Here is a 57,540-nt window from a genome sequence, read left to right on the forward strand (position 1 = left end):
TGAATACGCCGGAGTAGATGCATTTCGCCTGGATACTTATCCCTATAATGATGCTGATTTCATGTCTGAATGGGGGAAAGCCATCAAAGCAGCCTATCCCGGTTTTACTTTCTTCGGGGAGGTATGGGTACACAGTGGTCCCGAACAGGTATTCTTTACACAAGGCAATACGGTGAACAGGGGCTTTGATACGCAGCTGGCTGGTACGACCGATTTCCAGAGCCTCTGGGCTATCTCCGCTGCACTGAATGAGAAGCCAGGATGGGATGATGGGGTCGTAAAACTCTACACCGCCCTGATACAGGATTATCAGTACCAGGACCCGATGCGTAACGTCGTGTTCCTGGACAATCATGACCTGAGCCGTTTCTACTCTGTTGTACAGGAAAATAAAAATAAATACAAAGCAGCATTGGCCTGGTTACTCACCACCCGTGGTATTCCGCAGTTATATTATGGTGCGGAGATCGGTATGAAGAATTTCAGCGCACCTGATGGGCTGGTACGTGAAGATTTCAAAGGCGGATGGACCGGTGACGCGGAGAATAAATTTACCGCTGCCGGTCGTACTGCAGATGAGAACGAACTGTTTAATTATGTCAGCACACTGGCCAACTACAGAAAGCAGCACCCGGTACTGCAATCCGGGAAACTGATGCAGTATGTGCCGCAGGACAATGTCTATACGTACTTCCGTTACAATACAGAAACGACGGTGATGATCGTACTCAATCCGAATGAAAAGGAAATGGCGGTATCACCAGCCCGCTATACGGAAAGAGTGACCGGCTTTACACAGGCAAAGGACGTTGTGACCGGCAAGACCTGGCCGCTGTCGGATAGCCTGCGCATACCTGCCCAGACGACACAGGTCATGGAGCTGCTGCGATAACAACATTTTTCAAACGATATTATCTGAACATATGCAAGGATTTCAAGCATGCATTTTTGATCTGGATGGCGTGATCGTAGATACGGCCGTCTATCATTTCAAAGCCTGGAAAAGGCTGGCCAATGAGTTAGGGTTCAATTTCACCGAGTCGCAGAATGAGAAGCTAAAAGGAATCAGCAGGGTAAAATCACTGGAACTGATACTTGAATGGGGCGGTATTGAAAAGACAGCAGCAGAGCAGCAGGTGCTGGCCACCCGTAAGAACGAATGGTACGTAGACATGATCCATCATATGACGCCGGAGGAAATACTGCCAGGTGCAAGGGAACTGCTGGACAACCTGCGTGCTGCCGGTATTCGCACGGCACTCGGCTCTGCCAGTAAGAATGCAACTGTCATCCTGGAGAAAGTCGGCATCCTTCCACTCTTTGATGCATTGGTGGATGGTAATACCGTATCTGCCTCCAAGCCTGATCCGGAGGTATTTCTAAAAGGAGCGGAAGCACTGCGTATCGCGCCTGAAAAGTGTATCGTATTTGAAGACGCTATTGCCGGTGTACAGGCCGCAAAGGCAGCCGGTATGAAGGTCGTGGGCATAGGGGAGCAGGACGTGCTGGCAGCAGCTGATCTTGTGGTGTCAAGCCTGGTACAGATCAATATACAGGTACTGAACAATTTATACTCAAAATAAACAACATCGATTGCGTTTGCAAATAGGTGACATCTGGCATAACCATGAAGCAATATATTAAAGTAGATGGCTGGAACATTATCGAAGAAGGTTTTGTCCCACATTATAATAAAATTTCCGAGAGTATTTTCAGTCTGGGTAATGGCCGTATGGGCCAGCGTGCCAACTTTGAAGAAGCTTATTCCGGTGAAACACTACAGGGTAATTATGTAGCGGGTGTTTATTACCCGGATAAGACCCGCGTGGGCTGGTGGAAGAACGGTTATCCGGAGTACTTCGCCAAAGTACTGAATGCAGCAAACTGGATCGGTATCGGTCTCACTATAGATGGTGAAGAGCTGGACCTGCACAAGGCAACCGTAACCGAATTCCGTCGTGTACTGAACATGCAGGACGGATACCTGCAACGTTCATTCACCGCGACGCTGGCCAGTGGTAAACAGGTAAAGGTGACTGCTACACGTTTCTGCAGTATTGTGGATGATGAAACCGGGGCTATCCGTTACAGCATCACGCCCCTGAACTTTGAAGGTACTTTACAAGTTACTTCCTATATAGATGGTGATATTAAGAACCAGGACGCGAACTATGATGAGAAGTTTTGGGAGGAAGTTAGCGCCAGCGTACAGCATACCAGCGCCTACATCACCCTGAAGACGAAGAAAACAGGCTTCCAGGTATGTACAGGTATGCAGTTTAACATCTACCAGGATGGCCAGCCGGTAGCGTTACAGGCTACGCCTGTGCAGAAGGAGAAGTATGTGGGAGTAACTACATCCGTGAAGGTGGCCCGTCAGCTGGAAACAGTGATCTATAAATATGCGGCGAATCTCTCTTCTGAGAACCACCCCGTTCAGGCACTGGTGAATAACTGTGAGATCGCTGTCAGCAAAGCTGCTGCCAAAGGATTTGAGAAGATGCTCACTGAGCAGGCGGCTGCCTGGTCGCTGAAATGGAAGGAAAGTGATATCATCATTGAAGGAGATCCGGCGGCACAGCAGGGCATCCGTTTTAATATTTTCCAGCTGAACCAGACATATACCGGAGAGGACGCACGACTGAACATCGGTCCGAAAGGCTTTACCGGTGAGAAATACGGCGGTTCCACCTATTGGGATACTGAGGCGTATTGCATTCCGTTCTACCTCGCTACAGCGGAGCCACAGGTAGCCAGGAACCTGCTGATCTATCGTCATAAACAACTGGGTAAGGCAATAGAGAACGCTGCTAAACTGGGCTTCAGTAATGGCGCTGCTTTGTATCCGATGGTAACCATGAACGGAGAGGAGTGTCATAATGAGTGGGAGATCACTTTCGAAGAAATACACCGTAATGCGGCTATCGCTTTTGCGATATTCAACTATATTCGTTACACAGGAGATAGTGCTTATCTCGCGGAATATGGGCTGGACGTGCTGATCGGTATCGCGCGTTTCTGGGCACAGCGTGTGAACTGGAGCGAAGCGAAAGGACAATATGTGATGCTGGGTGTTACCGGGCCGAATGAGTATGAGAACAACGTAAATAATAACTGGTATACCAGTACGATGGCCACCTGGTGTCTGCAATACACAATTGACGCGTTACAGCAGGTGAAGGAAACAGCGGCGGACAGATATGCAGCCATCATACAGCATACCTCTTTTGATGCAGATAAAGAACCGGAAAAGTGGCAGCATGTGATCGATAACATGTATTACCCGGTAGATGAACAGCTGGGCATCTTCCTGCAACAGGATGGCTACATGGACAAGGAACAGATCCTTGTGAAAGACATCGATCCTTCACAACGTCCGCTGAACCAGAAATGGAGCTGGGACCGTATCCTGCGTTCCTGTTATATCAAACAGGCGGACGTGTTACAGGGGCTCTATTTCCTGGAAGACAGATATGATATGGACACGCTGCGCCGTAACTTCGATTTCTATGAACCGCGCACGGTACATGAAAGTTCGCTGTCTCCCTGCGTACATGCGATCCTGGCAGCCAAACTGGGGGATGAAAAAAGAGCGCACGAGTTCTATCTGCGCACTTCCCGTCTGGACCTGGATGATTATAACAACGACACAGAAGACGGTCTGCACATCACTTCGATGGCAGGTACCTGGATGAGTGTGGTGGAAGGTTTTGCCGGTATGCGGGTGAGAGATGGTCAATTGCAGTTCACGCCATTCCTGCCAGGTAAATGGCAGTCATTCGCTTTTAACATCCGTTTTCGCGGAAGGATACTGAAAGTGAAGGTAAGCAAGGACAGTGTGCACATAGAGAATCGTTCCATCCAGGATATCACGGTACTGATCTACGGTGAAGCGTTGGAAGTACCAGCAGGAGCTACTGTGACAACAAAGCAAGGAAATTTAGTTAATTAAAATATTCATCCCATGAAAGGATTGGCCAAGCCGCGGCTGTCTGCTGCGCGCATATGGAATATGAGCATGGGCTTTTTCGGTATCCAGTTTGGTTTTGCCTTACAGAACGGAAATGCTTCCCGCATTCTACAAACCTATGGAGCAGAAGTGGAGCATCTGTCACTGTTCTGGCTGGCGGCTCCGCTGACGGGTATGATCGTACAGCCGATCATCGGCCATTACAGTGACCGCACCTGGAACAGGCTGGGCCGTCGCAGGCCTTACTTCCTGGTAGGCGCTATTGCAACGGCACTCGCGTTGATGTTACTGCCCAACTCCTCTTTACTGGCAGCGGTACTGCCGCCTGTATTGATAGGTGCGGGTATGCTGACACTGATGGATGCTTCTATCAACGTGGCCATGGAACCTTTCCGTGCCCTGGTGGCCGATAATCTGCCTGATGAACAGCGTAGTCAGGGCTTCTCTGCACAAACATTCCTGATAGGTGCCGGTGCCGTACTGGGTTCCTCCCTGCCGTTTTTACTGGCAGAGTATATGGGGGTAGCCAAGACAGCGGCGCCAGGTGTTGTGCCTGATAATGTGATCTACTCCTTTTATGTAGGAGCAGGGGTATTGCTGGCGACCATCCTTTGGTCCATCGTTACTTCGAAAGAGTATTCTCCGGACGAGTTCAGACAGTTCAATCCGGAACATACGGCAGACGTCTCTCACGGAGGACTGAGCACTATCCTGAAAGATTTCTCCAACATGCCTTCCGCTATGAAGCAACTGGGCGTGGTGCAGTTCTGTTCCTGGTTTGCCCTCTTCTCCATGTGGGTATTTACCACGCCAGCGGTAGCGCACCACATTTATAAAGTGGCGCCTAACGACACATCATCCGCGCTTTTTGCAGATGCAGGTAATAAGGTAGGATTCCTTTTTAGTATCTATAGTGCGGTATCCGCAATATATGCGTTAGTGTTGCCTGCTATTGCCCGTAAGACTTCAAGGAAGCTGGCGCATGCCATTTCACTGACAGCAGGCGGTTTGTCACTGATCTCTTTTTATTTCATTCAAAACCCTGATCTGCTGATCTGGCCGATGGTCGGTATCGGCATGGCATGGGGTAGTATACTGTCTACACCGTATGCGATATTATCCGGCGTTATCCCTTCTCACAAGACAGGGGTGTACATGGGTATCTTCAATTTTTTCATCACGTTCCCCCAGATCGTTAATGGTATTTTCGGAGGACTGATCGTGAAACACCTGTTCCAGGGTGAAGCCATCTTCGCACTGGTGATGGGAGGAGCCTTTATGATCATCGCGGCAGTAGCTGTTATGTATGTGAAGGATAATGAAAAGAAAGCTGCTGAACAACTGGTGTCAACCTATGGCGTTGCCTAGGCCCGCTGAAGGGAAACAAATCTAAACGTACGTCTTTCTACCAATCAACAATCAAACGTCAAAGGGTACGATACCGTTACAGGTGTCGTACCCTTCTGCTTATATATCGTGACCGTCGATGTAACGATCTTTTCTTTGCTATTTTTTCTTTGTTTTAACGGCCTTTTTGTCTGGACCACCCTGCTGGTTGCCCATAGTCGTTTCAGGCGTTTTTACCCCTTCTGATGGCTTTGCCGAGACCCTCGTAGGCACCGGAAGGTCTTCACCCTCCCCACCGTTGGACATTCTTACATTACCTATTAAGGGACCACTGACAATTTCTGTCTCTGACGTGCGCGCTACCTTAGTAGTTGAAGCCTGGGCTGCCAGGTTCACTGTGTCGCAGGAATTAAATACCAGGGTCAGGGCAGGCCTTAATGTAGAGACCACATACTCGCTGGAGGCGAACGCCAGGTTGACGTAATAGGTCTCTTTCTGCAGCCGGATACAGAATCCATGGCTACTGTCCGCTGGCAGGTCGATCATGTCCTGTACCAGCGCCGTCACATCTACGGTTACGTGGTAATTCCAGGTTTGCGCTTCACCTCTGGAGCCCTGTAATGCAGTTTGGTGCATGAAACTGATGGATGGTCTTTTATTCCAGGTCACAGAATCCTCACTCCAGGGACTGGTAATGCGGTCAATAAAACAATCATTTGGACCTGTATTTCCCTGTTTAATAAAGATGCTGCTTTCCTTACCATACAGGCTTAACGTAGCCTGGCTGACACGTGTACCACGCGGAATGTCCCTTAACTGCGTGAAGTCGATGAATGTACGGGAATAACCATCTTCTCCGCCTTGTCCGCCGTAAGTCCATCCGGAAGCAGAAAGCTCATCACGATGTCCAAAGTTCTTATCGGACCATGCAGGCAGATTAGTTTTGACAAAGACGGTGGCATCTTTCCCATTACAGGAATCTGGCCGGAATGTAAGTGTGGTTTGGGAGTAACCGGTAAGGGTTGACAGTAACAGGCCCAGCGCCAATACGGGAGGTCTCATAAGTATAGGTATTATTTCCAGCGAAAATAGACATAAAAACGGATTGCCCATCCCGGGACTCAGTCCGGGACGGTGCAATCTGCTTATCTATATTGCTGCTGCGCTTCACAAGTGCGGCAGTATTATACAGTTAAGTGAACTTTTATGGCTGTGGGGCGGATGCAGTAGTGGTATAAAATACCGGCCATACGTTCGGTGCAGGTACGCTGACGCCTTTATTTGCGCCTCTTACCTTACCATCCTGTCCGAAGTAATACATAGGCCATCCTTTGTACGTGATCTGTTTTTTGCCCAGCACGGTGATGACGGTGAAATCTGCCTTGTTAAAGCCGGTTGGTACATTTTTCACTTCCGATACTTCATAGATCGGCCAGATAGCATTGTGTGCCTCGTCCGCATTCGTGAAGTTATTCGTGCCTGCTTTGTCGTTAGCAAACTTGTAGAGTGTTAGTCCACGGTCGTCTACCAGGTATTTGGAAGCGCCTGTGCCTGATGCAATTGTGCCGGTATTATCCAGCAGGTAGTCTTTTGCATCATTGCCACGCAACTGGAAATTAGCGACCATTACGGTATAGTCAGGTTTTGCTACGAACCAGATGGTGCCGACGTTATCGCCTTTGGTTTCACCCGCAGCAGCATCCTGCGCATAGTAGTATAAAGGCCAACCTTTATAGGCGGTTTGCTTCGAGCCATCGGGGCGGGTTACGGTAGTAAAATCTGCTTTATTCAGCGAGCTGTCAATCGTGAGCGCAGCTTCTGCTACATAGAATGTTGGCCATATAGCAGCGCAACCATCTTTACACGTTGGCGTACCCTGTGCATCATTAGAAAAGAAGTATAATGTCTTGCCGGTGCTGTCAGTCAGTATAGCGCCAAATCTGGCATCGGTCGCAACTTTTACGGTTTTCTGCGGAACAGGCGGTGGTGTTGTGCCTCCATCGTTGTCGTCTTTTGAGCATGAAGTAGCCATTGTGGCAATCAGGAGCATTGCCACCATAGATCTTTTAAGGAAATACATGGTGATTAGAAATTTTTAAATAAGCAAATTGTGAGCACTTGTGTCAACTAGTTAATACGAGAGAGAAATAGAAAGGTTGCCTGAAGAAGAATAAAAATTTAGTTCCTGATTCCCAATTCCGGATTGAATTTCGTTTTCTTACAATTTTAAAAACTCAACTGGTCCTAGTTTTGACATGTCATTTAAAACATAATAACATGTCAACACAACAACCTGCTACTATTTTGATCACCGGAGCTACAGGCAATATCGGTAAAGAACTGATCGCCCGTTTATCTGCGCAGGGTATACCTTTTAAGGCGATGGTACGCTCTATTGAAAAGGCAAAGGACCTGGAAAAGCTGCCCGGCATTACCCTGGTACAGGGAAATTTTGATGATCCGCATTCTCTCAACACGGCGCTGCATGGCATAGAGAAAGCCTTTCTGCTGACCAACTCCTCCGAACAGGCGGAAGCACAGCAGATCACTTTTGTGCAGGCAGCTAAAGGCGCCGGGGTAAGACATATAGTGAAGTTATCACAATGGGCAGCAGATGAGCATTCTCCTGTACGCTTCCTGCGATATCATGCAGCTGTTGAAGCAGCTGTTAAGGAAACGGGAATAGCCTATACTTTCCTGCGTCCTAATCTGTTCATGCAGGGGTTGCTGGGCTTTAGGGATGTAATAAGATCGGGGCATAAATTCTTTGCGAGTGCAGGCGATGCAAAGATCTCGCTGATCGATGTTCGTGATATTGCAGCTGTAGCTGCCGTTGTGTTAACGGGTGACGGACATGAGAACAAGACCTATGACCTCACCGGTCCTGCATCGCTGACACACCATCAGCTGGCAGATGTTTTTTCTCAGGTGCTCGGGCATCAGATCACTTTCGTCGATGTGCCGGCACCTGCTATGAAAGAGGCGCTGCTGGGGGCCGGATTTCCGGAATGGCAGGCGGATGGATTGCTCGAGGATTATACGCACTATCGTTTAAATGAGGCGGCGGAAGTCCTTCCTACAGTAGCGGAGGTGACCGGACATCCGCCGCACACATTCGAACAGTTTGTGACCGATCATGCGTTTTTATTCAGATAAATTATGCTTTACCACCTTTGAACTGAGGAGGGAATAAACTGATCTGCTGCCATATGACATCTGCGATCGCTCTTCCTTCCTCATTCAGTTCTTTTGTCTCAAACTGTGGTTGTTCACTGTCATCGTCTTTGATGATGTCAAAGTGATCAGGAAATCTTACTGCGGATTTATCAAGTGGTTTCACATGATAAACGGTTGCATGCTGTAGTCTCTCAAAAGCAACATCATACATGTAATGCTGATCATTATAGGATACCGTGATTTGGCGGGTCATCATAAGCTATGTTTATAAGCGTAATATGCAACAACCAGACCACGGAGAACGGTCACGACTGTTGTTGTTAACTAGAGATTAGATCTATTTCCCTCCATACTGACTGTCCAGGAACTGATACCGGGCTCTCGTATTTTCCTTCTTCATCCCTGACTGTACATCAATGTTCATATACCGAGAATCCGGAGTGGCGTCTTGTTCCCATTTGGGTACACCCGGGCCATTCGGATTACCGGTCTTAACAAAATTGGCGAAATAGTTCAGCATGGTATTGGAAACTGTGTAATCATCTTTTGTCCAGGCATATACCTTGTTATGTTGCAGGTTGCCCATGGCGTATTCGATCTCTGCTGCATGGGGAGCCCCTTTTAACGGGGCAGCCTGTTTAGGTTGCGGCGCATTAGTTTTGATCACGCCACCGGCCAATCCTGGCTGCGCATTACCCATTTTAGGCGTCATATCCGGTCGCGGACGTGAGAATATGTAACGGTATACCGGCTGCTGGCTGGTAGATCTATGCAGATCAGCCCATTTCCAGGTACTATAGACGATGAAGCGGTCGCTGGCCAGGTCCGTAGCGGATGCAATGACCTGTTCAGGTGTGCCGCCCGGATAAAGCTGTAAAACTTCGTCTGTGTTATTGGGATAGAGTTCGGTGATCTTTTTGACGTAGTTGTCCGTAGTAGGGTCATCCTTCCACATGAGGGCCCTGTAGGGCAGCTCTGCCGAGTTCCAGCCTGCCAGTAGCGGAATGTGCGCCTGTTCTCCGGCAGCGTAGATATCTACAGGCTTTTTGGGCAATACGTAGCCGTCCACATTACAGGCCAGCGGAGGAATGCCCGGGCCGGAAGCTTTTCTAAGCAGCTCTTCCGCAGGAATTGCCCGCAGGGCTTCCAGTGAGTTGGCACCAACGGCGTTGGCAAAGGCGACACCGTTCTTTTCAGCTTCTTCCCTGCTGAGTGGGGCCATGGTAGGGAAGATCATAGCGCCACTTTCCCCGATCGCGCCATGAATGAGTTCTTTGGACAGAGGAGACGCCATTAGGGCGGACACAGAAATGGAACCGGCAGATTCCCCGGCGATGGTCACCCGTTTCGGGTCGCCGCCAAAGGCAGCAATGTTCTTCTGTACCCATGCCAGGGCTGCCTGCTGGTCCAGCAGGGTGTAGTTGCCGGACGCATGATAGGACGCTTCTTTCGACAGATCAGGATGTGCCAGTAAGCCGAACACGCCGAGGCGGTAGTTAACAGTCAGGGAGATAATACCTTTCCTGGCCATGCTTTCTCCGTCATACCGCGCTTCGGAGCCATCTCCGGCCACCATACCGCCACCATAGAAGTAGACCAGTACCGGAAGCTTTTTGCCCGCAGCGTTGGCTGGAGCCCATACGTTCAGGTAGAGGCAGTCCTCACTCATACCGTCCGACCGGAAGCCCATATCTCCGAAGATATTGCCCTGCATGGCCCGCGGACCGAAATGATCGGCCTTCAGGATAGTATCCCAGGATCTTTCCGGCTGAGGGGCCTTCCAGCGTAAAGCGCCCACAGGAGGTTGTGCATAGGGAATACCTTTGAAACTCTGAATGCCGGTCGCAGGGGAAAGTACACCCTGTATCCGTCCGCTCTGGATCTTTACCACAGCGGGGGACGCCGCGGTCTTTTTCTGCGCCATGCCTGGTAGCCAGCTTAGCTGAGTCAGCAGGAGGAGTGAAAAACAGTATGATTTCATAACATGTAAATTGTTAAAATGTAGTATCGCCCAATTTACTACATCGAAAATTATCAAACAATTGGCTTGGAAATATTAATTTTAACGTCTACCTTATTGCCACTTATGTAAACGATAATTCATGCTAGTAAACAGACGAACCGCGTTAAAACAGGTCCTGGTCGTCTCTGCGGGGCTGGCGTTACTGCCATCCTGTCTGAGGAAAACGACTCCAGCTTCTATCACATTAAAAAATATAGCGGTAGATGGGGAAGGGGAGAATATGCTGGCATTGCTGGCTGATACACTTATTCCAACTACATCCACTCCTGGTGCTAAGGATGTCAAGGCACATCTGTTTGCCCTGACGATGGTGGACGATTGCTTTAAGAAGGACGATCAGCAGAAATGGCTGACTGGTATGAAGGCATTCTCCGCGCTGAGCGAGAAGAACAATGGTAAATCCTTCGGTGATAGTACACCGGAAGCAAGAAAGACCCTGCTGGAACTACTGGAAAAATCCAAGCCGGAGGATGGGGAAGCGGCTTACTTCTACCATGCGACAAAACGCCTGATCGTTCAGGGGTACACTAATTCAGAATATTATCTTACCAAAGTACAGGTATACGAACTGGTGCCAGGTCGTTTCTATGGGAGCGTACCTGTTAAACCAGCAGGCAGAAAAACTGCGTAACAGAGATTATTATGGCGAATATTAATACGGGCGCTCAGGACCGCACATTTGATGCGATCGTGATAGGATCGGGAATCAGTGGCGGATGGGCTGCAAAAGAGTTTACGGAAAAAGGCCTGAAAACACTGGTCCTGGAAAGAGGCCGCGATGTAAAACACCTGAAAGACTATCCCACCACAAACATGTATCCCTGGGAATTTAAACACAGGGGGCAGATACCGGAAGCTATTAAGGAAGAAGCTCCTGTTGTGAGCCGCTGTTATGCCTTCAAGGAAGATGCGATGCATTTCTTCGTGAAGGATAAAGAGCATCCTTACGAACAGGATAAACCTTTTGACTGGATCCGAGGATACCAGGTGGGTGGTAAATCGCTGCTATGGGCAAGACAAACACAACGCTGGAGTGATTATGACTTCGAAGGTCCTGCAAGGGACGGATTCGCGGTCGACTGGCCGATCCGCTATGCTGATATTGCACCATGGTATAGCTATGTAGAGAAATTTGTTGGTATCTCTGGTAACAAAGACGGACTGGATAACCTGCCTGATGGTGAGTTCCTGCCGGCAATGGAGATGACTGCCGTTGAGAAATATTTTCAGGGATTTGTATCAAAGAACTACAAAGACCGCAACGTGATCTATGGTCGTTGTGCACACCTTTCTGAGCCACAGCCGATCCACATCGAGCAGGGCAGGGTGAAGTGCCAGAAAAGGAACCTCTGTCAGCGTGGCTGTCCGTTTGGTGGTTACTTTAGCAGTAACTCCTCTACATTGCCATGGGCAGAGAAAACCGGTAACCTGACCCTACGTCCGGACGCTGTGGTACACTCTATCATTTACGATGAACAGAAGGGGAAAGCAACCGGTGTACGTGTGGTGGATGCGAAGACGAAAGAAACGACCGAGTATTATGCCCGTGTTATTTTCGTGAACGCGGCTGCGATCAATTCTAACCTGATACTGCTTAACTCCACTTCCAGCCGCTTCCCACAGGGATTGGGCAATGATAGTGGCGTACTGGGAAAGTACTTCGCGTTTCATAACTACCGTGCTACCATTTACGCAGACTATGACGGTTTTATGGATGTGACCACCGAAGGTCGTCGTCCTACGAGTGCTTACATACCCCGTTTCCGCAACGTGAAGAAACAGGAAACGGACTTCCTCCGCGGTTATGCAGCCGGCTTCGATACTGGTCGCCGAAAGTGGAACAGCCAGGATGGGGTGGGTACCAGCCTGAAAGATCAGCTGTTCAACGAAGAGATGGGCAACTGGTATGTAGGCTCCCACATGATGGGTGAGACGATCCCGAAAGAGATCAGTCAGCTGACACTGGATAAAGCAAAGAAAGATGAATGGGGTATGCCTGTCATACATATTAACCTCGGCTACGACGATAATGATGAGAAGATGATCAAGGATTTCCATGAGCAGATGACAGAGATGTATACGAAAGCAGGCTTTACCAATATCCGTACAGGCGATTCCAAACAGGCGCCTGGACTGGACATCCATGAGATGGGCGGCGCACGTATGGGTAAAGACCCGAAAACGTCTGTACTGAACAAATGGAACCAGATGCACGATGTGAAGAACGTGTTTGTGACAGACGGCGCTTGTATGACTTCCACATCCACACAGAACCCGTCCCTGACGTATATGGCACTGACCGCAAGGGCGGTGGACTATGCGGTAGGACAGATGAAGAGAGGCGATTTGTAACAGATTAGTAATAATAAAGTCAAAGGGCGTGTGCTGATAGCAGTACACGCCCTTTAACTTTATTATCATCTGCCAGCTAGGGAACGGCTACCATTTCAATCAGCATACCTCTTTTGCCACTGTGGGTTTGCATGAATTGAATCAGCACATTATCTCCTGGCTTAAAGGGTAAAGGGCTGATATGCATCAGTGAGCCATCACCTAGTCGGTGGAACGTACGGCGCTCGGTTCTTTTCCCGTTTTTTAACTGTAACCCCAGTACTTCCGTCACAGTTGTATAAATGACAATCTTGTGGGTAGATGTTTTTGCTACCCAGTTGCCATGGGCCACTATTCCCAGACCAATTAGCAGGACTGGGCCGGCGCCAATGGTGAGGATGAGCCAAAGGTGCTCCCATTTAAAACCGGTAGCGAATGCCAGTATCAGGGATATGACCACCGCCACTCCAAAAAGGCAACCTACGGCGCTGGCACTATCTCTGATGATTTTCTTCCTGTCTTTTTCTTCCACCGGCACCACATCTTCCCGCAGGGAGTATTGATGATAGCGTATATCCAGCAGTATATTGACGCCAGGGTCAAACTCCACATAAGATAATTTAACAGGTATATGTGTTAGTGTCACGATGTCGTCAATAATACGTTTATAACGGAAGTGTGCCGGATGGTATCCTGTGCCACTGGCAATGTACAGGTCAAGGTGATAATTAGTGAAGTGATAGCGTATTAGTTTGCGGTCAATTAGCTCTGCCCGCACTAGCTGGTCGGTGACTATCTGCTTTTGATGACCATGTGCCGGCATATTGAAGTAAGCGTGATATTTCTTCCGCTGGCGCAGGCCGTAAACGATCAGTATAATACCTGGAATAAAGAAGAAGCTGGCGAATATAAGCAGGATCGGCGCTGATAATACGAGTAGACCGAAGATGATGCCTGTAATACTTAATACACTGCCGACTATCAGCAAGCCTTTGATGCCTATCTCGTTCGGTTGCTTTAGCTGTTTTAAAATATTGATCTCCGCTTCTGTTAATAGGGTCGTAGTGCGCATGGATTATGATTCGGGCTACATTTTTTAATCATGCCGGAAGATAAAGATTATCTGCAAAATGACAAGTGACTGCTAGGAAGAACTATTGCTTCGTAATGCTGATGAGTGGCCCTCTGGTACCATCCTGTTTTACCAGGAACTGTATCAGTATATTGTCTCCGATGCAGCCGCCTGTTATTGTTACCGGTAACAGTGTTCCGTTTCCAAGCCGGTAGTGCGTTTTTTCACCATGTCAATCCATTCCCCTATAGAGCCATCTGGTAGTAAAGGGAACTGTATCTCAGGAACAGGCTACAAACAGGTATTAAATAATCGGGCAGGTATTGCGTCGTCAGCATCTGTATATTATTCATAGGTCAGGTTCGGAACCTAAAGGTAGCGAAATATCTTACATCAGGAAGATGACCGGGGGCGGGTAGGATCAGAACAGCCATAGCAGACCATAACCTATCAGCATACCTGAGAGGCTGGTAAACAGCAGTTGTTGCTGCTTCAATAGGTTGAGTGTCAGGCGTTCGCGGTACACATAGTGCCCCAAGCGGTTAGCAGTAAATAATGACAGGGGGATAACAGCCGCGCACAATAAGGTAAGATGGAGATAACGCGCGCTGGTAACAGAGAGTCCTATGCCAGTGCCCAGCGCGACATATGCTGCCAGACAGAAAGGGCATTTGGGTATGATGGCCAGCAAAAAAGCCGGCAGCAATGGTTTCACAAACCGGAGGGTTCTATGAAAAAAGCCGGATGCTACAGGCATAGTAGCCTTTCCCGCCTGTTCGGGCATACGGGGAGCTTCCCCAGGTGAATGCTCCCCGCAATAACGACATGTACGCATGATATCAATATTTAGTGACCGCAGCAGCTGTTGGCCTGCGGTGTCTGTACCTGGTATTTATCGTGATGTTTTACCCAGTCAGTGAGATTACCTTCTCCATCCGTCTCATTACGCCCCTTCGGCGTCATATCCAGCATGCTATATGTGCTGAGCACTGTTTCTGCGCCACGGGCAAAGGTGGAATAGGTGTGATAGATGTCCCCGTTTTCATCCTTATAGAAGACGCTCATCCCAGGTAATTCCTTTTCTGTTACAGGGACTTTTTCGTAGTTATATGTCATCTCGTTTTTGGCAATTTCATCTTCTGTTGCCGATACGCGATAGTCGAAGTTAAAGTCGTTCTGATTGGAGGATACCCATTTGAATGACCAGCCCATACGTTCCCGGAAAGGGACGATCTCGTGATAGGGAGCGCGGGAGATGGCCACGTAAGAGACGTCATGGTTCAGCAGGTGTACCAGGCCACTGTCTACATTATCGGCCATAAAAGAACAGCCTACACAGCCCTCTTTCCAGCCTGGGCCCAGCATGAAATGCTGTACGATCAGCTGACTACGGTCTTCAAACAGGTCGGCTAATGATACCGGGCCATCGGGACCCTCAAAAATGTATTGTTTCTCTACCTTCTCCCAGGGAAGATCACGGCGCAGTTTGCTTAATTCATCGCGGAGGTGGGTTAATTCCTTCTCTTTTTTCAGTAATTCCTTGCGGGCTTCTATCCATTCTTCAGCTGATACTATGGGGTGTTCCTGCTCCACGGCTTGATCGGTATGGTACGCTTTCATGTCTTTGAGGTTTAGTGTACTACAAATGTCCGCCGGTATTGGTAATGTCCGGCAGTGCATTACTGCCAAAATAAGGGGGTATTTGAGACATATTTCACCCTGGAAAGCAATCAGAGAAGTTCTGAGCATTTGGCTGACCAATCATCACCAGTTATGATGGCAGCCAACCGTTATTTATGCAATAAAGGCGTGCCCATGGCCATCATCCTATAAAAATGCCAGTATCCGCCGGTAATAGCGTAACTTTGTACTTTGTATCGTTTGAAATGTGTAATTATGAAAATAAGTAATTCGGATATTGTACGCCTTGCAGAGATTAAATCCTATTTCATTGACCCGCCTTATACCTTCAGGATTCATAGCTTAGCAAAGCCTCAGATAGACGAAGCTATGGACATACTGAAAAAATACAAAATATCTCCGGTATTGATGGGACAGATGGAGGATCTAAGACAGTTATTTGCGGCGTCTGAGGAAGATGTAAATACAACCCGTGAAAATATGCGATCTTTCGCTATCCTGCTAAACCGCGTCAACCGGTAATCACAGGTAGCCTTTAATATAGAAACCACGTAATATGAATGGAAAACTTTTGCTCATTACCGGGGCAATTATGGCTGTTATTGCCTGTAAAGACAGGCCGCAGCCAGTCGTAAAAGAGCGATCTCCACGCGAAGAATTTCCCGCATTATTTGAAGGGGTACAGTCTGCACAGGTGTTTCCGGACAGTAAGACTTTTGCGGACTGCGCTCCCAGGCAGTCGCCGGCAGATATATTAAAGGCTTATGCGCGGGAGCGTGGGGCCGCCGGCTTTAACCTCTCTTCCTTCGTACATAAATATTTTTATGTACCCACAGCGGCCACTTCCTCTTATGTGACGGATACAACCCAGGATGTAGTGGCGCATATTGAATCACTGTGGAATGTATTAAAACGTTCTCCTGATACCACCGATACCTGGGGCTCCCTGATTCCGCTGCCCGAACCATACGTCGTTCCGGGGGGGCGTTTCCGTGAGGTGTATTACTGGGATAGCTACTTTACCATGCTCGGACTGAAAGAAAGTGGCCGTACGGACCTGATAGAGAGTATGATCAGGAACTTTGCGTACCTGATCAATACCTATGGTTTTATTCCCAACGGGAACAGAACCTACTACCTGACCCGTTCCCAGCCGCCGTATTTTTCGCTGATGGTACAATTGCTTGTGTCAGCAAAAGAAGACCGCAAACAGGAGATCCTGACCACTTATCTTGACGAACTGGAGAAAGAATACCAGTTCTGGATGAAGAAACCAGCGGAAGGTAAGACTGATGGGCACCTGGTAGTGCTGAAGGATGGTACGGTATTAAACCGTTACTGGGATAGGGGCAACTGGCCAAGAGAGGAATCTATGCGGGAAGATATCGCTACCGCCAAGAGATCGGCCCGTGGTGAAGGGGTGTACCGTGAATTACGGACCGGCGCAGAGTCAGGATGGGATTATAGCTGCCGTTGGTTTGAGGATGGTAAAACACTGGGCTCCATTCATATCACTGACATCATTCCTGTTGACCTGAACTGTTTGCTGTACAACCTGGAAATGACGCTGGCAGATGCCTGCAAAATGAAAGGCAATACTGTCAAAGCCCTGCAATATGAATCAGCTGCCGGCATCCGCAGAGACGCGATCCTGCAATACTGCTGGGACCCGAAGACGGGTTTTTTCAGGGATTATGACTTTAAGAAAGAGAAACGCACGCCCGTGCTGCACCTCGGTGGGATGTATCCGTTCTTCTTTGGTATCGCGCGGAAGGGACAGGCAGATAGCGCGTCGGTGGTGCTTGAAAAGGACTTTCTGTATCCCGGCGGACTGGTATCCACGCCTTTCGAAACAGGTGAACAGTGGGATGCACCCAATGGCTGGGCGCCGCTGCAATGGATGACGATCTCCGGGCTGCTTACCTATGATAACGATTCACTGGCATCGGAGATTGCCGGTCGCTGGGCACGACAGAGTATCAGGGTGTTTAAGCAGACAGGTAAACTGCTGGAAAAGTATAACGTGAAAGACACCTCGCTGACAGGGGGAGGAGGGGAATATCCTAATCAGGATGGTTTTGGATGGACAAACGGTGTACTGCTGAAGATCCTGCATATGCAACAGCAGGGGGTATTGAATAATGGAAAAAATATTGATACCTTATAGCATGCTAAAACCATCACAACGTCTTTTATCAATAGACGCATTCCGCGCCCTTACCATGCTTACCATGATATTTGTCAACGATGTAAGCAGTGTGAAGAACATCCCGGTATGGATTGACCACGTAAAGGCCCAGGATGACGGTATGGGCTTTGCTGATACGGTCTTTCCCGCATTCCTGTTCATTGTCGGCCTATCTATTCCCTTCGCTATCGGCAAAAGGATCACCAAACAGGACTCTTTTTTCAGTATTGCATCACATATCCTGATCCGCTCACTGGCGCTGATCGTAATGGGCTTCTTTCATGTGAACCTCGAAGGATATAGTGCTGAAGCCCTTCTCCCGTATGCATTATGGGAACTGCTCATCACGATCGGGTTCTTCCTGGTATGGCTGGATTACCCAACTGATATGAAAGCCGGCCGTAAATATACCCTGATAGGGACAGGTATCGTATTGCTGGGAACACTGGCCGCCCTCTACAAAGGTGGAACAGCAGCAGCCCCTCACTGGATGCAGCCGTCCTGGTGGGGCATTCTGGGTATTATCGGCTGGGCCTACCTGGTGGTAGCTATCCTGTATCTACTCGTGAAGGGGAACTTTGCCGCAATAACTGCCATTTTAGGCACTTTCCTGCTGATCAATATACTTACGCACGCACATCTCCTTGACATCAATATCCCGCTTATAAATGACGGTTCTTCCGTATCCCTGATCATGGCAGGAGCCGTGGTATCTTCCCTGTATACCTTACTGGATAAGAAAGGCAGGCTGTCGATGGTACTGCCGGTCTTCATCGGACTGAGCATGCTGGCCATTATAGCGGGTTTTGTACTGCGTCCCTACACGGAAGGTATATCCAAGATCAGGTCTACACCGGCATGGGTGCTGATCTGTACCGGTATCAGTATACTGGTATTTGTCAGCATGATATGGCTGGTAGATATGGCGGGTAAGATAAACTGGTTGAAGGCGATACGTCCTGCCGGCACCAGCACACTGACCTGTTACCTCATCCCTTATCTGCTATACTCGCTGCTTATGCTGGCGGGCATCCGTTACCCTTCCTGGCTGAGTGAAGGCATGCCGGGACTGATCAGGTCAGTAGTGATTGCTTTCCTGGTAATATTCCTCGTGGGATGGATGGAAAAGAAAAAGGTCAGGTTGAAGATTTAACAACGGTCGCTTCAACCGGTCTGATGTCGGCTTTTATTTCCGGCTGCCGTATGATCGGTTTGATGATCATACGTAAGGCCTGGTCTCTGGTGAAATAAGCGACCGTCCAGTTGTACATGGTCTTCAGCTTATTACGGTAGTTGATCAGTGCCATTACGTGAATGAACAACCACATCACCCAGGCAATAAAACCATTGAAGTGCAGCTTGGGTGATGGTATATCTGCTACGGCATTATTACGGCCGATAATTGCCATCGTACCCTTATCTACATAACTGAAAGGCTTCAGCTCTTTGTTATCTGCCATACGGGAAAAGTTGGTCGCCAGGTTACGTCCCTGTTGCAGGGCAACCTGTGCCAGCTGTGGATGGCCTTCCGGAAAGTTTTTATCTGTTTTGGTAAGCGCGGTATCACCTATCGCGTAGATGTCATCGACCCCGATCACCCTGTTATAGGCATCGGTCATCATTCTTCTGCCCGGGCCAGTGCTGGCAATAGGAATACCATCATGCAGGCTGGCCGTTACACCGGCTGCCCAGATGAGGGTAGTGGTATGAATGGTGTCGCCATTGTTCAGGATCACCTGGTCGTCCACAAAATCTTTGACCCTGGTCTTCAGTTTGATCTTCACACCCAGTCTGCGGAGGGCATCATAGGTATGTTTCTGAGATCTTGGGCTCATCGGTTCCAGCAGCGCATCCCCGCCATTCACCAGGTATATTTCACCACCTGTTCCTTCCAGTTCAGGATAGTCTTTTCTGATAACGAATTTTCTCAACTCTGCCAGCATCCCGGATACTTCCACACCTGTCGGACCGCCACCAGCGATCACGATAGTGGTCAGTTTCTTTCTTTCCACCGCATCCTGGGTAATAGAAGCTGTCTCCAGTCTCTTCAGTAGTCTGTTGCGCATCTCAAGAGCATCATTCACGGTTTTCATCGGAATGGCCCTCTTTCTGATGTTCTCATTGCCAAAGTAGTTGGTTTCGGTACCGGTAGCAAATACGAGGTAATCATACTGTAGTTCACCATTGCTGAGGTAAACAGTATGCGCTACCGGGTCTACCCGCTGGAACTCCCCCATATGGAAGTTCAGATTGGGTTTGTCCCGGAATAGCTTACGGAACGGATAACAGATACTTGATGTCTCCAGAAATCCCGTTGCCAGCTGATAAATGAGAGGAGGAAAATAATTATAGTTGTTCTTGTCTACTAATGTGATCTGAAAGCGACTGTCACGTTGTAGCTTTTTTGCCAGATTAATACCTGCGAATCCACCGCCTATGATCACGACCCTAATTGCTTGTGCTTTTGTTTCTGAGCTTTCCATTGTAAACATATTTCCTGGTTTGTAAATATAGTCAATCCTGCTAACATGATTCGTGACATATGTCATGGACCGGTTAATACTTGCTGTATCTTTCATGGTTTGATTGCCTATTTTTGTGGACTATGAAAGGAATTACACATATTCAGCATTTTGTGTCTGACCCTGATGCATTGTTTATCTATCTGAAAGAGAACGTTTTATGGGATGAGGGAATGACCGCCCGTAAAACTGCGAGCTTCGGCGTAGCTTACAACTATTCACAGATGAGCTATCCCTATCAGCCTTTTACACCTGAACTGCAGGAACTGGTAGCCGGTATTGGCGCTACTATCGGATTTACACCCAATAATTGTCTGATCAATTTCTATCCTGACGGGACATCTAAAATGGGCTACCACGCCGATCAGACTGATATACTGGAAGATGGTACCGGTATTGTTATTGTATCTATAGGCGCTACGAGGATACTGCGCTTCAAACGTATAGCAGATGCCGGGGAACTGGTTGATTTTCCGTTGAATAGCGGATCACTGATCTATATGACCCAGGAAGTACAGCAGGAATGGCTGCATGCTATCCCCGCCGCAAATACCACGGATGGTAGAATGAGCCTTACTTTCCGGGCAATTAAATAATTATTATCTTTAATCAGTAACCATGTATATGAAACAACTATTCTCCCTTTTCGCACTGTCACTGACTGTTTGTTTTACCGCCTGCGGACAGAGATTCCAGGACGACGTCAATACGATCCTCAAATTTGATAAGATGTATGCGCCGCCTGCAAATCCTATTCTCTTTACCGGCAGTTCCTCTATCCGCAAATGGGATGATCTGGAGCTGACATTCGCGGAGCATAAACCCATGAACAGGGGCATAGGGGGAGCCGTTACCAATGATATTATCCATTACGCCAATGATATCATATTCCCCTACCATCCGCGGGAGATCGTGATCTATGTCGGTGAGAATGACCTGGTAGAAAAAGGTGTGACCGCGGATAGCGTCTTCAACAGGTTCAAAAACCTGTATACGCTCATCAGAAGTAAACTGCCTCAGATCCCACTGGTGTATATTTCTATCAAGCCCAGTCCCAGCAGAGAGCAGTTCCTGCCAATGGCGAAAGCGGCGAACGCTTTGATTAAGGACTACATTGCCGGTCAGTCGAATATCACATTTGTGGATGTATTTTCCCTGATGCTCGATAAAAACGGTAAACCACGTAAAGAACTGTTTGTAGAAGATATGCTGCATATGAATGCCCAGGGCTACGCAATATGGAGAAAAGCGGTGGCACCGTATCTGGAAACGGAGAAAAATAATTAAACAGGGGCATATCATTTGCAGTTCATAGGGCATAAACACATAATTATGTACCTCAGACTCCTGCCGCTACCGTTGCTGTTCTTCCTGTCTTCGTTTGCACAGAAAAACAGCCCCGAACTGCCTGCTCCGCATGCCACAAAATCCTACATGAAGTACAGCAATGTAAAAGGCTGGAAAGATGGAGAGAAGCCCATTGCTCCGGAGGGATTTATTGTCACGCAGTATGCGGATGATCTGCAGAACCCCAGATGGCTATACGAACTACCCAACGGAGATCTGCTGGTAGCAGAATCCAATTCTCACTATAAATTCTTTAAGAAGATAGGTGCCGCAATAGTAGGTGCTAACCGGTCCAACAGCATGAAGAAAAGCGCCAACAGGATCAGCCTTCTGCGGGATGCGGACCATGATGGCATTCCGGAAACAAAGACTATCTTCCTGGATGGCCTGAACCAGCCTTTCGGCATGCTGCTGGTCGGTGATCAGTTTTATGTCGCCAATACAGATGGCCTGCTGCGTTTCCCCTATAAGGAAGGTGCTGTCAGTATAGACGCAAAGGGAGAGCAGATCGCTACCTTCCCGGCTGGAAAAGTGAATCAGCACTGGACACGGAATATCATTGCCAATAAAGACAAATCGAAGTTTTACGTAGCGGTAGGCTGTGGCACTGACCATGGTGAAAAGGGAATGGACAAGGAGGTGCTAAAGGCCAATATCCTGGAAATGAATCCCGACGGCAGCGGTATGCGGGTATATGCTTCGGGGCTTAGAAACCCTGTAGGAATGGACTGGGCGCCAGGTACCAATACGCTTTGGGTGGCGGTCAATGAAAGAGACAAACTGGGTAATGACCTTGTTCCTGATTATATCACGGGGGTGAAGGAAGGAGGGTTCTACGGATGGCCATACAGTTATTTCGGGCAGCATCCTGATCCCCGGGTGCCGGATGCACCTGTGGGACTGATAGAACGGGCAATTGTACCAGACTTTCCGTTGAAAGCACATACAGCCAGCCTGGGACTGGTGTTTTACACACGGAATGTTTTTCCGGAAAAGTATAAGAACGGGGCGTTTATTACACAGCATGGTTCCTGGAACCGCAAGCCGGTATCTGGCTATAAAGTGATCTTTGTCCCATTCAGGAATGGGCAGCCTGCAGGGCCGGAGGAAGATTTCCTGACCGGTTTTGTGAAGGACAGTGTATCCGGTGTCGTACGTGGCAGACCGGTAGGTATTGCCGTATCGCAGACGGGTGCATTGTTTATTACTGACGACAGGACCAACAGGATCTGGCGTGTGAGCTATGCAGCGCCTAAGCCTTAAGCGAAAAGCGGATCTTTATAAACGAATAAGCGGTTGCATCGTCAGATACAACCGCTTATTTTTTGCCGGCAGGCTATTAGTTACAGTGTCCCAGTGCCCAGTAAATGATTATAAACAAAACAATGGAACCTAGGCAGCCACCGCCAAATTTCTTTGCGCCCCAACCGGCGATAAGAGCTCTGAAGAAGTTGTTCATACGGAAGATCTTTTTATCGCATAAAACAATAATCAGGCCCGTTCCATACTATCTCACAGTCCTTCATACAATTGCAGCCGTGCGCGCAGGCTGATGAGCTCTGCCTGCATATGTCTTACCCTGTCCAGCAGGTGCCTGATCACGTCAATACCTGCTGTATTCACGCCCATTTCACTATACCAGCGGGTATACAGCTCCAGGTCCTGGAGCTGTTCTTCTGAAATAAAACTGTTGCCCTCCACTACGGTAATAGCGATCAGTCCTTCATCAGCAAGTGAGTCAATAAAATTGGATTCTATCTCATGAACCGTGCAATATTGCTGTATAGCTATCATTGCTGCCTGCATAACGGGAAATTTAATGTGATGAATTGGCCAGTTGTCTGAATAGTTCTTTTTGTGCGTCCGTCAGATTAGTCGGTAGCAGGATCGTATAAGTGATGATCAGATCTCCGAAAGCACCTTCCTGTTTGTAGACAGGGAAGCCCTTTCCTTTCAGTCTGACCTTCGTGCCATTCTGCGTTTCCGGTTTCACCTTCAGTTTCACTTTTCCACTCAGTGTATCCAGTGTAACATCTCCGCCCAGTATCGCGGTGTAGAGGTCCAGTTCGACCGTCATGTATACGTCGTTGTCCACTCTTTTAAATGTTGGATCTTCTGGTATCACAAATGTGATATACAGGTCGCCATTCGGACCGCCGTTACCACCCGGGGCACCATGTCCTTTCAGTTTGATGACCTGTCCGTTGGCAATACCGGCAGGAACCGTGATCCTGACCTGTTTGTCATTCACATTTAGTGTATGCTGGTGAGTCGTATATGCTTCCCGCAAGGGGACATGCAGTTCTGCATTATAATCCTGACCACGGAATTTCCGCTGTCTGCCACCACCGCTGCCGCCGGAACGGTTTCCAAAGAGCGATTCGAAGAAGTCAGAGAACTGTCCTTCACCGAAGTTGCCCTCAAATCCCTGTCCGCCAAAGCCTCCGAATCCTTGTCCGCCGTAACCGCCTGCGCTGCCACGTTGCTGTTTGGCCTGTTCATACTGATCTGCGTGTTGCCAGTGTTCTCCATAGGCGTCATATTTCTTACGCTTATCCGGATCACTCAACACCTCATTCGCTTCGTTGATCTGCTGAAATTTAATATTGGCCTCTTTATCGTTAGGATTCATGTCAGGATGGTGTTTCCTGGCGAGTTTCCGGTATGCCTTCTTAATGTCGTCTGCGGAAGCTTTTTTGTCGACTCCCAATATCTGGTAATAATCTATAAAAGCCATATGTAATCGGGTATATATGGCTACAGCACAAAATCTTTGCCATCTCTTATTTATTAATTTATCTATATTTGGCAACTTAAACCCTTATCCCTTGGACACACAACATTCCTCAACCGGCAAAGCGCCCGGTATTATTGAAATTACGCCGCCTTCAGAGGCTACTATCAAAACCCAGAGCATCCGATTGATCGCTTCCGGAATTATGGGACAGTTTACCACTATGTCACCTTTGGTGTCATTACGTAAGTCTTCCGACTTCTACAACTGCTATGATGTCAGGTTGCATATGTACCTGCCCGATCATGCAAGAAACTTACACCTGGATGAGAATATCTCATCTGCCGGTACTATTGATATCGAAAATGGCCCGATTGAAGTAAGAGAGATCAACATCATTTATGACAACCCGGAGATCAAGCCTGAGATCTATGCCTACTCGCTGTGGGATATCTCTTTCCGCTACTGTGTAGAGGGCCGCGAGCTGCCATGCATCCGTGTGCGTTATGTCATTGATGATCCTGAAACCACACACGGTACCGTTACCAGTGTTGAGAAGACCTGATAAGTATGGTTAAACACATATGTTGTCAACTTGTCATCTTATTGTTTTGGTGCATCGGGTTATGCCATAACGCGGCTGCACAGAAAATTAATTTGCCGCCTGCCATCCGTCAGCTGATCACTGCGCAGTGCAATACCTGTAGTCAGCTGCCGGCAGGGCAGGACTCCGCCGTGTCCCGTTATTTTCATCAGTGTCATGCTGCCATTGATAGCGGTAACCTGGACGACGGCTTTAAGTATGCGGCCACTATCACCGCTATGACAGATAGTAATGCCACTGGTCACCGCCTGCTCACTGTCCGATTCCTGAAAGCCAAGATCCTGTATTACAAAGATTTCTATAAAGAGGCACTGTCAGAATATCTCAAACTGACAACCGTTCCATCGCTCGATAGTAATATTCAGGCTAATATCTATCCCAATATTGCTGAGATCTACCTGGAACAGGGGCAGTTCAATAGGTCGCTGGAATATCTTAACCTCGTTAAAAAACATTATTTCCATTTTTACGAACCAACCGTTGCGAGGAAGATATTGAACAATACCGGCGTTTGTCTGCTACACCTGGAGCGCCTGGAAGAAGCGGAAGCCAATTTCGGTAAAAGCATTGCGATCGCTGCTGCACTCAGGGATACGACCGCCCTGGTAAATTCTTACCTGAATATTGCCCTGTTGTACGATCAGCAGTTCCGTTACCCGCAGGAATGGAACTACCTGCAGCAGGCCCTGGCCCTGGCTAAAGATGCCGGTGACCTGAAGATACGCAGTAAAGTGTACCTGAATATGGCCATCGTCGAAGAAAGGAGAGGCCACCTGAAAGAAGCCCTGTCATACCGGAAGGAATACGAGCAGCTCGAATCCCAGATTGCCAACCGTGATAAGATCTGGGAGCTCGCTGAGCAGGAAAAGAAAATAGCCATACAGCAGCAGGAGTTAAAAATGCAGTTGCTCAGACAGGAGAACCAGCTGCGCGCGGCAGAATCAAAGAGAAGACAGTGGCAACGTAATACATTCTTCATTCTTTCGCTGTTCTTTTTGAGTATTGCAGGCATGATCTACTTCGCCTACCGGCAAACAAACCGGCAGAAGCGCATCATCGCTGAGCAGAAAGATAAATTACAGCTGCTCAATGAAACCAAAGATCAGCTCTTCTCTATTGTCGCACATGACCTGCGTTCGCCGGTACATCACCTGAAGATCAATCTCTCGTATCTGAAAGAATCCCTTGCACGCAATAAGATCAGGGAGGCGACCACCCTATCAGAGAATATCGAAAAGATCTCTGACAATACGTATGCCTTGCTGAATAACCTGCTGTATTGGTCACTCGGACAAACAGGTCAGTTAAGTCTGCAGTCCGATCAACATGACGCATATATGATCATCGCTCAGGTGGTGTATGATTTTAATGCAGGCGCGGCGCTGAAGCGCATTACCATCACTAATGATGTGCCCAGGGGGATGTCCTTTTACGGGGATATGAATACGGTGAAGATCATTTTCCGTAATCTGATAGATAACGCCATCAAATATACACATGCGAACGGATCGATACATATCACCGGACGTATGGTGGATGACCATTGTGAAATAACTGTACAGGATACAGGGATCGGTATGGATGAAAAGATCATCCAGGCCATTTATAAACGTGATACCAAACGTATACAACAGGATACCACAGGTAGCAAGAGTACCGGACTGGGTTTATGGCTGGTAAAGGCTATGACCGAAAAAAATGGCGGCTCTCTGCGTATAACTGGTAGCATTGGCGCCGGTACGAGTATCGTAGTCTGCCTGCCTGTAAACGAATATTATGATGCAGCTGAAAGTGCTGATCCTGGAAGATAGCCCTGACGAAGCAGATTTCCTGGTTAACTTTTTAAAGAAACTGGGTTGCTCCGACATTAGGATCACAACAAACCTCAAAGACGCAGTGGATGCCTATGACGCAGCACTGCCGGACATTTGCCTGATTGACATTTACCTGGCCGACAGACCAGATGGGATCTTATTTGCCGAAACGATCAATGAACACCGTGAACAGAGACGGCCGTTCATTTTTCTAACCAGTGCCAGTGACAGCACAACTTTCCGGCTGGCCAAGTTCACCTCGCCCTACAATTACCTGCTGAAACCTTACAATCCGCTGGAACTGGAATATGCCATTGAACTTGCCCTTTCAAAGTTCAGGCAGGAGTCTGCTGCTGTGCCTGCACAGTCGGCCACGCCAGGTTCGGATACATTGTTCATCAAAAAGGGCAACCTCCTGCAAAGGATCGCGTTCGATGACATCCGGTATATTGAAGTGGATGGTAAATACAGCAAGGTGGTGTGCGGCGGCGAGAAGTTCGTCATTCAGCAGTCCCTGAAAGATGTGCAGGCACAGTTACCGCCCGTACAGTTCTGCCGGGTACACCGTAACTATATTGTCAACGTCAGAGAGGTAACGAAGATCAATACATTCAACAACGAGATCTTTTTCCGGGACGGGGAGTCCCTGTTCTTCAGCAGGCGTTACATCGACGAGTTCCTGCAGGCGTTTAAGATCTTCAAATAATGGGGAAGGAATGCCCGGGGTCAGTGGCATTCCTTCTTACTAATGACCATATCCATTTCCTGTCTTAAAAGCGTATTCCTAAGTTCCTGATTTTGCCCATACTGTTGCCATAAAATGGCATGACCGTGCCAATCAGTGGCATAAGCGGTATGTTTTCGGGCATAAAATGAATAGCTTTGCGCTCGTTTTCCAATAATAACAGCATGTTGAACCTGTTCGATTTTAAGCAAAGAGTGAATTATAAAAATGAAATCCTGGCCGGACTGACCGTGGCGATGACCATGATGCCGGAATCCCTGTCCTTTGCTATCCTGGGCGGATTTCCCCCGCTGGTTGGGCTGTATGCGGCTTTTATCATGGGGCTGGTCACCGCTGTATTTGGCGGCAGACCGGGTATGGTATCCGGCGGGGCAGGTGCTACTGTGGTAGTACTCATTGCGTTAATGCAGTCTCACGGTATCGATCATGTGTTTGCGGCAGTAATGCTGGCAGGGGTGCTACAGATCCTCGTGGGGGTGTTTAAACTCGGTAAATTCATCCGGTTGGTACCGCAGCCGGTGATGTATGGGTTTGTAAACGGACTGGCAGTCATTATCTTCAGTTCCCAACTTGAACAGTTTATGGTGGTTGGAGCTGACGGCGCGCATGCCTGGATGACCGGCGCACCATTATATATCATGCTGGGTCTGGTGGCACTTACAGTGGCGATCGTATTGGTCTTTCCAAAGATCACGAAGGCGGTACCGGCATCCCTGGTGGCGATCATCGTGGTATTTCTACTGGTTCTTGGTTTCGGTATCGATACCCGTACGGTTAAAGATATTGCCTCGGTAAGTGGAGGTTTCCCGCCTTTTCACCTGCCAGCAGTACCTTTAAATCTGGAAACCCTGCGCATTGTCTTTCCCTACGCATTGATCATGGCGGGAGTGGGATTGACGGAGAGCCTGCTGACACTCAACCTCGTGGATGAAATGGTCGATAATAAAGGTAACAGTAACCGGGAATGTATCGCACAGGGAAGTGCCAATATGCTCAATGGCGTGTTCTCCGGAATGGGCGGTTGTGCCATGATTGCGCAAACCTTTGTCAATTTGTCCGCAGGAGCGCGTGCAAGACTCTCTGGTATCATTGCTGCTATGACCATCCTGCTTGTAGTCCTGTTCGGTGCGCCTGTCATTGAACGGGTACCGATGGCCGCCCTGGTCGGCGTGATGATCATGGTGTCTGTTGGTACTTTTGAATGGAGCAGTTTCCGTATTATCAATAAAATGCCAAGGCCTGACGTGATCGTAGGTATCCTCGTGGCACTGATCACCATCTGGTTACATAACCTGGCATTGGCAGTGCTAATAGGGGTGATCCTCTCTGCACTGGTCTTTGCCTGGGAGAGTGCCCGCCGTATCAGGGCCAGAAAGTATCTAGACAGCGAAGGGATAAAGCACTATGAGATATATGGCCCGCTGTTTTTCGGCTCCGTTACTGCTTTCAATGACAAATTTGATGTACAGGAAGACCCTGCGGTGGTGATCATCGACTTCAAGGACAGCCGTATAGCAGATATGTCTGGTATTGAAGCGGTGAATAAACTGACAAATCGTTATAAAGAGGCCGGTAAGGTCCTGCACCTCAGGCACCTGAGCGAAGATTGTAAATTATTGCTACAGCATGCATCGGCTGTGATCGATGTAAACGTTATGGAAGACCCGCATTACCGGGTGGCCAGCGACGGAATAAAAGGTTAATTTTGAATCGACATTGGAGCTAACTGATAACGTATGGACTTGACTCTTGACTCAACTTATCAGGCCGCGGTAAAAGTGGCCGACGAAATAGAAAATCATTTCTCAAAACACCTGGCTATTGCCGCTGTAAGTGGCGAGGAAGACCTGGCGACAGTTCCTCACACAAAATTCATAGAAAAGATGCTGGACGTGGCTTTCTGGGCCAGTCTCCGCAGGGAAGAAGGCATTCCTACCCGTATCTCCCTGGCATTTCTGAATCCCTGTCAGGCAGGGAAACCGCTAAAGTTTGCCAGTAAACTGCCTTTCGATGTACGTGTACTGACGAAGCTGGCCCCTGGTGTAGAAAGGGCGGGTGTACATGTGGGTGTCTGGTACGAAGGCGATAGCCTGTATATCTGGGGTACCACATTAAAACTGCCGAACTTCTGCTTTGTACTGGATGTATCAGAACCGGGTTTGCTGGTGGTAAAACACCGCCGGAGTGTCGGGCTGGGCAAGTTCGCCAATGTGGCAGTACTGAAAGGGGATCAGGTGAAGATCGTGGATGAATCATGCGGCCTGCTGCCGGATAGTCCGGGCATCGTGACCTCTTTACTGGGCCTGACCTCTTCTGCCGTGTGGAACGATCCGGTGAATGTCCTGATCCAGATAGCTGTTTCTATGCGGGCGCACAAAAGGGGGGGGATTTTACTGGTGGTACCTTCCGGTAGTACCAGATGGAAGGAATCGATCGTGCATCCGCTGACCTATCCTTTAAATCCTGCATTCTCCGGGGTGGCTGATCTTGTTCGTCAGGACGGAGGAAAAGTAACAGAGATCTTCTGGCAGAATGCGCTGCGACGGGAGGTAGATAATATCACCGGACTGACCGCCGTGGATGGCGCTTCCGTGATCACGGATAAGCATGAACTGGTTACTTTTGGTGCAAAGATCACCCGCGCCCCCTGGTCTACACGCGGGGTAGATAAAGTGGTGATGATCGAACCAGTGATTGGTGGTACGCCCGAACTGATGCATCCGTCTGCGATTGGTGGTACCCGTCACCTGTCAGCCGCACAGTTCGTTAATGACCAGCCGGATGCGATCGCCCTGGTCGCTTCCCAGGATGGGTACTTTACCGTGTTTTCATGGTCGGAACAGGTGCAGCTTGTGCAGGCGCATCGCATAGACACGCTGCTTTTATAATCAACCGGTGTTGATAGGGTTATCCTGTTGCGGAGCTTACAGCAAGCTTTGTAACAGGATAATTTATTTCAGGAGCGTTTGGTCAATGCATGCCTGGCGCAAGTGAGGAAGTTGCCTGCCGGAAGAACTGCCAGAACGCGGTCAGGTCAACTGTTGTTTTGCGGGGAATAACAAGTGAGCAAATATAGTGGTCTGATATGCAGCAGATTGCCTTGTACTGTATCAGGTGCTTAAACTCACCTGTATATAAATGATCGTCCTCTTTTACCAGTGACTGTATCTCCAGCACCTTCATGTCCATGGTTAATCCTGTTTTAAGGATCTTGGACAACGCTTCTTTCATCGTCCACAGCATCGTCGTAGTGGCTGTTTCTGGCAGAGAAACTGTTGTCAGGAGTCTGACTTCATCTGGTGTGAACTGCTCTTTTATAACGTCTGTATTGACCTTATTTGTTTTTTCTATGTCGACACCTAAGGGATGTGCTTCCGGATACGCCAGTGCGATACCCAGGTTATCACAGTGGGTGATACATACCTGCAGGTTACGGGTGACGCTATACTGTACAATCGGGAACTGGAATATGCCAGCGGTGATAGCTATCTTTGTCAGGTCTTCATATGCCGCCATAGCGCCAATAGCCTTTTTAGCAGTAAGTCGTCCAAGCAGATAACTATGCTTTCTCCTGTCAAAGCGCAGGCTGTTATAATATTCCAGTTCTTCCTGATGTAACAGCTGAAGTTTCAGTATCAGGTCCGGCAGATCAGCCTGAAGTATACAGAATCCCGCCTGGTAGCTAGTCGTTTCCCTGATCAGTTCAAATTTTCCTCGCTGGATTAACATAATATCAGTCTGATTTTCAGTAAGTAATTACGGCCTGTTTGTCTTTTACGTGGCTTGGTGGCCAGTTATTTGACCATGAGATACATCCGCTACATGTTTTCGTATAGATATCAGTGAAGTAAATTTCCGCTGCTATTAATTAGTAGAAACATACCTGTCTAATATCTGGCTAATGGTATACAGTATATGAATTTACATACATCCTGCCAAAAACTCTCTGTTACTGACTGAATCCGGATCGTTTTCCGGTAGCTGGCTTTAGAACTGCCTGTTACGTACTCTTTTTGATAGTGTCACCGGAGCACTGATCAACCGCGTCTTGAAAGACAGGAACATTTCTCCCAGCACAACGCCCTTCTTTTCCTCACCGGATTCCTGTACGCCACGTAATAGTCTGATGGACAATATACCCAGTATGGCGCTCATTGTCCAGATCACCTGCTGGTTAGGTAATAGATCCGCCAGCATGCCACCCATCAGGGGCGCTGCTGCTGAACACAATGCCAGCAGCATATTTTTTGCCGACAGGTAGACCATCGCATGCGTGGAAGGGGCCAACTTAATACCCAGGTTATTCAGCGAAAGGTTGATACCGGAGTTGGCCACGCCGGTCAGTATATTGATGAGTGCCAGTACAGCAATATTAAACTGTACGGAGGCTGAGATCGTCGTAAATGCCCAGGTGAGCATGCCTGCGATGTACAATGGTGCACAGATCAGTATGACGGTCTTGTTACTGTATTTATCAGAATACCGTCCCCATATGCGCACGAAAAGGATGCCGCTGAGCTGCCCGGTGATAGCCATTATAGTTACCATAAAAACTGACAGCTGCATAGTCTTCAGCATGTATACTGTCAGGAACGGGGTAGCCAGGTTTACACCAAATATCCAGCTGCCATTGAAGAACAGCAGCTTCCGGAAATTGACGTCACGCAGTGGCAGTGCATACTGTTTTACAATGTTGGACGGCTGCACAGTCGCCAGCGGCTCAGGCGTCCGTATCAGCAGGTATAAACTGGATAACCCTGCTACCGCACCTGCAAGGAACAGTGTCGTTAATGCCGCCGTTTCATATTCGGGATACCTGTTTTTAATATAGTCAATCAGCAGCGATACTGTCAAACTAAGTGTCACATTCAATATTTGTGTCAGTCGTGTCCGCTGTGCATAGAATGTCCCCAGCTTCTCAACGGGCAGCAGGTCTTTCATCCAGGAGTTCCAGGTGGCACCTGCCAGGGAGCCAAACAGGTAATGGAAGAACAGCAGGAGGATCAATGTATGTATAGTTGTACCCATTGTGAATACAAATGGCATCAGCCCGATAATGATCAGTGGACATCTGGCGAAGGCGGTACATACCACTGTAATAACGCGCCGGTTATTATATCGCTGGGCCAGCCAGATGGCAAACAGCTGGAATATATTGGTCAGGGTGGGTAAGGCGGCCAGCAGACCGATCTGGAAGTTACTGGCGCCCAGCTTGAGTGCCAGTGCTGTGAGGAAAGTTCCTCCAGTCAGCACAACCATTGTTTCTACTGCGAGCCCATCTTTGGTAACGAGGTCCATCCCTGCATTTACCTGTTCTTCTGTTAACTGCGTTGTGGGTATTAGTTTCATTAGTTCTCCATTCGTCGATGCCGACTAGTCAGTTTGTTGCGGTGTTCTTCTTTAATCTGGATAAGTAGCCTGTCCTATGGTAAATTCCTCTCTATTATAACAATCACTATTAGCGTGTAAGACGGCGCAAAATTATGACATACAATCCGATATTTTTATTCATCACACATACCCAAAAAGTAGTAGGTTCCCCTGTTTATCGGAAAAAAGCATTTTTAGCATGGCAGATTATTTGTAATAATACCTGTAGAAAAACTTTTTCTATGCTGGTACCATTAATTGCACTGGCGGTCGTAGTTGTAGGCGTCGTTATTTATCTGGTGCTTCAGACAGGAAAGAAGACCAGAGACCAGGGAAACAAATAACAAAACTAATGATATGACAAAAGCATTTGAGCGCATTAAAAGCAGCGCAGAAAACGTTGACCTCACTGATAGTCCTCAGGACGAACAAAAAATGCAACGGGAAGATATCGAAATAGAATTACCGGATGTGTCTGATATACCGGGACAGGAACATATACATGTGGCACCTTTGGGAGAGTTGGCTGACACAACGATCTCGTCTGCGGATGAAGAAGGCGAGGGGCTCTTTGATGATGAAGACGATCTTGATGACGCTGCAGATGTAACAGCGGAAGAACGACAGGACCTCGAGACAAGCGCAAATGTCACTCCCGGGGAGGAAGACGCAGACAATCTGAGACGGGCATCTCTTGATGACACGGATGAGGATGGAGATCCTTTAAATGAACGTGGCTTTGGTGAGGAAACATCAGGCGCAGACCTGGATATTCCCGGTGCGGAACTGGATGATGAAAACGAGGATATTGGCGCCGAAGATGAAGAGAATAATGCTTATAGCAGGGGAGGGGTGAACAATGATAATATGACCGAAGGAACACCCTGAGCAATCTCAATAATTCAGTGAATAAAATGTAAAGGGTATATCAGATACATATCTGGTATACCTTTTTTTATGCCCTGATCCCGATTCGATAATGTCATTATACCATCACTAAAAGGTCACTTAAAGGGCACTTCAATAGCTCCTGGATATTGAAGTGCCCTTTAAGTGACCTTTTAGTGCCCTTTAAGTACCATTTTAGTATGAAGATCACATACTATTTTAACCAGGTTGAATTGGCTAAAAAGAATAATAAATAACGTTAATGAACCGTGTTGTGCTAATGGCTTTTCTTTCCCTGGTAAGCCTTGTCCCATTCAGACATCGCCTCCTCCACCGATTTTCCGCTGCCGAAGACGCCTTGTTCTTTATCCGTACCAAGAATGCAATGGTACATCTCTCCGTCCCTGTAAACGGAAGGCTGGAAATTCTTTACGGATGCGGGTAAATTCTCCTGAGAATAATCCACATGAATGATTTCTTTATCAATGGAAGTCTTTTTCATAAAGTTGTGTTTATTAACTGCGACAAAGATTATTCCATGCCACCTATCAGATACTGATCTGTTTGCAGGCTTCATAGAACTTCTGCAACAGGATATTAGTGAAGTTTGTTCTGACGGCAATGACGTCTTCCTCCTTTTCAACAATTCTCCCGCATCTGACAGGCTTTTGCTGATAACAGATGGCATAGTGTGCAAAGCGCTCCTCGATCCCTTCTTCAGGTACGGGTGATGCATAACCCGTGATAGCAATGCCCCAGTCCGCAGTAAACATAGTAGCCACCTGCATGGCCATCTGTATAGCTACTTTTTCCGACACGCAATTGCAGTTGCCGGCGTGGACTGGATCGACATGCAGATGCCTGGCTTTTTGCCCGATATTATAGGCAGTGATACCTCCCTGGAAGATTTGCGTTGCACCGTCTGCCAGGGAGAATGCCACCTGTAGCTGACCTGCCGTAACACTTTCCGCTACGGCGAGCGTCTCCTGTTTCTTCTGTAGTAATACTGAGATATTGTTTATTGTATCTATATCATAACCGTAAGCCATCATATCATTACCATATTTTTATTACGATAACACCAGTCCTTCCAGATCTGCGTCTGCAGGGCCGGTGATCACTTTGCCATCATAATTGTACCTTGCTCCGTGACATGGGCAGTCCCATGATTTTTCAGTCTGATTCCATTTTACATCACACTTCATGTGTGTACAGGTGGGGTTCAAAGCAAATAATTTACCTTCTTCGTTCTTGTACAAAGCCACTTTCTTATCATGATAACGTACCAGTTTCCCTTCTCCGGGCGCGAGGTCTGACAGTTGTTTAAGTTCATCTGCAGAGAAGAGTTTGCCGAAGAACTCTTTTATTACATCGGTATTATGGGTGACGAAACTGGTGAACCCTGCCACTGGTTTAATCCTGTTCGGATCAAACAGTTTTTCCAGTGTGGCATTTTCTTTCATGATGATACATTTCAGCAGCTGTGCAGAAACGGTACCATATGTCATACCATTACCACCAAAGCCTGAAGCGACATATACATGGTCTTCATGCCCTGGCAGATACCCGATGTAAGGTAATCCGTCCGTCGGCTCGAAGTACTGTGATGACCAGCGGTAAACAATCTCTTTTACGCTGAAATGTTTGCGCGCATGTGCTTCCAGTGACCGGAAACATTGGTCTGTATTAATTTCTTCGCCTGTCTTATGGTCTTCCCCACCAATGATCAGATAGCGCTGGCCATTGACGATCTGTGTGCGGTAATAATGATAAGGATCGTACATATCATAACTGAGATCTTCCGGATAGGCCTCGTCTTCCAGTGTTACTGCCATTGCATAACTGCGGTAAGGGCTGCAACGCAAATGTAACAGATTGATGCCCGGGGGAATATGAGTGGCATATACCACATCCACAGTGCTGAATACGCCACTTGTCGTGGCGACTTTCATCGTATCATCTTCTGTTACGTTGATGACACGGCATTGCTGTATGATAGTGCCACCAGCAGCTTCAAATGCTTTCGCCAGCCCCTGGATATACAGCAGCGGATTAAATTTCGCCTGACCCGTAGCCCTGACTGCCTTTCTGAAGGGAACCGTAACCGGTATGTCTGTGATATAGTCTATATTCAATCCAGCATCAGCAGAACTCTTTCTGATCTTATCAAGTTCTTTCTCCTGATCTTCATCCTGTGCAAAGAGATAAGCATCTGCTTCCTGAAAGCCACAATCAATGTTGAACCTGGTGACATTATTCCTGATCAGATTGAGGGCCTCGGCTGTTGCATGTGCCACATGTTTCGCATTTTCCTCCCCGAAATTCTGTGCGATGACATAATAAGGTACATCAAGCAAGGTGTTCAGGTGGGCGGTTGTACCACCAGTTGTACCAAAGCCCAGCTCTTCTGCTTCTACGATCAGGCACTGTTTACCGGCCTCCTGTAACAGCAGGCCGGTAGTGATACCTGTGATGCCACCGCCAATGATCACGACGTCGTATTTTTTATGCCGGTCAGCCCTGTTAGTTGTAAGATATGATTGCACATTTCCCTGCCACAGGCTGGTTTGCGCGCCGTCTCTGTTTATCATGTCATTTCAGTTTTATTATCTTTAAAATGATCAATTTGTATGCCCGCCGGGACCGGATCAGGGGTTGAGTACAACCTTCACACATCCGTCTTCCTTCTTTTTGAAGATGTCGTATGCATTACTGGCTGCAGCCAACGGTAGTCTGTGTGTAATGATATCGTTCAGTGTGACGCGCCCTGAAGAGACCAGTTCCATCAGGTGATCTATGTACCTGTGTACAGGCGCCTGCCCGCTTTTGATCGTGATACCTTTGTCAAAAATGCGGTGCAGCGGAAAGTTATCATACGGACTACCATACACGCCGACTACTGTCACTGTTCCACCGCGTCTTACCGCTTTGAAACAGTTCTCCAGTACCTTTGATGTACCTTTCTCTACATTGATGGTAGCCTTCACTTTTTCAAAGAAGGTGCGGTCGGCTTCCATGCCTACAGCATCCACACATACGTCTGCACCACGACCCTGCGTCAGGTCATAGATGGTCTGGATAGGATCTACTTCAGAAGAATTGATCGTTTCCACGCTGTTAGTATTCCGGGCCATGTCCAGTCTGTACTCAACAGGATCAATGGATATAACTCTTCCGGCGCCCTGTATCCACGCGGCTTTCTGCGCCATTAGTCCGACAGGACCGGCGCCAAAGATGGCCACTGTTTCGCCGCCTTTGAGTTGAGCCCAGTCGATAGCGGACCATCCTGTAGGGAAGATGTCTGTAAGAAATAGTGTCTGTTCATCTGTAAGATTATCAGGTACCAGCCGCGGACCGAAGTTCGCATAAGGCACCCGCGCATATTCTGCTTGTCCACCTGCATAGGCGCCATACAGATCAGTGTAACCAAAGAGTCCGCCACCTTTGCCAGACGTCATATCTCCCTGCGGACCATAGTGTTCTTTGTTGCTGTTTTCGCAATGAACGGGTAGCTGATGGTTACAGAAATAACAGTTTCCACAGGCAATTGGGAAGGGAACGACGACCCTGTCACCTTTTTTTAGTTTAGTGATACCAGACCCTGTTTCTTCAACAATACCCATGAACTCATGGCCCATGACCTGGTCTTTTAACTGCGGAAAGAAGCCGTCATAGATATGGAGATCTGAACCGCAGATAGCGGTAGATGTCACTTTCACAATAATGTCTTCTGCATGTTCGATGCGTGGGTCTTCGACTGTGTCCACACTAATGTCTCCGATTTTATGGAATACAGCTGCTTTCATAAGATGATATTTTATGTGTGAGGAAATAATACTTAAACCAGGCAGGAGTAGGACGGCGTAACCATTACTTCTGTAAAACCGTGCCATGGCAGGTGTGCAACACATTGGCGACCAACCTGGCTTATGCGGTGTGACTAGCACACATTAAGTGTAGAACTCTTGGGGCAATTGGGTATAGTGGTTGTAACGCCTATGAAAGGGATATGGCAAATAATCTGCTATCAGTAGCGTTCGCCGGGGAAGCGCTTCCACTCAGCGCTTTATACGAAATAACAAATCCTTAAAGTAAGATGCTATAAATCAATAGTTTTCAGAAACGAATGTTTGGTTTGTTTATTGTTTCAGCATTTTCATAGCCCATTTTAGAATAACGAATCAATATGTCTGGTGAATAAAGGCACATCGGGAAGGCGTAAGCACATTTTTGTTACCAACTGTCAATCCTATTCAATTATATATATGACGACTACACAGCAGCGGCCCAGGCTGAAGATATTTACTTGGCATATTCACGGAAGCTATCTGTATTACCTGTCACAAGGCAATTTTGATATCTATATTCCTGTCAATGAGCAGCGCACACCTGGGTACTTCGGGAGGGGAAAAACATTTCCGTTTGGAGACAATGTACATGAGATTCCTGTAAAGATGGTGAAGGACTTCGACTTTGATGTGATCCTCTATCAGTCAACAAAAGACTATCTCGTAGATCAGTACGATATTCTTTCCCCTTCACAGCGCAGATTGCCCAGGGTGTACCTGGAACATAACACACCGGCAAAAAATCCTGTTACAACAAGGCACGTCGTAAATGACCGCCGTATCTGCCTCGTGCATGTAACACACTATAACCGGTTGATGTGGGACAATAACCGTACTCCGGCAACAGTCATCGAACATGGTGTGACGATGTCTGACATTCCGTATACCGGCGAACTGGAAAAAGGGCTCGTCACTATTAACCACTTGCCACAACGTGGCAGGGGACTGGGATGGGATATCTTTCAACAGGTACGAAATATCATACCTGTTGACCTGGCAGGTATGGGCAACGGGGATGATGGCGTAGGAGAGATCCTGCATCCGCAGTTACCAGCCTTCAGAAGCCGGTACCGTTTCTATTTTCATCCTGTAAGACATACCAGTCTGGCACTGGCAGTATGTGAAGCGATGATGCAGGGATTACCTGTCATCGGACTGGCCACTACTGAGCTGGTGACAGTGATAGAAAATGGCAGGAACGGATTCATTCACACGGATATTAACTATCTCATCAGAAAGATGAAACTGTTATTAAATGAGCCCGAACTGGCCGCTCAGATGGGCGCAGAGGCGAAGGCCAAGGCGATGAAGCGGTTTGGCATAGAACGATTCATTGCAGACTGGGAAAGGCTCTTTCACAACGTCTGTAATGGCAACATGAATGAATTGATCTATACGGATCAGCTCTTTGGAAAGCAGCCGGTGGAGACTGATCACAGTACCATCGCCAGCGATATCTGACAATAAAAGGCCCGTTTATGAAAAGGATAGCATTTATCAGCGAACATGCATCGCCACTGGCTGCTTTAGGTGGTGCTGACGCGGGGGGACAGAATGTGTATGTGGGAGAGGTCGCCAGACAGCTATCTCTGAAAGGCTACCAGATCGATATCTTTACGCGGCGGGAAGAAACAGCACTACCGCGGATAGTGGCCTTTAATGACACCATCCGCATCATTCATGTGGATGCCGGCCCGGCAGAAGACATTCCCAAGGAGACCCTGTTACAATACATGCCTGCTTTCAGAGATGACATGCTGTATTTTATACAAACCGAACAGCTATCCTACGAACTGATACACGCTAACTTCTTCATGTCAGCACTGGTGGCAATGGAGTTGAAATCACTGCTCGGAATACCGTTCGTGGTGACTTTCCATGCTTTGGGACATATACGCCGTATCCATCAGGGCGACAATGACAGATTCCCGAAGGAGCGCATCGCTATTGAGGAGAGAGCTGTGAGGGAAGCGAGTATGATCATTGCTGAATGTCCGCAGGACAGGGATGATCTCATCACGTATTATCACGCTCCGGTGGATAAGATCTCTATCATTCCCTGTGGTGTGAATACAGCAGAGTTTTATCCGATAGCGAAAGCAACTGCCCGTTCATTACTTGGGCTGCCTCAGCATGATTGCCTCCTTTTACAGCTGGGCAGGATGGTGCCCCGTAAGGGAGTTGATAATGTGATTGCGGCACTGGCAAAAATGCATTGTGAGCGAAGGAAGGTCAGGCTACTGATAGTAGGAGGAGATGCGGATACAACCACCGAACTGCAACGTCTGCAACAGCTGGCGGCGGAGCTCGATGTAAAGGACCGGGTCTTGTTCGCCGGACAAAAGTCGCGCGAAGAATTAAAATACTATTATGCTGCGGCGGATCTTTTCATCACTACGCCCTGGTATGAACCGTTTGGTATCACGCCACTCGAAGCCATGGCCTGCGGTACGCCGGTTATTGGCAGTAATGTAGGTGGTATTAAGTTCAGCGTCGCTGAAGGTAAAACCGGTGCGCTGGTACCTCCCCAGGATGCGGACGCATTGGCGGCAAAGATCAGTTCATTACTGCGTTCTCCGGCCACACTGGAAGAAATGAGTGCAAATGCCATCAGAAGGATCAATAAACTGTTTACCTGGGAACTGGTCGCACAGGACATCCATACCCTGTATGAAAAAGTGACTGGTAATAATACGCTCTACCCGGACAGTTTCTTTTCCGGTCAAAGCATCCGTTTATGAAAAAGGCAATATTTATAGATAAGGATGGAACACTGATCAGTGATGTCCCCTACAATGTAGATCCTGACAAAATAGTGCTCACTGATGGAGCAGTAGAAGGTTTAAGGCTTTTACAACGTAAGGGATATGCACTGATCGTAATTTCCAATCAGGCAGGCGTGGCGCATGGATACTTCGCGGAAGAAGACCTCGAGCCTGTTATCTTCAGGTTACATCATCTGTTGGGCAGTGCGGGTATTACGCTGAACGGATTCTATTATTGTCCGCATCACCCGATGGGAAAGCTGTCGCAATATACCGTCTCCTGTAACTGTCGTAAACCAGCGCCAGGCATGATACTGAAAGCAGCAGCTGACATGAACATCTCACTGCAGGCATCCTGGATGATAGGGGATATTCTGCATGATGTGGAAGCCGGTAACCGTGCGGGCTGCCAGTCTGTGCTGATCAACAACGGTAACGAGACCGTATGGGAAATGAACGAATATTCCCGGCCGGCATATATCGCAAAAGACTTACTGGAAGCAGCAAGGCTTATTATCAATCACTCTACTGCAAACTATAGCACATGGAACTCATATATCAGTCATTGATCAGGTCTTTTGTAGAACCGGCAGTACTTGTACTCGGGGACCTGATGATAGATACTTACCTCAGAGGGGCGAGTACACGTCTTTCTCCGGAGGCCCCCGTGCCTGTAGTAGACATCAGTTCCCATACATCTGTATTGGGAGGTGGCGCGAACGCAGCAGCCAATTTGCGCCAGCTGGGTGCACAGGTTACATTTGTCAGCCTGATGGGAAACGACTATGCCGCAGAACTGGCCAGTGGACTACTTACGAAGGATGGGATCAGGAACGAAGTGGTAAGATGCGATACAAGACGTACCATTACCAAGACAAGAGTGATCGCCGGACAACAGTTGCTCACCCGTTATGATGAGGGCACAGAACTGCAGCTGGATGCCATGTGCGAACAACAGATCATCACAGTACTGGAGCAACAACTTCCATTACATAATGCTATACTGATCGCAGATTATGGAAAGGGGCTTATTACGCCTGGTATTATTGAAGCGCTGGAACGACTGAATAGTATCCACAGAAAGTTCCTGGCTATAGATGCCAAAAGATTAGACAGGTACAAAGCGCTGCAGCCCGATGTAGTAAAGCCTAATTATAAGGAGATCATTACACTGCTGGGTATTGCAGAGCAGCCTGATTGTAAAGCGAGACAACTGGAGGAGCTGGGAGCCTCCATTTACGATGCGACAGGTGCGAAGATAACGGCTGTTACACTGGATGAAGAAGGTGCCCTGATCTTCGAGCAGGATAAATTGTTATGTCATACGTCCGCCCGTCCGGTTAGCAACCCCAATGTATCTGGTGCCGGAGACACCTATATCAGTGCATTCACATTGTCCTGTTTGTCAGGTGCTACCCCGGCAACAGCCGCTGAAGTAGCTGGCATGGCAGCATCCATTGCCATCCGGAAGAGTGATACCGCACATTGTAAGCTCAGTGAACTGGTGGCCTGTTTCTCTATGAAGGATAAATACATCCGTGACACGGCAGAACTGGATGCGCTCTGCAACATGTACAGAGCGCAGGGTAAGAAGATCGTGTTTACAAATGGCTGTTTCGATATTCTGCATAGCGGACATGTCAGCTATCTGGAACGTGCGGCATCACTGGGAGATATTCTGATCGTAGGGGTGAACACCGATGATAGCATTAAGCGTTTGAAAGGCTCCGAAAGACCCATTAATCAGCTGAATGACAGGGTCCAGGTACTGGCGGGATTAGGTGCAATTACACACCTGATAGCCTTTGGAGACGCGCAGCATGATACGCCGGAACCGCTCATCAGGATCATACGCCCGGATATATTTGCCAAGGGAGGTGATTACAGCCGGGAATCGCTGCCGGAAGCTGCTGCTGTAGAAGAATACGGGGGAGAGGTGGTATTACTTCCACTTGTTCCGGATCGTTCTACTACGCTGATCATTAAACGTATCTATACTACTCCTGTTCTAAAAGTTGCGGAGGCATAAATGAAAACTGAATGGCACGCATGCCGTCGTATACTGTGCATACGTCCTGATAATATCGGCGACTTGTTGATGAGCACACCTGCTATAAAAGCACTGAAGCAAACATTTGATTGTCATATCACCGTACTTGTATCGTCCATGGGAGCAGCCATCGTGGAAGAAATACCTGAAATCGATGCTGCTATTGTCTGCGATGTTCCATGGGTACAGACGAATAAGACGCCAACCCCCACTGACTTTACTGATCTGGTACAGCGCCTGAAGGACGAACACTTTGATGCCGCTGTGATATTCACTGTGTACAGTCAGAATCCCATGCCATCTATTTTGCTGGCATATCTTGCAGCGATCCCACTCAGGCTCGCCTATTGCCGCGAAAATCCTTATCACCTGTTAACGCACTGGGTACCTGATGAGGAACCTTACTCCTTCATCCGCCATCAGGTAATAAGGGACCTGGAGCTGGTAGTTAGGGTAGGAGCAGTGATCAGGGACCGGCAGTTTAGTTTGCAGATAAGGCACCAACTCTGGCCGGCAATAGCAGATAAGCTCCGGGCGATCGGGGTGGATCCTGACGCGCCCTGGATCGTCTTACATCCGGAAGTATCAGAGCAGAAACGGAAGTACAGTACGGAGGACTGGATTACTATTGGCAAACAGATACGGGAGGCTAATGGTTGTCAGTTGGTGGTAACGGGAAAGTCAAATCAGGAAGAGGCACAGGAAATGGTGAATGGTATTGGCGATAAGGCTTTTAATACAGCTGGTTTGTTCAATCTCGCGGAGCTGATCGTGCTGATCAGCCGTGCGGCTTTATTACTGTCAGTGAACACCGGTACCATACATATTGCATCTGCTGTACAAACGCCGGTACTGGTGCTGTATGCGTTGACGAATCCACAGCATACTCCCTGGTGTGTACCTTCAAAAGTGTTATATTTTGATGTACCGGTTGATCTGCAAAGCAAAAATGAAATTGTGAGATATGTGTATCAGTCATTCTCCAGGGAAGACCTGCCATTAGCACTGCCTGAACGTGTAGTTGAAACGGCGTTGACAATGCTGGCGAGCAGGAATACTCCGTCAGGTAGCTTCCAGCAGCCGCATACCTTGCCTTAATACGATCTCGTAGTCTGGTTCACTTGTCCAGTCGATGGTGTAGTGTAGCTGCTTATTCAATGGCGCCCATCTGCCAGGTTCTCCGTCCATACTGATCACCACACTCGGCGTCTCAAATGCTGCCGCCATATGTGAGACCCCTGTACAGTTCGATAATAGTGCCCTTGCATTTTTGATCAATACCCCCAGACTGCCTAATGTCGTTCGTCCGGCAGTATTCATTGACTTATGTTTCATCAGTGAGGCTACTTCTTCCGTCAATGGTCTTTCATCTTTCGTACCCGTCAGTACGATCTTCCATCCTTTCTCTGCGAATTCATCGGCCATCGCGGCGAACATATGTGGAGGCCACTGCCGCCAGCTGCCTCTTGATCCTGGATGTACACACAGGTACTCCTGTGCTTCCAGTGGAAGGCACAACTGATTGAATTCATCTACATCCTTTGCCGTGACGGGAAACTCCAGGTGTGTACCCTGTCGGGGAATATTGAGATATTCCATCAGTAGCAGATGCCGTTCTATTTCAGATACATCTGTGGGATATTCAAGGAACAGACCCGCATCCGGACAACCATCTTCCTGCCGCCAGTATCCGGCTGTATAACGTGCGCCGAATAAGGCCACCATCGGATTGACTATTGATCCGTTGCCCTGCATCTGTATGGCAAGGTCAAAGTGTTGCTCCTGCATGCTACTGAGGAAGGGCGGAATTTGTGCAGGCACTACTGATTGCTCCGGGAGTCCGGGGAATCCGGGGAAGTGAACAAATTCATCCAGGTAATGATGGAAGCGTTCTACGAAGGCTGCCTCCCATGGTAGTCCCAGCAGCGTAATATGAGCGTCGGGGAAAGCTGTGCGCAGTGCGCGGAATGCGGGAACTGCGCACAACATGTCTCCAAGCTGTAATGCACGGAATACAACGATCTTTTTTATAGGTGTCTGCATATTACAGGTAAAGTACTTTATAGCGCCATGCCCCATACAGACTCCAGTAAGTGGCCGCAAATGGGATGGCAGCAGATGTTACGATCATTTCTAGCACATGGGATATCCGGTGTGACGTATGTCGCAGCCGTCTCCCTGCAAATGTTCCTACCAGCAACAACCATGCACCGATCATCACTGTTGCCGCCGTAAATTCTCCGCTGAACATCAAACTGATACCGAGCAGAAAACAGGCGATCATTACATAATAGTTCCATGCCGGCCGGCGTTGTATCCGGTTTCGGTACATACCAGGGAATTTCTTATAAAGCAGGGCATTGAAAATATTTTTCTTCTGTTCCTTTATACTTATGCCCCAGGAGGCTTTCCGCACAGGATGGACAACTACCGCATTTTGCAGATGATAGATGGGAATATTGTGTTGCAGCAACCTGAACTCCAGATCACTGTCCTCCCGCCATGCGGCTTCAAATGATTCGTCAAATCCGCCGACTATTTCCAGTGCCTCTCTTGTACACGCACAATTGGCTGTGACAAAGTCGCTCTTTTCCAGCTGCGCGGTATTGAGCTCATAGTCGGTGGGACGTCCTTTAATAGGAACCACTACACGTCCTGTATAGACGGCAACTGCATCGCCTTTCCATCCGTGCCACAGACTTTGCAGCCAGAAAGGATCTGGCTGTGTATCATCGTCTGTAAATGCTATTAGCGGTGCGTCACTGGCTTTCCAGCCTGCATTTCTTGCGGCAGCCGGCCCTTTTTTACCAGGCAGTGCAATGTATTTTACATCGATCAGGCCTGCATATTTCCAGCTGCAGGCTACCTGACGGGTATACTTGTCAGGACCATCACTCACAACGATCACTTCGAACGAGCCCAGGTCAAAAGATTGCTCTTCGAGGGCTTTCAGACAGCGCGACAGTAGCTCGGGTCGTTGATAGGAGGGAATAACAACACTGATTTTTTTGTGCATAGTGCTATTTTATTTCTCGATTAAAAAAGAGCTGATTACAAGTGCATCAAACGGTGATGACCAGAAACATTCTACTGCATCACGGGGTGTGCAGACGATGGGTTTACCGAGTGTATTGAATGAGGTGTTGATCAGTACAGGTACTCCAGTTTTTTTATAGAATGCCTGTAGCAGATCATAGTAACGGCTGTGCTGATCACGGTTGATCGTCTGGATACGTGCTGTACCATCTACATGGGTGACCGCAGGTATTTTATCTTTTTTATCCTCTTTTACATTATATACAAACAACATGAAGGGCGAGAACTGTGCATCTTCGAACCATTCACCGGCAGCTTCTTCGAGTACAACAGGAGCCACCGGACGGAAGTCTTCGCGGTCTTTTACCTCGTTCAGTCTGGCCTGCATATTTGCAGAGATAGGAGATGCCAGTATAGAACGGCTGCCTAATGCCCGCGGACCAAACTCCATGCGTCCCTGGTACCACCCGATGATCTTATCCTCGGCTAACAGCGCAGCAGTTTCTTCAGCTACGTTGTCCAGTTTCTTATAAGGTGTTTTGGTCCAGTCGAGAAATGCTTTTATCTCTTCATCGCCATATTCCGGTCCCCAGTAAGCGTGGTCCATCCGGAAAGTTTTTTCCTGGCTACCTCTTTCTTTTGCGTCCGTCCACATAGCCGCACCCAGCGCGGTTCCTGCATCTCCGGAAGCAGGTTGCACCCAGATGTTCCTGAAGATACCGGCATCTCTGATCTTCGCGTTCAGCACACAGTTCAATGCTACTCCGCCGGCAAAGCAAAGGTTTTCGGCATGTGTTTCTTTATAAAGCCAGTCAGCCAGTTGCAATACTGATTCCTGCAATACTGCCTGTAAAGAATGTGCAATGTTGAAGTGATGGGCTGTGAAATCATCACCTTTCTTCCTTGCTGGCCCCAGCATTTCTACCATCAGCGCATCATCAATGGCATACTGCCCATTGTCCAGCATGCTGATCATGGAGCGGAACGCATTTACAAACACCGGTTTTCCGTAGGAAGCCAGTGCCATCACTTTATACTCATCGGAAGAGTGCAGGAAACCAAGGTGTGTAGTGATTTTCTCATACAATAATCCGAGAGAATGTGGCATGTTGACCTGACTGATACGTTGCAGGTCATTGTCTTTACCCATACTGAAGGTAGTGGTAGCCTTTTCCCCGCGACCATCTATCGTAAGCACCGCTGCCTCGTGATAGGGAGAGGGGAGGAACGCACTGGCAGCATGACAAAGGTGATGCTCTACGAAATGCCACTGGTCGTTCTCAAACCTGGCACCACGGAACCGTTGCTGTAAATGATGCGGATAGCCATCTACCAGTTGCCCGGGTGCGTTAATAATAGCTGAGAGAAATAACGGATCCCAGGGGGATACCCATTTCTCCGGAACAAATTGCGAAGGCTGTCTCAATGGAATATCTATCAGGCTTTTCTCCGCGTCCTCTTTCGGTAGGAGGATGAACGGATCGAAAGAATAGGAAATGTGGTCCACATCACTAAGATGAATATTGGCAGTTTTCAGACAATAATCTATCGCATGATAGGGCAGTTCGTAAGCAGAGAACGGAATAGGCCGTTTACCATGTTTGATGTGCGTGAAACGTTCATCTTCTGCGGCAGCAATGAGCTGACCATCTTTTACGAGACACGCGGCAGAATCATGAAAAGCGGCGTTGATTCCAAGTGTATACATGTTGAATGGTTTTATCAATAAGAATGGGTTAATATGTAGCGGTCAGTAATAAGGGCAATGATCAGTGGATACCGGTCATTGCCCTGTGAGACGTAGCTACGCTACGGGTTAACTGTTTTTAGGAGGCTCCCATTGTACCTTGTCGGCCTCGCCATCTGACAGATTGTTTTCTTCAAGGTCTTCCTCGTCAAGTTCAGGCGTATCATCCAGCGCTTCTTGGTCATCATCCTCATCCAGATCATCTTCCAGGTCATCATCTTCCAGGTCATCTTCTTCTCCTTCCAGACCGCCTTCGGCGTTAATATCATTAGGATCCTCCTGCTGGTCTTCTGCGAGATTAGCATTTAGTGGATCTTCATCATTTCCTGGTTGCTCTTTGTCATTAGGCAATTGCATAAGAGTAGTTTTAGTGGAGTGAATTAATAAACACTGTACTATCAACAGCGGCACAAAGATTACGCCATCACAACAGGTTAGGCATTATGAACGGATGGCTCCCCCATAAAAGGGAAAGCTTATCTACACACATATGTAGTATGAGAAACAATTGTGCTGAAACGCTTACAGTCAATGGTACATGGCACGTTTATGGGCACCTGGTAAACAAAGGCACTCCATGGAACGAAGGCCTGAGTACACAACTGGACGAAGGATAGCAATATATTGAAAACCCTGAATACCTACTAAGATCGTAGCTATGGTTTATCAGATAAGGGTAGAGTGGGGTTGGCCTGAGGCCGGCCCCTCTTTTTTGTATCACTATATCAGCTGATGTAGTAATTGTTTGGAGGCGCGTCAGTTACTACGGGTTTGCCCGTCATTTCCAGCAGCGTATTTTCTATCATCCTGCTCATGGCGTCCAGCGCGAGATCGTTAGGTTCCATACCGAAAGGTTCTTCCAGTTCATCTGCAATAGCCTCCAGTGCCACAAATGTATAGGCTATGAAAGTGACGATCACAGGCGTCATCCAGCCCAGGCTGTCAACAAATCCAAATGGTAGCAGTAAACAATAGATATAGACAGTCCTGTGCAACAGCACGCTGTAGGTGTAGGGGATAGGGGTGCTGACCAGTCTTTCGCAACCACCTAAGATGTCAGATAGCTTATTAAAGTTGTTGTCGAAGGAAGCCTGTTGAATGCTGTCGATCCTACCGGCGGCTTTGGCGTCCTGTAACCATTGTCCCATTTCACGCATCAGCAGGACAGGTTTATAGGTCGCCGTCTTTAAAGACGCGGCCAGTGATGCAGGCAGCAACCTATCCAGATCAATTCCCGCATCTGTACGGCGCAGCTGATGTTTTAAGCTATAGGTAAAAGCAATCAGGTACTGGATAAATTGTTTAGGTTCGGCCGCTTCTCTGCCATAGCTACTCAATGTCAGTGCCTGTCTCGCGAGAGAACGGGTGTCATTGAGTAAGGCTCCCCAGAGCTTGCGTCCTTCCCAGAAGCGATCATAGCTGGCATTATTTCTGAACCCCAGGAAGAGTGCGAGCGCGATGCCGAATAGCGTGAAGGGAGCAGGATTGAGCTGGACCTTCATATGAAAGAACGAACCCCGCAGATATACCACCAGTACTGATAGGGTGAGCAGTAACAACAAACGGGGAAGTACTTTAGGGAGTACCGACCCCTTTATGATGAACAACATTCTAAACCAGTGCTCTTTCCTCCTGATGATCATGGGACGTATTTGCCGGCAAAATTATGAATTACTGGCATTCCGGGTTCTTCATTTCAGGAAAATGGTGTACACTTGTTGCAACATATACTTTGTCATTTGATATTCGAAAGCATAAGATCAATTAGTACGTCCAATGCCGGTAAATGATGTTATCATTGTGGGAGGCGGACTGGCCGGATTAACCAGTGCCCTGCACCTGTTACGTGCAGGGTTGTGCGTTACGGTAATTGAAAGGAACGCTTACCCGAAACATAAGGTCTGCGGAGAGTATATCTCCAATGAAGTGTTGCCTTACCTCCGGTGGTTAGGAGCGGATCCGGCTGTGCTGCGACCGGCAAGGATCGAACGGGTTTGCCTGTCGACCGTTTCCGGTAAAAGTATAGCAGCCACCCTGCCGCTGGGAGGCTTCGGCATCAGTCGTTATGCCCTGGACCATTTCCTGATGCAGCGCGTGCTGCAGGAAGGGGGGACTATCCTGGAAGATTCCGTAGATGATATCGTGTTCACACAGGACCATTTCCTGGTCAGTACCACCGGGGGAACATCGCTGAAGGCGCGTTTTGTGATAGGCGCCTATGGGAAAAGAGCAGCACTCGACCAGCGGATGGACCGTGACTTCTCAGCACAGAAGTCCCCCTGGCTGGCTGTTAAATGCCATTATAAGGGCGATTTTCCGGATGGACTGGTAGCACTCCACAATTTCAGGGGTGGGTATTGTGGGGTATCCAAAGTGGAGAATAATATCATCAACGTTTGCTACCTGGCCAGTTATGATACCTTTAAGAAATACAGGAACATTGAGGCGCACCGGGAGGGAGTATTATATGAAAATCCGCATCTGAAAACCATATTTGAACATAGCAGTCCGCTTTTTGAGCGTCCGCTCAGTATCAGCCAGGTGTCATTTGCAGAGAAGCGGAAGGTAGACCGGCATATACTCATGACAGGGGATACCGCTGGCCTGATCCATCCGCTGTGTGGGAATGGCATGGCCATGGCCATCCATAGTGCCAAGATCGCTTCGGAACAATTATTGTCTTTTATGGCGGGGGATGTTTCTTCACGGGGAGAGCTGGAAAGGAAGTATATAAACGCATGGAATGGAGCGTTTGGCAAGCGAATGGCAGCAGGAAAGCTGTTGTCAGCTGTCTTTCGGAAACCGCAGCTGGCGGCAGGTGCTATGAAAGGATTGGTATTGTTACCGAAGTTGTTACCGGTTATTATCCGCCAAACGCACGGAAAACCTTTAAATAATTAGTCACACATGTTTGTCAATACGCAGCAGCGTACGCTTGCTCCTGAAATGATGGATGACTTCCAGATGGAAGGAGATGATCTGCGCAGTACATTGGACGAGATCGCTTATATTAACAGATTGCTGGGAGGAAACAATATTACCCTGAAAGGTGTTTCTTCGCTGATGGAGCATGTTGCAAAGGGTAAACAGGTCACTATCGCTGACATTGGGTGTGGCAACGGGGATATGCTTCGTGCGCTGGCCAAACTGGCGAGGAAGTCTAAATGGCAGGTTAGACTGCTGGGGATAGACGCTAATCAGTTTACGGTGGATTATGCCTCGACATGCTCAGCAGAATATCCGGAAATCAGTTACTATTGCATGGATATTATGCAGGACCGCTTCAGAAGTCTTCAATACGATATCGCATTATGTACACTGACGCTGCATCATTTTGAAGAGAAGCAGATCCTGAAACTGATGTCTCTCTTCCGGAGGAATGCAGCGCTGGGAATAGTGATCAATGACCTGCAACGTAGTGCGGTGGCTTACCGTTTATTTCAGGTATTCAGCTGGATCGCGGGTTTGGGTAAGATGGCCAGGGTCGATGGCCTCACATCGATACTCAGGGGATTTAAAAAAAATGAGATCAAACAATTATCTGAAAAACTCAATTTCAATCAATATACACTCAAATGGAAATGGGCTTTCCGTTATCAGTGGATAATCACAAATGTATGAGCGTTAAAATAACAGCAGTATCGAAAGCCTTACCACCTTATACCAGAAGTACAGAAGAGATCATGCCTTTTCTTGATGTCTGGTTGTCCGGACAGGAAGACCGCTTTGCCAGGAAAGTCAGGAAGATCTTTGAAAATGCTGCAGTTGAACGGCGCTATTCTATTATGAGCCCAGAAGAAGTATTTACCAGTACTTCTTTCGAAGAAAAGAACGATATCTACATGAGAGAGGTGATCAAACTGGGTAGGACCTGTCTCGAAGATGCCCTGCATAAAGCAGGACTGGAGCCGCAGGACCTGGACTACATCATCACCGTCAGCTGTACGGGTATCATGATCCCTTCGCTGGATGCCTACCTGATCAATCTGTTACAGCTTCGCCAGGATATCGTACGTTTACCTGTTACAGAAATGGGCTGTGCGGCTGGTATTTCCGGGATGATCTATGCAAAGAAGTTCCTGGAGGCGAACCCGGGCAAGAGGGCCGCTGTTATTGCGGTGGAATCACCGACAGCCACTTTTCAGCTGGAAGACTATTCGATGCCGAATATTGTAAGCGCTGCTATCTTCGGTGATGGTGCTGCCTGTGTGCTCCTCTCATCCCATGAAGAAGATGCTGGTCCACAGATACTGGGAGAAGAGATGTATCATTTCTTTGATGCAGAACATATGATGGGCTTCCGGCTTACAAATACAGGCTTACAAATGATCCTGGATGTCGAAGTACCCGAAAGGATCGCTACTCACTTCCCTGCCATCGTCCATCCTTTCCTGGATAGACACGGCTGCCGGATAGACGATGTAGACCACCTGATCTTCCATCCCGGAGGGAAAAAGATCATTCAGACGGTAGAGCAGCTGTTTGGTGATATGGGAAAGAACATAGACGACACAAAAGAAGTCTTACGGTTATATGGAAATATGTCCAGCGCTACCGTCCTTTATGTACTGGAGCGTTTTATGGACAGAGAGATCCCGGCAGGCAGTAAAGGCCTGATGCTGAGCTTCGGTCCGGGTTTCTCTGCACAGCGAATATTGTTACAATGGTAAAAGAGTTTCTTGCACATCACTACTGGGCTTTAATCCTGGGCGGCAGTAACGGTCTCGGACTGGCTACCGCCCGCAAACTTGCGTCACATGGCATGAATATCTGCGTCGTACACCGCGATCCGCGTATTGAAATGGACCGTATCAACAGTGATTTTGATACCCTGCGGGCAGTATCAGGAGTGCAGGTGCTGACGATGAATGCGGATGCCCTGCAGGCCGAAAAGCGCCAGGAGATCGTGACCGCTTTACAGGCAGCGATGGGAGTGGAAGGAAAGGTGCGCACACTGGTGCATAGCATCGCTAAAGGAAACCTCAAGGCGATGCATACATCGGAAGGACCGGTACTGAACAACGATGACTTCCGGATCACGCTGGACAGTATGGCCGTCAGTCTGTATGACTGGACGCAGGCACTGGTACAACGGCAGCTGTTTGCTGCTGACGCCCGCGTACTCTCTTTTACCAGTGAAGGCAGCACCCGTGCCTGGGCGCATTATGGAGCGGTTGCCGCGGCTAAAGCTGCATTAGAAGCGATCACCCGGAATATGGCCCTGGAATTTGCCCCGCTCGGACTACGTGCGAACTGTATTCAGGCCGGCGTGACGGATACACGCTCGTTACAGGCTATTCCCGGCAGTGCAGACCTCATTACTTATACCAAACAACGTAATCCTTTTCACCGGCTGACAACCCCCGAAGATGTAGCCAATGCCGTATATCTGTTGTGCAAAGATGAAGCAGCCTGGATCAATGGAGCGGTGATTCCGGTGAATGGAGGTGAACATATCAGCTGATATATGACGATACAAGCAATTCTTGAAAAGCTTCCCTACACCCCGCCTTTTCTATTTGTAGATGGACTGGATCATATAGATCGTGATAGCGTAACAGGGCATTATACTTTCAGGCAAGACCTGGATTTCTATAAAGGGCATTTCATCGGCTATCCGGTAACACCGGGAGTCATACTTACGGAAGTAGCCGCCCAGATCGGATTGGTTTGCCTGGGTATTTACCTGACAGCAGACGAGCAACTACCCGGGCAGATGACCTTCGGTCTGACGTCTACAGAAATGGAGTTCCTGCGTCCTGTTTTTCCGGGAGAGAAGGTGACGGTATATGCCGAAAAAGTATATTTCCGTTTTGGTAAACTCAAATGCGGGGTGAGTATGAAAAATGAATCAGGTGAAGAAGTATCTGGTGGCGTTATTGCCGGAATGATCATTACGAAACCACATGAATAAAAGAGTTGTTGTGACAGGCCTGGGAGTTGCTGCTCCCAACGGCGTTGGTATCCCTGCTTTTACAGCGGCGATCAAAGCCGGCACTTCCGGTGTCCGGCATGATGCAGAACTGGCCGCCTTACAGTTTTCCTGTCAGATAGCCGGAAAACCTGAAGTGCCGGAAAGCGTACAATTACAGTACCTTGATGCACTGGAATTACGCAGCTTCAATAGCAATGGTATTCTCTACGGACTCATTGCCGGAATAGATGCCTGGAAAGATGCGCAGTTGCCCGTCGGGGCAGAAGTACCGCCTGACTGGGACAGTGGTACGATCTTCGGTGCTGGATCAGCTGGCGTAGATAAACTGCGCGAAGCGATCTATAAAGTGGATGCGTTAAATGTACGCCGGCTGGGCAGTACCGTGGTGCCACAGACCATGGCCAGCGGCATCAGTGCATGGCTGGGCGGAAAGCTGGCACTGGCCAATCAGGTGACCACCAATTCATCCGCCTGCACCACCGGCGCTGAAAGTGTGCTGATGGCCTATGACCGTATCCGTAATGGCTATGCGAAGCGTATGCTGGCAGGTAGCACCAGTGATGCCGGGCCTTATATATGGGGTGGTTTTGACGGACTTAAAGTATGCACGTTCAAGCATAACGACAATCCGGAAGCCGGTTCCAGACCAATGAGCGCCTCCGCAAGCGGATTTGTACCAGGTAGTGGGGCCGGCGCACTGGTGCTGGAATCACTGGATAGCGCATTAGACAGAGGAGCCACCATTTATGCAGAAGTACTGGGTGGACATGTCAATGCCGGTGCACAAAGGGGAGACGGTTCAATGACCGCCCCGAATAGTATCGCCGTACAGCGATGTATCCGCGAAGCGGTAAAAGCGGCAGGCATAGACGCTGCAGATATAGATGCTATTAATGGCCACCTGACCGCTACGGGCAAGGATGCACTGGAAGTAGAGAACTGGAGTATCGCGCTGGACAGAAGAGGAAGCGACTTTCCTTATCTGAATGCGCTGAAGGGAATGATAGGGCACTGTCTGAGTGGTTCGGGCAGTATTGAGCTGGTGGCCGCAGTATTACAGTTACACGAAGGCTTTTTGTTCCCCAATATCAATTGTGAAGATCTGCATCCTGAGATCGCCGCGATAGTAGCTCCCGAAAAAATACCACAGCAATTGATATATAAAGATTTAAATTTGATCGCCAAGGCGAGCTTTGGCTTTGGTGACGTGAATGCCTGCGTGATTTTAAAGAAGTATAAATAAAAAAGATGGATAGAGAAACGCTGATCGCACAATTAAAAGAGATCGTTAAGCCATATGCGAAGGACCAGGAAGCCTTACAACAGATCAATGAAAACACCGACTTTGTAAAGGACCTCAAGATCAACTCTGCCAACCTGGTAGATGTGATACTGGACGTAGAAGAACAGTTCAACATCGTGATAGATAATGAGGCAATGGAACACATGCTGAATGTAAAATCGGCTATAGAGATCATTGAAGCCAAATTAGGGGGACAATGATCGGTAACGATATCATAGACCTGCGTCTTGCCCGAAAGGAAAGTAACTGGCAGAGGAAAGGATATCTGGGCAAGATCTTTACAGCTGCAGAGCAGGAGATGATCTGTCAGGCAGCTGAGCCGTCGGATATGGTCTGGCTGCTCTGGAGCTGTAAGGAAGCCGCCTATAAGATCGTGAATCGTATTACGAATGTAAGAGCATATAATCCCATTAAATTTGACTGCTCTCTGTTATACCAGCATTCAACAGCTATCACCGGAAAAATAGCGCATGCCTCAAGAACCTATGCATTTGTCAGTCAACGGGAAGGGCATTGTATTCATACTGTTGCTGTCGCACATGAGATCTTTTTTGACAGTCTAGATATCTATACAGGTAACAGCTGGCCATTACATTTACCTGACCAGTGTATACTGATGAAAAACCAGGATGGCATTCCCTATATAAACTGTTGCAGCAATACCCCACTTCCTGTGTCCATCAGCCACCACGGAGATTATTATGGTATGGTAAAAAAGAAGGCACTTATATAAGAGGTCTGGTTTTTGAAGTGCCATAGGTAAAAGACATGGCTTATGAAACTAAATGATGACCTGATTAAAAAATTGTCAAAACAGTACACGCCTTCCTCCATGGTCGACATGGAATTCAGAGGAAATGACCTCTCGTTTAAAACAGATGAAGAAGGCAATCCCATCTTACTTTTTATTGGTGAAAGAACGCCCGACGGAAACGTCAGGGGAGAACGTTATGCGCGTACGCTTAAGTATGACCGCGATGGTACGCGTATTAAAGATCACTGGGAGCTGAAAGGTAAAGCAACCTGAATCAGCAAGTTTGGTACAGAGATGGTAATGGTAAAGTTATGGCACAGATCACTTATCATGCATCTCACGAACAACATGCCCCTTCCGCATTGCTTCAATTTGCAATAGCGGCTGAGCAGGCTGGCTTTCAGGCCGTTCATTGTTCCGACCACTTTCATCCATGGAGTGAACGTCAGGGACAGAGCGGCTTTTCCTTTTCCTGGATCGCAGCTGCTATGCAGGCGACAAAATTACCTTTCAGTATGGTATGTGCACCCGGACAACGATACCATCCTGCTATCGTTGCGCAGGCTATTGCTACACTTGCGGAAATGTTTCCGGGGAGGTATGCTGTTGAACTGGGTAGTGGCGAGGCGCTTAACGAATCGATCACAGGAGACGTCTGGCCACATAAAGAGGAAAGGAATGCGCGATTGCTGGAATGTGCGCAGGTGATAAGGTCTCTTTTGAATGGAGAGCTGGTGACGCATAATGGTCTTATCTGCGTCAAAGAAGCAAAGTTATACACGCTTCCTGCCGTATCACCTCCGTTAATGGTAGCAGCACTTTCTGAGCGGACAGCAGCCTGGGCCGGCGCCTGGGCTGATGGACTGATCACAGTAGATAAAGAGAAGGAGGAACTGAAAAAGGTGGTAGCCGCATTCCGCGATAACGGTGGCGCTGGTAAACCCGTATTTGTACAGGTGGCGTTCTCTTATGCGGCTTCAGAACAGGAAGCGCTGGAAGCTGCATACGACCAGTGGCGAACGAATTTCTTCGCGCCTGAGGTATTGAATGATCTGTCCCGTCCCACACAGTTTGATGCGATCGCGGACTATGTCACGCGGGAAGAATTGCAGCAGAAAATGCTTATCACGGCCAGCCCTGAACAATGCATCAGAAAAATACAGGATTGCATTGACCTGGGATTTGACAGGGTGATACTCCACAATGTACACAGGGACCAGGAAATGTTTATCCGCGATTTTCAGGACAAAATACTGCCCCATATCCGATCATCCAAAAATGTACAGTTATGACTACAGGCACAAAAAAGTATTCTATCTGGAAAAGAAAAGGCTATTTATGGTTTACACTGGCGTTCTTTCTCGTGTCAGTGGTGCTGCACTGGTATTTTGGCTGGGAAGTTTTTATAGACGAACAGCAGGCACATGGTCAGCCGGTACAGGTCAGCCAGTATGTTGCGGAGATGATGAGAGATACCATGGAGAACTGGCAGTCAGAGTTCCTGCAGCTGATATGGCAGGTAGCAGGGCTGGCTTTTCTCTGGTACTGTGGTTCCTCTCAGTCAAAAGAAGCGGATGACAGGATGGAAGAGAAGATAGACTTCATTATCCGGCGGATGGAGCCAGAAAAAGCAGAACAGTTGCTAACCGCCTGGAAAGAGAAATATCCCGAAAAGTGATATCTAGGAATGATGAGCTGTTCTGGAGAACAGTTCTTTACCCAATGGAAATGGTGACCGGTCTGTTAGCAGGCCGGCCGCTATTTCTGATAGCCCCAGAAGAAGATGCGGAAGAAAGATCACCTCAGCAAAGCCAAAGATCCAGGGAGACAACGTCAGACCTATACCCGCCAGGACATCAATTGTTAGGTGAGTCTTCATGCTCACTGCCCTGAAAATACCACCTTCGTACCTGGTAAAAATAGAAAGCAATACTAACAGAACGCCATTAAAAATAGGGATCCAGGAGACGGCGGTGCCGTCGTGGAATTCAAATATCATTGGGGCCGCGATCAGTGATACACCTACGGTGTAGTCAAGTATGGCATGTGTCTTTGTGCTAATGAATGACATGGGGCAATGTTTGTTACTGATAAGATTCGACATCGTCAAATTGTTCCGGCGCATACTGTTTACGCACATCTTCCAGGATATGCCTGGCCTCTTCCAGATGGGCGGTCACAACAGGCAGCGTTTTCCGGGCATAATGCTGTAAGGCGGTGTCTTTCATATTGTGTGCTGCAGCGTCCAGTTTCTCCATGGTAGCCTGGTGTTCATGCACCATCTTTTTAATGTAACTCCTGTCGAATGCTTTATCATCTTTCTCTGCGA

58 protein-coding genes (2 of these 58 only partly in view) are annotated in these 57,540 nt (G+C 48.1%); 35 read left to right on the forward strand and 23 right to left on the reverse strand.

Annotated elements, in window-relative coordinates:
• The 4 genes in view from GWR21_RS30775 to GWR21_RS30790 are tightly spaced (at most 44 nt apart) and all read left to right on the forward strand, a layout consistent with a single transcriptional unit that may run on beyond the window.
• Window positions 1–892 carry the final stretch of a glycoside hydrolase family 13 protein gene (locus GWR21_RS30775; RefSeq protein WP_162335518.1) on the forward strand. The gene continues 968 nt to the left of window position 1, outside the view, so only the last 892 of its 1,860 coding nucleotides appear in the window; its start codon lies off the left edge, out of view; its stop codon occupies window positions 890–892.
• Between the two features lie 31 nt (window positions 893–923).
• Complete coding sequence (gene pgmB, locus GWR21_RS30780) at window positions 924–1,583, forward strand: beta-phosphoglucomutase (RefSeq protein ID WP_162335519.1); 660 nt, start codon at window positions 924–926, stop codon at window positions 1,581–1,583.
• A 44-nt stretch (window positions 1,584–1,627) separates the two neighbouring features.
• Entirely contained in the window at window positions 1,628–3,952 is a 2,325-nt protein-coding gene (locus GWR21_RS30785; RefSeq protein ID WP_162335520.1) for a glycoside hydrolase family 65 protein, read from the forward strand.
• Window positions 3,953–3,964: 12 nt separating this feature from the next.
• Window positions 3,965–5,338, forward strand: coding sequence for an MFS transporter (locus GWR21_RS30790; protein WP_162335521.1), 1,374 nt, complete (start codon window positions 3,965–3,967; stop codon window positions 5,336–5,338).
• 138 nt (window positions 5,339–5,476) lie between these two features.
• Here GWR21_RS30790 and GWR21_RS30795 read toward each other — a convergent pair whose 3' ends face one another.
• Both GWR21_RS30795 and GWR21_RS30800 read right to left on the reverse strand, forming a co-directional pair.
• The gene (locus tag GWR21_RS30795; RefSeq protein WP_162335522.1) at window positions 5,477–6,379 is read right to left on the reverse strand and encodes a DNRLRE domain-containing protein; all 903 of its coding nucleotides are present in this window, start codon (window positions 6,377–6,379) and stop codon (window positions 5,477–5,479) included.
• Between the two features lie 142 nt (window positions 6,380–6,521).
• Window positions 6,522–7,397 (reverse strand): hypothetical protein, encoded by an 876-nt coding sequence (locus GWR21_RS30800; RefSeq protein ID WP_162335523.1) that lies wholly within the window; start codon window positions 7,395–7,397, stop codon window positions 6,522–6,524.
• A gap of 197 nt (window positions 7,398–7,594) precedes the next feature.
• Here GWR21_RS30800 and GWR21_RS30805 point away from each other — a divergent pair, with 197 nt between their 5' ends.
• A complete protein-coding gene (locus tag GWR21_RS30805) occupies window positions 7,595–8,473 on the forward strand; it encodes an SDR family oxidoreductase (protein WP_162335524.1) in 879 nt (292 codons plus the stop codon).
• Between the two features lies 1 nt (window position 8,474).
• Here GWR21_RS30805 and GWR21_RS30810 read toward each other — a convergent pair whose 3' ends face one another.
• Window positions 8,475–8,750, reverse strand: coding sequence for a hypothetical protein (locus GWR21_RS30810; protein WP_162335525.1), 276 nt, complete (start codon window positions 8,748–8,750; stop codon window positions 8,475–8,477).
• 81 nt (window positions 8,751–8,831) lie between these two features.
• Complete coding sequence (locus GWR21_RS30815; RefSeq protein WP_162335526.1) at window positions 8,832–10,475, reverse strand: carboxylesterase/lipase family protein; 1,644 nt, start codon at window positions 10,473–10,475, stop codon at window positions 8,832–8,834.
• A gap of 121 nt (window positions 10,476–10,596) precedes the next feature.
• Here GWR21_RS30815 and GWR21_RS30820 point away from each other — a divergent pair, with 121 nt between their 5' ends.
• The gene (locus GWR21_RS30820; protein ID WP_162335527.1) at window positions 10,597–11,148 is read left to right on the forward strand and encodes a gluconate 2-dehydrogenase subunit 3 family protein; all 552 of its coding nucleotides are present in this window, start codon (window positions 10,597–10,599) and stop codon (window positions 11,146–11,148) included.
• Window positions 11,149–11,159: 11 nt separating this feature from the next.
• Complete coding sequence (locus GWR21_RS30825) at window positions 11,160–12,869, forward strand: GMC oxidoreductase (protein ID WP_162335528.1); 1,710 nt, start codon at window positions 11,160–11,162, stop codon at window positions 12,867–12,869.
• Window positions 12,870–12,945: 76 nt separating this feature from the next.
• On the opposite strand, the gene GWR21_RS30830 is transcribed toward GWR21_RS30825, so the two are convergent.
• From GWR21_RS30830 to GWR21_RS30840, 3 genes are all read right to left on the reverse strand, one after another.
• The gene (locus tag GWR21_RS30830; RefSeq protein WP_162335529.1) at window positions 12,946–13,920 is read right to left on the reverse strand and encodes a hypothetical protein; all 975 of its coding nucleotides are present in this window, start codon (window positions 13,918–13,920) and stop codon (window positions 12,946–12,948) included.
• A 421-nt stretch (window positions 13,921–14,341) separates the two neighbouring features.
• Window positions 14,342–14,755 carry a hypothetical protein gene (locus GWR21_RS30835; RefSeq protein ID WP_162335530.1) on the reverse strand — a complete coding sequence of 138 codons (414 nt, stop codon included), beginning with the start codon at window positions 14,753–14,755 and terminating at the stop codon, window positions 14,342–14,344.
• An 11-nt stretch (window positions 14,756–14,766) separates the two neighbouring features.
• Window positions 14,767–15,540 carry a DUF899 domain-containing protein gene (locus tag GWR21_RS30840; RefSeq protein WP_162335531.1) on the reverse strand — a complete coding sequence of 258 codons (774 nt, stop codon included), beginning with the start codon at window positions 15,538–15,540 and terminating at the stop codon, window positions 14,767–14,769.
• 276 nt (window positions 15,541–15,816) lie between these two features.
• Between GWR21_RS30840 and GWR21_RS30845 the strand changes: the two genes are divergently transcribed.
• From GWR21_RS30845 to GWR21_RS30855, 3 genes are read left to right on the forward strand one after another with little or no spacing between them, the layout of a single operon-like run.
• Complete coding sequence (locus GWR21_RS30845) at window positions 15,817–16,083, forward strand: hypothetical protein (protein WP_162335532.1); 267 nt, start codon at window positions 15,817–15,819, stop codon at window positions 16,081–16,083.
• Window positions 16,084–16,117: 34 nt separating this feature from the next.
• Window positions 16,118–17,728 (forward strand): alpha,alpha-trehalase TreF, encoded by a 1,611-nt coding sequence (gene treF, locus GWR21_RS30850; protein WP_162335533.1) that lies wholly within the window; start codon window positions 16,118–16,120, stop codon window positions 17,726–17,728.
• A 1-nt stretch (window position 17,729) separates the two neighbouring features.
• On the forward strand, window positions 17,730–18,902 hold the full coding sequence (locus GWR21_RS30855) for a DUF5009 domain-containing protein (protein WP_162335534.1): 1,173 nt from the start codon (window positions 17,730–17,732) through the stop codon (window positions 18,900–18,902).
• Here GWR21_RS30855 and GWR21_RS30860 read toward each other — a convergent pair.
• Window positions 18,886–20,232, reverse strand: a complete 1,347-nt coding sequence (locus GWR21_RS30860) for an NAD(P)/FAD-dependent oxidoreductase (RefSeq protein WP_202929018.1) — start codon at window positions 20,230–20,232, stop codon at window positions 18,886–18,888. The two genes, GWR21_RS30855 and GWR21_RS30860, sit on opposite strands and share 17 nt — an antisense overlap.
• A gap of 122 nt (window positions 20,233–20,354) precedes the next feature.
• On the opposite strand from GWR21_RS30860, the gene GWR21_RS30865 reads away from it, so the two are divergent.
• The 3 genes from GWR21_RS30865 to GWR21_RS30875 are packed head-to-tail and all read left to right on the forward strand — an operon-like array spanning window position 20,355 to window position 22,881.
• Window positions 20,355–20,867, forward strand: a complete 513-nt coding sequence (locus GWR21_RS30865; protein WP_162335535.1) for an alpha-ketoglutarate-dependent dioxygenase AlkB — start codon at window positions 20,355–20,357, stop codon at window positions 20,865–20,867.
• A gap of 28 nt (window positions 20,868–20,895) precedes the next feature.
• Window positions 20,896–21,558, forward strand: coding sequence for a GDSL-type esterase/lipase family protein (locus tag GWR21_RS30870; protein WP_162335536.1), 663 nt, complete (start codon window positions 20,896–20,898; stop codon window positions 21,556–21,558).
• Between the two features lie 45 nt (window positions 21,559–21,603).
• Window positions 21,604–22,881 carry a PQQ-dependent sugar dehydrogenase gene (locus GWR21_RS30875; RefSeq protein WP_162335537.1) on the forward strand — a complete coding sequence of 426 codons (1,278 nt, stop codon included), beginning with the start codon at window positions 21,604–21,606 and terminating at the stop codon, window positions 22,879–22,881.
• Between the two features lie 249 nt (window positions 22,882–23,130).
• On the opposite strand, the gene GWR21_RS30880 is transcribed toward GWR21_RS30875, so the two are convergent.
• Both GWR21_RS30880 and GWR21_RS30885 read right to left on the reverse strand, forming a co-directional pair.
• Window positions 23,131–23,424, reverse strand: coding sequence for a chaperone modulator CbpM (locus GWR21_RS30880; RefSeq protein ID WP_162335538.1), 294 nt, complete (start codon window positions 23,422–23,424; stop codon window positions 23,131–23,133).
• Between the two features lie 10 nt (window positions 23,425–23,434).
• Entirely contained in the window at window positions 23,435–24,355 is a 921-nt protein-coding gene (locus tag GWR21_RS30885) for a DnaJ C-terminal domain-containing protein (protein ID WP_162335539.1), read from the reverse strand.
• Window positions 24,356–24,446: 91 nt separating this feature from the next.
• Between GWR21_RS30885 and GWR21_RS30890 the strand changes: the two genes are divergently transcribed.
• From GWR21_RS30890 to GWR21_RS30910, 5 genes are all read left to right on the forward strand, one after another.
• Window positions 24,447–24,917, forward strand: a complete 471-nt coding sequence (locus GWR21_RS30890) for a hypothetical protein (protein ID WP_162335540.1) — start codon at window positions 24,447–24,449, stop codon at window positions 24,915–24,917.
• A 92-nt stretch (window positions 24,918–25,009) separates the two neighbouring features.
• Window positions 25,010–26,767, forward strand: a complete 1,758-nt coding sequence (locus GWR21_RS30895) for a sensor histidine kinase (protein ID WP_162335541.1) — start codon at window positions 25,010–25,012, stop codon at window positions 26,765–26,767.
• The gene (locus tag GWR21_RS30900; RefSeq protein ID WP_162335542.1) at window positions 26,733–27,476 is read left to right on the forward strand and encodes a LytR/AlgR family response regulator transcription factor; all 744 of its coding nucleotides are present in this window, start codon (window positions 26,733–26,735) and stop codon (window positions 27,474–27,476) included. Before GWR21_RS30895 ends, GWR21_RS30900 begins: the two co-directional genes overlap by 35 nt.
• A gap of 203 nt (window positions 27,477–27,679) precedes the next feature.
• Window positions 27,680–29,218 (forward strand): SulP family inorganic anion transporter, encoded by a 1,539-nt coding sequence (locus tag GWR21_RS30905; protein WP_162335543.1) that lies wholly within the window; start codon window positions 27,680–27,682, stop codon window positions 29,216–29,218.
• 33 nt (window positions 29,219–29,251) lie between these two features.
• Window positions 29,252–30,403 (forward strand): putative sensor domain DACNV-containing protein, encoded by a 1,152-nt coding sequence (locus tag GWR21_RS30910; protein WP_202929019.1) that lies wholly within the window; start codon window positions 29,252–29,254, stop codon window positions 30,401–30,403.
• Between the two features lie 82 nt (window positions 30,404–30,485).
• Here the strand turns inward: GWR21_RS30910 and GWR21_RS30915 are convergent, their stop codons facing one another.
• On the reverse strand, window positions 30,486–31,244 hold the full coding sequence (locus GWR21_RS30915; RefSeq protein WP_162335544.1) for a 4'-phosphopantetheinyl transferase family protein: 759 nt from the start codon (window positions 31,242–31,244) through the stop codon (window positions 30,486–30,488).
• A gap of 258 nt (window positions 31,245–31,502) precedes the next feature.
• A complete protein-coding gene (locus GWR21_RS30920; protein WP_162335545.1) occupies window positions 31,503–32,864 on the reverse strand; it encodes an MFS transporter in 1,362 nt (453 codons plus the stop codon).
• A 378-nt stretch (window positions 32,865–33,242) separates the two neighbouring features.
• Between GWR21_RS30920 and GWR21_RS30925 the strand changes: the two genes are divergently transcribed.
• Entirely contained in the window at window positions 33,243–33,773 is a 531-nt protein-coding gene (locus GWR21_RS30925; protein WP_162329740.1) for a hypothetical protein, read from the forward strand.
• Between the two features lie 277 nt (window positions 33,774–34,050).
• Here GWR21_RS30925 and GWR21_RS30930 read toward each other — a convergent pair whose 3' ends face one another.
• Genes GWR21_RS30930 through GWR21_RS30945 form a run of 4 tightly spaced genes read right to left on the reverse strand, consistent with a single transcriptional unit; the run spans window position 34,051 to window position 37,579 of the window.
• Entirely contained in the window at window positions 34,051–34,275 is a 225-nt protein-coding gene (locus GWR21_RS30930) for a hypothetical protein (RefSeq protein ID WP_162335546.1), read from the reverse strand.
• A 46-nt stretch (window positions 34,276–34,321) separates the two neighbouring features.
• Window positions 34,322–34,825, reverse strand: a complete 504-nt coding sequence (locus GWR21_RS30935; protein WP_162335547.1) for a CinA family protein — start codon at window positions 34,823–34,825, stop codon at window positions 34,322–34,324.
• 18 nt (window positions 34,826–34,843) lie between these two features.
• A complete protein-coding gene (locus tag GWR21_RS30940; RefSeq protein ID WP_162335548.1) occupies window positions 34,844–36,364 on the reverse strand; it encodes an FAD-dependent oxidoreductase in 1,521 nt (506 codons plus the stop codon).
• Between the two features lie 57 nt (window positions 36,365–36,421).
• Window positions 36,422–37,579 carry a zinc-dependent alcohol dehydrogenase gene (locus tag GWR21_RS30945; protein WP_162335549.1) on the reverse strand — a complete coding sequence of 386 codons (1,158 nt, stop codon included), beginning with the start codon at window positions 37,577–37,579 and terminating at the stop codon, window positions 36,422–36,424.
• A gap of 459 nt (window positions 37,580–38,038) precedes the next feature.
• On the opposite strand from GWR21_RS30945, the gene GWR21_RS30950 reads away from it, so the two are divergent.
• From GWR21_RS30950 to GWR21_RS30970, 5 genes are read left to right on the forward strand one after another with little or no spacing between them, the layout of a single operon-like run.
• Window positions 38,039–39,082 (forward strand): glycosyltransferase, encoded by a 1,044-nt coding sequence (locus GWR21_RS30950; RefSeq protein WP_162335550.1) that lies wholly within the window; start codon window positions 38,039–38,041, stop codon window positions 39,080–39,082.
• 17 nt (window positions 39,083–39,099) lie between these two features.
• Window positions 39,100–40,362, forward strand: a complete 1,263-nt coding sequence (locus tag GWR21_RS30955; RefSeq protein ID WP_162335551.1) for a glycosyltransferase — start codon at window positions 39,100–39,102, stop codon at window positions 40,360–40,362.
• Entirely contained in the window at window positions 40,359–40,955 is a 597-nt protein-coding gene (locus GWR21_RS30960; protein WP_162335552.1) for a D-glycero-alpha-D-manno-heptose-1,7-bisphosphate 7-phosphatase, read from the forward strand. Before GWR21_RS30955 ends, GWR21_RS30960 begins: the two co-directional genes overlap by 4 nt.
• Complete coding sequence (gene rfaE2 / locus GWR21_RS30965) at window positions 40,931–42,415, forward strand: D-glycero-beta-D-manno-heptose 1-phosphate adenylyltransferase (protein ID WP_162335553.1); 1,485 nt, start codon at window positions 40,931–40,933, stop codon at window positions 42,413–42,415. Before GWR21_RS30960 ends, rfaE2 begins: the two co-directional genes overlap by 25 nt.
• On the forward strand, window positions 42,416–43,534 hold the full coding sequence (locus tag GWR21_RS30970) for a glycosyltransferase family 9 protein (protein WP_162335554.1): 1,119 nt from the start codon (window positions 42,416–42,418) through the stop codon (window positions 43,532–43,534).
• Here the strand turns inward: GWR21_RS30970 and GWR21_RS30975 are convergent.
• The 5 genes from GWR21_RS30975 to GWR21_RS30995 form a co-directional block, all read right to left on the reverse strand.
• The gene (locus GWR21_RS30975) at window positions 43,499–44,479 is read right to left on the reverse strand and encodes a glycosyltransferase family 9 protein (protein WP_162335555.1); all 981 of its coding nucleotides are present in this window, start codon (window positions 44,477–44,479) and stop codon (window positions 43,499–43,501) included. The two genes, GWR21_RS30970 and GWR21_RS30975, sit on opposite strands and share 36 nt — an antisense overlap.
• A gap of 1 nt (window position 44,480) precedes the next feature.
• Window positions 44,481–45,452, reverse strand: coding sequence for a glycosyltransferase family 2 protein (locus tag GWR21_RS30980; protein ID WP_162335556.1), 972 nt, complete (start codon window positions 45,450–45,452; stop codon window positions 44,481–44,483).
• 9 nt (window positions 45,453–45,461) lie between these two features.
• Window positions 45,462–47,180 carry a carbamoyltransferase family protein gene (locus GWR21_RS30985; protein ID WP_162335557.1) on the reverse strand — a complete coding sequence of 573 codons (1,719 nt, stop codon included), beginning with the start codon at window positions 47,178–47,180 and terminating at the stop codon, window positions 45,462–45,464.
• Window positions 47,181–47,288: 108 nt separating this feature from the next.
• Window positions 47,289–47,576: a hypothetical protein gene (locus GWR21_RS30990; protein WP_162335558.1), complete on the reverse strand. Its 288-nt coding sequence runs from the start codon at window positions 47,574–47,576 to the stop codon at window positions 47,289–47,291.
• Between the two features lie 368 nt (window positions 47,577–47,944).
• Complete coding sequence (locus GWR21_RS30995) at window positions 47,945–48,862, reverse strand: bestrophin family protein (RefSeq protein ID WP_162335559.1); 918 nt, start codon at window positions 48,860–48,862, stop codon at window positions 47,945–47,947.
• A gap of 133 nt (window positions 48,863–48,995) precedes the next feature.
• On the opposite strand from GWR21_RS30995, the gene GWR21_RS31000 reads away from it, so the two are divergent.
• Genes GWR21_RS31000 through GWR21_RS31050 form a run of 11 tightly spaced genes read left to right on the forward strand, consistent with a single transcriptional unit; the run spans window position 48,996 to window position 56,889 of the window.
• Window positions 48,996–50,120 carry an NAD(P)/FAD-dependent oxidoreductase gene (locus tag GWR21_RS31000; protein WP_162335560.1) on the forward strand — a complete coding sequence of 375 codons (1,125 nt, stop codon included), beginning with the start codon at window positions 48,996–48,998 and terminating at the stop codon, window positions 50,118–50,120.
• A gap of 6 nt (window positions 50,121–50,126) precedes the next feature.
• Entirely contained in the window at window positions 50,127–50,840 is a 714-nt protein-coding gene (locus GWR21_RS31005) for a methyltransferase domain-containing protein (RefSeq protein ID WP_162335561.1), read from the forward strand.
• Entirely contained in the window at window positions 50,837–51,889 is a 1,053-nt protein-coding gene (locus tag GWR21_RS31010) for a type III polyketide synthase (protein WP_162335562.1), read from the forward strand. The genes GWR21_RS31005 and GWR21_RS31010 overlap by 4 nt, the downstream gene beginning before the upstream one ends.
• Window positions 51,883–52,683, forward strand: a complete 801-nt coding sequence (locus GWR21_RS31015; RefSeq protein WP_162335563.1) for an SDR family oxidoreductase — start codon at window positions 51,883–51,885, stop codon at window positions 52,681–52,683. Before GWR21_RS31010 ends, GWR21_RS31015 begins: the two co-directional genes overlap by 7 nt.
• Before the next feature lie 3 nt (window positions 52,684–52,686).
• The gene (locus GWR21_RS31020) at window positions 52,687–53,133 is read left to right on the forward strand and encodes a 3-hydroxyacyl-ACP dehydratase FabZ family protein (RefSeq protein WP_162335564.1); all 447 of its coding nucleotides are present in this window, start codon (window positions 52,687–52,689) and stop codon (window positions 53,131–53,133) included.
• A complete protein-coding gene (locus GWR21_RS31025; RefSeq protein WP_162335565.1) occupies window positions 53,126–54,397 on the forward strand; it encodes a beta-ketoacyl-[acyl-carrier-protein] synthase family protein in 1,272 nt (423 codons plus the stop codon). The genes GWR21_RS31020 and GWR21_RS31025 overlap by 8 nt, the downstream gene beginning before the upstream one ends.
• Window positions 54,398–54,402: 5 nt before the next feature.
• Window positions 54,403–54,657, forward strand: a complete 255-nt coding sequence (locus GWR21_RS31030) for an acyl carrier protein (RefSeq protein ID WP_162335566.1) — start codon at window positions 54,403–54,405, stop codon at window positions 54,655–54,657.
• The gene (locus tag GWR21_RS31035; RefSeq protein ID WP_162335567.1) at window positions 54,654–55,190 is read left to right on the forward strand and encodes a 4'-phosphopantetheinyl transferase family protein; all 537 of its coding nucleotides are present in this window, start codon (window positions 54,654–54,656) and stop codon (window positions 55,188–55,190) included. Before GWR21_RS31030 ends, GWR21_RS31035 begins: the two co-directional genes overlap by 4 nt.
• Window positions 55,191–55,232: 42 nt before the next feature.
• On the forward strand, window positions 55,233–55,484 hold the full coding sequence (locus tag GWR21_RS31040) for a hypothetical protein (RefSeq protein WP_162335568.1): 252 nt from the start codon (window positions 55,233–55,235) through the stop codon (window positions 55,482–55,484).
• Between the two features lie 38 nt (window positions 55,485–55,522).
• Window positions 55,523–56,503, forward strand: a complete 981-nt coding sequence (locus GWR21_RS31045; protein WP_162335569.1) for a TIGR03885 family FMN-dependent LLM class oxidoreductase — start codon at window positions 55,523–55,525, stop codon at window positions 56,501–56,503.
• Window positions 56,500–56,889: a DUF6766 family protein gene (locus GWR21_RS31050; RefSeq protein ID WP_202929020.1), complete on the forward strand. Its 390-nt coding sequence runs from the start codon at window positions 56,500–56,502 to the stop codon at window positions 56,887–56,889. The genes GWR21_RS31045 and GWR21_RS31050 overlap by 4 nt, the downstream gene beginning before the upstream one ends.
• Before the next feature lie 3 nt (window positions 56,890–56,892).
• Here the strand turns inward: GWR21_RS31050 and GWR21_RS31055 are convergent, their stop codons facing one another.
• Both GWR21_RS31055 and GWR21_RS31060 read right to left on the reverse strand, forming a co-directional pair.
• Entirely contained in the window at window positions 56,893–57,282 is a 390-nt protein-coding gene (locus GWR21_RS31055) for an SPW repeat domain-containing protein (protein ID WP_162335570.1), read from the reverse strand.
• A 13-nt stretch (window positions 57,283–57,295) separates the two neighbouring features.
• On the reverse strand, window positions 57,296–57,540 hold the 3' end of the coding sequence (locus GWR21_RS31060) for a DUF4142 domain-containing protein (protein WP_162335571.1). The gene runs 361 nt beyond the window's last position; 245 of the gene's 606 nt are visible here — the last part of the coding sequence; its start codon lies beyond the right edge, outside the window; its stop codon occupies window positions 57,296–57,298.

The organism is Chitinophaga agri (assembly GCF_010093065.1).
In the GTDB taxonomy this organism is placed as follows: Bacteria; Bacteroidota; Bacteroidia; order Chitinophagales; family Chitinophagaceae; genus Chitinophaga; species Chitinophaga agri.

Bases quoted from the DNA above. Each gene is read 5' to 3' on its own strand.
- pgmB (WP_162335519.1), top strand. From the start codon at position 924: ATGCAAGGATTTCAAGCATGCATTTTTGATCTGGATGGCGTGATCGTA.
- GWR21_RS30785 (WP_162335520.1), top strand. From the start codon at position 1,628: ATGAAGCAATATATTAAAGTAGATGGCTGGAACATTATCGAAGAAGGT.
- GWR21_RS30790 (WP_162335521.1), top strand. From the start codon at position 3,965: ATGAAAGGATTGGCCAAGCCGCGGCTGTCTGCTGCGCGCATATGGAAT.
- GWR21_RS30795 (WP_162335522.1), bottom strand. From the start codon at position 6,379: ATGAGACCTCCCGTATTGGCGCTGGGCCTGTTACTGTCAACCCTTACC.
- GWR21_RS30800 (WP_162335523.1), bottom strand. From the start codon at position 7,397: ATGTATTTCCTTAAAAGATCTATGGTGGCAATGCTCCTGATTGCCACA.
- GWR21_RS30805 (WP_162335524.1), top strand. From the start codon at position 7,595: ATGTCAACACAACAACCTGCTACTATTTTGATCACCGGAGCTACAGGC.
- GWR21_RS30810 (WP_162335525.1), bottom strand. From the start codon at position 8,750: ATGATGACCCGCCAAATCACGGTATCCTATAATGATCAGCATTACATG.
- GWR21_RS30815 (WP_162335526.1), bottom strand. From the start codon at position 10,475: ATGAAATCATACTGTTTTTCACTCCTCCTGCTGACTCAGCTAAGCTGG.
- GWR21_RS30820 (WP_162335527.1), top strand. From the start codon at position 10,597: ATGCTAGTAAACAGACGAACCGCGTTAAAACAGGTCCTGGTCGTCTCT.
- GWR21_RS30825 (WP_162335528.1), top strand. From the start codon at position 11,160: ATGGCGAATATTAATACGGGCGCTCAGGACCGCACATTTGATGCGATC.
- GWR21_RS30830 (WP_162335529.1), bottom strand. From the start codon at position 13,920: ATGCGCACTACGACCCTATTAACAGAAGCGGAGATCAATATTTTAAAA.
- GWR21_RS30835 (WP_162335530.1), bottom strand. From the start codon at position 14,755: ATGCGTACATGTCGTTATTGCGGGGAGCATTCACCTGGGGAAGCTCCC.
- GWR21_RS30840 (WP_162335531.1), bottom strand. From the start codon at position 15,540: ATGAAAGCGTACCATACCGATCAAGCCGTGGAGCAGGAACACCCCATA.
- GWR21_RS30845 (WP_162335532.1), top strand. From the start codon at position 15,817: ATGAAAATAAGTAATTCGGATATTGTACGCCTTGCAGAGATTAAATCC.
- treF (WP_162335533.1), top strand. From the start codon at position 16,118: ATGAATGGAAAACTTTTGCTCATTACCGGGGCAATTATGGCTGTTATT.
- GWR21_RS30855 (WP_162335534.1), top strand. From the start codon at position 17,730: ATGCTAAAACCATCACAACGTCTTTTATCAATAGACGCATTCCGCGCC.
- GWR21_RS30860 (WP_202929018.1), bottom strand. From the start codon at position 20,232: ATGGAAAGCTCAGAAACAAAAGCACAAGCAATTAGGGTCGTGATCATA.
- GWR21_RS30865 (WP_162335535.1), top strand. From the start codon at position 20,355: ATGAAAGGAATTACACATATTCAGCATTTTGTGTCTGACCCTGATGCA.
- GWR21_RS30870 (WP_162335536.1), top strand. From the start codon at position 20,896: ATGAAACAACTATTCTCCCTTTTCGCACTGTCACTGACTGTTTGTTTT.
- GWR21_RS30875 (WP_162335537.1), top strand. From the start codon at position 21,604: ATGTACCTCAGACTCCTGCCGCTACCGTTGCTGTTCTTCCTGTCTTCG.
- GWR21_RS30880 (WP_162335538.1), bottom strand. From the start codon at position 23,424: ATGCAGGCAGCAATGATAGCTATACAGCAATATTGCACGGTTCATGAG.
- GWR21_RS30885 (WP_162335539.1), bottom strand. From the start codon at position 24,355: ATGGCTTTTATAGATTATTACCAGATATTGGGAGTCGACAAAAAAGCT.
- GWR21_RS30900 (WP_162335542.1), top strand. From the start codon at position 26,733: ATGATGCAGCTGAAAGTGCTGATCCTGGAAGATAGCCCTGACGAAGCA.
- GWR21_RS30905 (WP_162335543.1), top strand. From the start codon at position 27,680: ATGTTGAACCTGTTCGATTTTAAGCAAAGAGTGAATTATAAAAATGAA.
- GWR21_RS30910 (WP_202929019.1), top strand. From the start codon at position 29,252: ATGGACTTGACTCTTGACTCAACTTATCAGGCCGCGGTAAAAGTGGCC.
- GWR21_RS30915 (WP_162335544.1), bottom strand. From the start codon at position 31,244: ATGTTAATCCAGCGAGGAAAATTTGAACTGATCAGGGAAACGACTAGC.
- GWR21_RS30920 (WP_162335545.1), bottom strand. From the start codon at position 32,864: ATGAAACTAATACCCACAACGCAGTTAACAGAAGAACAGGTAAATGCA.
- GWR21_RS30925 (WP_162329740.1), top strand. From the start codon at position 33,243: ATGACAAAAGCATTTGAGCGCATTAAAAGCAGCGCAGAAAACGTTGAC.
- GWR21_RS30930 (WP_162335546.1), bottom strand. From the start codon at position 34,275: ATGAAAAAGACTTCCATTGATAAAGAAATCATTCATGTGGATTATTCT.
- GWR21_RS30935 (WP_162335547.1), bottom strand. From the start codon at position 34,825: ATGATGGCTTACGGTTATGATATAGATACAATAAACAATATCTCAGTA.
- GWR21_RS30940 (WP_162335548.1), bottom strand. From the start codon at position 36,364: ATGATAAACAGAGACGGCGCGCAAACCAGCCTGTGGCAGGGAAATGTG.
- GWR21_RS30945 (WP_162335549.1), bottom strand. From the start codon at position 37,579: ATGAAAGCAGCTGTATTCCATAAAATCGGAGACATTAGTGTGGACACA.
- GWR21_RS30950 (WP_162335550.1), top strand. From the start codon at position 38,039: ATGACGACTACACAGCAGCGGCCCAGGCTGAAGATATTTACTTGGCAT.
- GWR21_RS30955 (WP_162335551.1), top strand. From the start codon at position 39,100: ATGAAAAGGATAGCATTTATCAGCGAACATGCATCGCCACTGGCTGCT.
- GWR21_RS30960 (WP_162335552.1), top strand. From the start codon at position 40,359: ATGAAAAAGGCAATATTTATAGATAAGGATGGAACACTGATCAGTGAT.
- rfaE2 (WP_162335553.1), top strand. From the start codon at position 40,931: ATGGAACTCATATATCAGTCATTGATCAGGTCTTTTGTAGAACCGGCA.
- GWR21_RS30970 (WP_162335554.1), top strand. From the start codon at position 42,416: ATGAAAACTGAATGGCACGCATGCCGTCGTATACTGTGCATACGTCCT.
- GWR21_RS30975 (WP_162335555.1), bottom strand. From the start codon at position 44,479: ATGCAGACACCTATAAAAAAGATCGTTGTATTCCGTGCATTACAGCTT.
- GWR21_RS30980 (WP_162335556.1), bottom strand. From the start codon at position 45,452: ATGCACAAAAAAATCAGTGTTGTTATTCCCTCCTATCAACGACCCGAG.
- GWR21_RS30985 (WP_162335557.1), bottom strand. From the start codon at position 47,180: ATGTATACACTTGGAATCAACGCCGCTTTTCATGATTCTGCCGCGTGT.
- GWR21_RS30990 (WP_162335558.1), bottom strand. From the start codon at position 47,576: ATGCAATTGCCTAATGACAAAGAGCAACCAGGAAATGATGAAGATCCA.
- GWR21_RS30995 (WP_162335559.1), bottom strand. From the start codon at position 48,862: ATGATCATCAGGAGGAAAGAGCACTGGTTTAGAATGTTGTTCATCATA.
- GWR21_RS31000 (WP_162335560.1), top strand. From the start codon at position 48,996: ATGCCGGTAAATGATGTTATCATTGTGGGAGGCGGACTGGCCGGATTA.
- GWR21_RS31005 (WP_162335561.1), top strand. From the start codon at position 50,127: ATGTTTGTCAATACGCAGCAGCGTACGCTTGCTCCTGAAATGATGGAT.
- GWR21_RS31010 (WP_162335562.1), top strand. From the start codon at position 50,837: ATGAGCGTTAAAATAACAGCAGTATCGAAAGCCTTACCACCTTATACC.
- GWR21_RS31015 (WP_162335563.1), top strand. From the start codon at position 51,883: ATGGTAAAAGAGTTTCTTGCACATCACTACTGGGCTTTAATCCTGGGC.
- GWR21_RS31020 (WP_162335564.1), top strand. From the start codon at position 52,687: ATGACGATACAAGCAATTCTTGAAAAGCTTCCCTACACCCCGCCTTTT.
- GWR21_RS31025 (WP_162335565.1), top strand. From the start codon at position 53,126: ATGAATAAAAGAGTTGTTGTGACAGGCCTGGGAGTTGCTGCTCCCAAC.
- GWR21_RS31030 (WP_162335566.1), top strand. From the start codon at position 54,403: ATGGATAGAGAAACGCTGATCGCACAATTAAAAGAGATCGTTAAGCCA.
- GWR21_RS31035 (WP_162335567.1), top strand. From the start codon at position 54,654: ATGATCGGTAACGATATCATAGACCTGCGTCTTGCCCGAAAGGAAAGT.
- GWR21_RS31040 (WP_162335568.1), top strand. From the start codon at position 55,233: ATGAAACTAAATGATGACCTGATTAAAAAATTGTCAAAACAGTACACG.
- GWR21_RS31045 (WP_162335569.1), top strand. From the start codon at position 55,523: ATGGCACAGATCACTTATCATGCATCTCACGAACAACATGCCCCTTCC.
- GWR21_RS31050 (WP_202929020.1), top strand. From the start codon at position 56,500: ATGACTACAGGCACAAAAAAGTATTCTATCTGGAAAAGAAAAGGCTAT.
- GWR21_RS31055 (WP_162335570.1), bottom strand. From the start codon at position 57,282: ATGTCATTCATTAGCACAAAGACACATGCCATACTTGACTACACCGTA.